The sequence below is a fragment of the Ruegeria sp. G5 genome, from assembly GCF_056533365.1.
This window is the reverse complement of record NZ_JBQFOK010000005.1, coordinates 1-57,671: the sequence shown is the minus strand read 5'-3', so window position 1 is coordinate 57,671 and position 57,671 is coordinate 1. Positions and strand designations below refer to the sequence as shown.

Annotated in this window: 49 protein-coding genes, 2 tRNA genes and 2 pseudogenes (1 of these 53 running past the window's edge); 25 read left to right on the top strand and 28 right to left on the bottom strand. The window is 55.5% G+C overall.

Annotated elements, in window-relative coordinates; all coding sequences use genetic code 11:
- Both ACR0BD_RS10480 and ACR0BD_RS10475 read left to right on the top strand, forming a co-directional pair.
- A protein-coding gene (locus ACR0BD_RS10480) for a polysaccharide biosynthesis/export family protein (RefSeq protein WP_480697828.1) crosses the window boundary here: on the top strand, nucleotides 1-503 show its 3' portion. 628 nt of this gene lie to the left of the window's left edge; the window shows 503 of its 1,131 coding nt (coding positions 629-1,131); its start codon lies beyond the left edge, outside the window; it ends in the stop codon at nucleotides 501-503.
- The gene (locus tag ACR0BD_RS10475; protein ID WP_480830272.1) at nucleotides 503-2,503 is read left to right on the top strand and encodes a capsular polysaccharide biosynthesis protein; all 2,001 of its coding nucleotides are present in this window, start codon (nucleotides 503-505) and stop codon (nucleotides 2,501-2,503) included. Before ACR0BD_RS10480 ends, ACR0BD_RS10475 begins: the two co-directional genes overlap by 1 nt.
- On the opposite strand, the gene ribD is transcribed toward ACR0BD_RS10475, so the two are convergent.
- The 6 genes from ribD to ACR0BD_RS10445 all read right to left on the bottom strand — a co-directional run bounded on the left by ribD (nucleotide 2,500) and on the right by ACR0BD_RS10445 (nucleotide 6,185).
- A complete protein-coding gene (gene ribD / locus ACR0BD_RS10470; RefSeq protein ID WP_480830271.1) occupies nucleotides 2,500-3,600 on the bottom strand; it encodes a bifunctional diaminohydroxyphosphoribosylaminopyrimidine deaminase/5-amino-6-(5-phosphoribosylamino)uracil reductase RibD in 1,101 nt (366 codons plus the stop codon). The genes ACR0BD_RS10475 and ribD overlap by 4 nt on opposite strands.
- Entirely contained in the window at nucleotides 3,597-4,067 is a 471-nt protein-coding gene (gene nrdR / locus ACR0BD_RS10465) for a transcriptional regulator NrdR (protein ID WP_037307671.1), read from the bottom strand. The genes ribD and nrdR overlap by 4 nt, the downstream gene beginning before the upstream one ends.
- A gap of 121 nt (nucleotides 4,068-4,188) precedes the next feature.
- Nucleotides 4,189-4,602 carry a secondary thiamine-phosphate synthase enzyme YjbQ gene (locus tag ACR0BD_RS10460; RefSeq protein ID WP_480697833.1) on the bottom strand — a complete coding sequence of 138 codons (414 nt, stop codon included), beginning with the start codon at nucleotides 4,600-4,602 and terminating at the stop codon, nucleotides 4,189-4,191.
- 17 nt (nucleotides 4,603-4,619) lie between these two features.
- Nucleotides 4,620-5,024, bottom strand: a complete 405-nt coding sequence (locus tag ACR0BD_RS10455) for a hypothetical protein (protein ID WP_480697834.1) — start codon at nucleotides 5,022-5,024, stop codon at nucleotides 4,620-4,622.
- A gap of 84 nt (nucleotides 5,025-5,108) precedes the next feature.
- Nucleotides 5,109-5,594: a DUF4166 domain-containing protein gene (locus ACR0BD_RS10450; protein WP_480830270.1), complete on the bottom strand. Its 486-nt coding sequence runs from the start codon at nucleotides 5,592-5,594 to the stop codon at nucleotides 5,109-5,111.
- 57 nt (nucleotides 5,595-5,651) lie between these two features.
- Entirely contained in the window at nucleotides 5,652-6,185 is a 534-nt protein-coding gene (locus ACR0BD_RS10445) for a thiol-disulfide oxidoreductase DCC family protein (protein ID WP_480830269.1), read from the bottom strand.
- Nucleotides 6,186-6,396: 211 nt separating this feature from the next.
- Here ACR0BD_RS10445 and ACR0BD_RS10440 point away from each other — a divergent pair, with 211 nt between their 5' ends.
- A complete protein-coding gene (locus ACR0BD_RS10440; protein ID WP_480830268.1) occupies nucleotides 6,397-7,404 on the top strand; it encodes an AraC family transcriptional regulator in 1,008 nt (335 codons plus the stop codon).
- A 180-nt stretch (nucleotides 7,405-7,584) separates the two neighbouring features.
- Here the strand turns inward: ACR0BD_RS10440 and rpoD are convergent, their stop codons facing one another.
- The 4 genes from rpoD to ACR0BD_RS10420 all read right to left on the bottom strand — a co-directional run bounded on the left by rpoD (nucleotide 7,585) and on the right by ACR0BD_RS10420 (nucleotide 13,606).
- Nucleotides 7,585-9,573: an RNA polymerase sigma factor RpoD gene (rpoD, locus tag ACR0BD_RS10435; protein ID WP_480830267.1), complete on the bottom strand. Its 1,989-nt coding sequence runs from the start codon at nucleotides 9,571-9,573 to the stop codon at nucleotides 7,585-7,587.
- 114 nt (nucleotides 9,574-9,687) lie between these two features.
- Nucleotides 9,688-11,637 (bottom strand): DNA primase, encoded by a 1,950-nt coding sequence (gene dnaG, locus ACR0BD_RS10430; RefSeq protein ID WP_480830266.1) that lies wholly within the window; start codon nucleotides 11,635-11,637, stop codon nucleotides 9,688-9,690.
- A gap of 80 nt (nucleotides 11,638-11,717) precedes the next feature.
- Nucleotides 11,718-12,029: a hypothetical protein gene (locus ACR0BD_RS10425; RefSeq protein ID WP_480830265.1), complete on the bottom strand. Its 312-nt coding sequence runs from the start codon at nucleotides 12,027-12,029 to the stop codon at nucleotides 11,718-11,720.
- A 146-nt stretch (nucleotides 12,030-12,175) separates the two neighbouring features.
- Complete coding sequence (locus tag ACR0BD_RS10420) at nucleotides 12,176-13,606, bottom strand: Glu/Leu/Phe/Val family dehydrogenase (RefSeq protein WP_480830264.1); 1,431 nt, start codon at nucleotides 13,604-13,606, stop codon at nucleotides 12,176-12,178.
- Between the two features lie 327 nt (nucleotides 13,607-13,933).
- On the opposite strand from ACR0BD_RS10420, the gene ACR0BD_RS10415 reads away from it, so the two are divergent.
- From ACR0BD_RS10415 to ACR0BD_RS10405, 3 genes are read left to right on the top strand one after another with little or no spacing between them, the layout of a single operon-like run.
- A complete protein-coding gene (locus ACR0BD_RS10415; RefSeq protein ID WP_480830263.1) occupies nucleotides 13,934-15,628 on the top strand; it encodes a pilus assembly protein TadG-related protein in 1,695 nt (564 codons plus the stop codon).
- Entirely contained in the window at nucleotides 15,625-16,158 is a 534-nt protein-coding gene (locus ACR0BD_RS10410) for a TadE/TadG family type IV pilus assembly protein (protein WP_480830262.1), read from the top strand. Before ACR0BD_RS10415 ends, ACR0BD_RS10410 begins: the two co-directional genes overlap by 4 nt.
- Before the next feature lie 4 nt (nucleotides 16,159-16,162).
- Nucleotides 16,163-16,756, top strand: coding sequence for a TadE/TadG family type IV pilus assembly protein (locus tag ACR0BD_RS10405; protein WP_480830261.1), 594 nt, complete (start codon nucleotides 16,163-16,165; stop codon nucleotides 16,754-16,756).
- Here the strand turns inward: ACR0BD_RS10405 and ACR0BD_RS10400 are convergent.
- The gene (locus ACR0BD_RS10400) at nucleotides 16,716-17,213 is read right to left on the bottom strand and encodes a hypothetical protein (protein ID WP_480830260.1); all 498 of its coding nucleotides are present in this window, start codon (nucleotides 17,211-17,213) and stop codon (nucleotides 16,716-16,718) included. The genes ACR0BD_RS10405 and ACR0BD_RS10400 overlap by 41 nt on opposite strands.
- A 158-nt stretch (nucleotides 17,214-17,371) precedes the next feature.
- Between ACR0BD_RS10400 and ACR0BD_RS10395 the strand changes: the two genes are divergently transcribed.
- A complete protein-coding gene (locus ACR0BD_RS10395; protein ID WP_480830259.1) occupies nucleotides 17,372-18,283 on the top strand; it encodes a pirin family protein in 912 nt (303 codons plus the stop codon).
- On the opposite strand, the gene ACR0BD_RS10390 is transcribed toward ACR0BD_RS10395, so the two are convergent.
- The gene (locus ACR0BD_RS10390; protein WP_480830258.1) at nucleotides 18,284-18,871 is read right to left on the bottom strand and encodes a TetR/AcrR family transcriptional regulator; all 588 of its coding nucleotides are present in this window, start codon (nucleotides 18,869-18,871) and stop codon (nucleotides 18,284-18,286) included. It lies immediately after the preceding gene.
- Nucleotides 18,872-18,970: 99 nt separating this feature from the next.
- On the opposite strand from ACR0BD_RS10390, the gene ACR0BD_RS10385 reads away from it, so the two are divergent.
- From ACR0BD_RS10385 to ACR0BD_RS10320, 14 genes are all read left to right on the top strand, one after another.
- Nucleotides 18,971-19,219, top strand: coding sequence for a hypothetical protein (locus ACR0BD_RS10385; RefSeq protein WP_480830257.1), 249 nt, complete (start codon nucleotides 18,971-18,973; stop codon nucleotides 19,217-19,219).
- Between the two features lie 124 nt (nucleotides 19,220-19,343).
- Nucleotides 19,344-20,630 carry a homoserine dehydrogenase gene (locus ACR0BD_RS10380; RefSeq protein ID WP_480830256.1) on the top strand — a complete coding sequence of 429 codons (1,287 nt, stop codon included), beginning with the start codon at nucleotides 19,344-19,346 and terminating at the stop codon, nucleotides 20,628-20,630.
- Between the two features lie 70 nt (nucleotides 20,631-20,700).
- Entirely contained in the window at nucleotides 20,701-21,684 is a 984-nt protein-coding gene (gene glpX, locus ACR0BD_RS10375) for a class II fructose-bisphosphatase (protein WP_480830255.1), read from the top strand.
- 91 nt (nucleotides 21,685-21,775) lie between these two features.
- Nucleotides 21,776-23,518, top strand: a complete 1,743-nt coding sequence (gene recJ, locus ACR0BD_RS10370) for a single-stranded-DNA-specific exonuclease RecJ (protein WP_480830254.1) — start codon at nucleotides 21,776-21,778, stop codon at nucleotides 23,516-23,518.
- Nucleotides 23,519-23,617: 99 nt separating this feature from the next.
- A tRNA-Glu gene (locus tag ACR0BD_RS10365) sits at nucleotides 23,618-23,692 on the top strand.
- Nucleotides 23,693-23,714: 22 nt separating this feature from the next.
- Nucleotides 23,715-23,789 (top strand) — tRNA-Glu (locus ACR0BD_RS10360).
- 365 nt (nucleotides 23,790-24,154) lie between these two features.
- Entirely contained in the window at nucleotides 24,155-25,894 is a 1,740-nt protein-coding gene (locus ACR0BD_RS10355; protein ID WP_480697864.1) for an ABC transporter substrate-binding protein, read from the top strand.
- Between the two features lie 81 nt (nucleotides 25,895-25,975).
- On the top strand, nucleotides 25,976-27,025 hold the full coding sequence (locus ACR0BD_RS10350) for an ABC transporter ATP-binding protein (RefSeq protein ID WP_480830253.1): 1,050 nt from the start codon (nucleotides 25,976-25,978) through the stop codon (nucleotides 27,023-27,025).
- A 1-nt stretch (nucleotide 27,026) separates the two neighbouring features.
- Nucleotides 27,027-28,100, top strand: a complete 1,074-nt coding sequence (locus ACR0BD_RS10345; RefSeq protein WP_480830252.1) for an ABC transporter ATP-binding protein — start codon at nucleotides 27,027-27,029, stop codon at nucleotides 28,098-28,100.
- A complete protein-coding gene (locus tag ACR0BD_RS10340) occupies nucleotides 28,100-28,963 on the top strand; it encodes a carbohydrate ABC transporter permease (protein ID WP_480830251.1) in 864 nt (287 codons plus the stop codon). Before ACR0BD_RS10345 ends, ACR0BD_RS10340 begins: the two co-directional genes overlap by 1 nt.
- Nucleotides 28,960-29,757 carry a carbohydrate ABC transporter permease gene (locus ACR0BD_RS10335; protein WP_058280831.1) on the top strand — a complete coding sequence of 266 codons (798 nt, stop codon included), beginning with the start codon at nucleotides 28,960-28,962 and terminating at the stop codon, nucleotides 29,755-29,757. The genes ACR0BD_RS10340 and ACR0BD_RS10335 overlap by 4 nt, the downstream gene beginning before the upstream one ends.
- A gap of 8 nt (nucleotides 29,758-29,765) precedes the next feature.
- The gene (locus ACR0BD_RS10330) at nucleotides 29,766-30,167 is read left to right on the top strand and encodes a DUF2160 domain-containing protein (RefSeq protein ID WP_480830250.1); all 402 of its coding nucleotides are present in this window, start codon (nucleotides 29,766-29,768) and stop codon (nucleotides 30,165-30,167) included.
- Between the two features lie 67 nt (nucleotides 30,168-30,234).
- Complete coding sequence (locus ACR0BD_RS10325) at nucleotides 30,235-30,630, top strand: BlaI/MecI/CopY family transcriptional regulator (RefSeq protein WP_480697871.1); 396 nt, start codon at nucleotides 30,235-30,237, stop codon at nucleotides 30,628-30,630.
- Nucleotides 30,617-31,714 carry a M56 family metallopeptidase gene (locus ACR0BD_RS10320; protein WP_480830249.1) on the top strand — a complete coding sequence of 366 codons (1,098 nt, stop codon included), beginning with the start codon at nucleotides 30,617-30,619 and terminating at the stop codon, nucleotides 31,712-31,714. The genes ACR0BD_RS10325 and ACR0BD_RS10320 overlap by 14 nt, the downstream gene beginning before the upstream one ends.
- Nucleotides 31,715-31,723: 9 nt before the next feature.
- On the opposite strand, the gene ACR0BD_RS10315 is transcribed toward ACR0BD_RS10320, so the two are convergent.
- The 9 genes from ACR0BD_RS10315 to ACR0BD_RS10275 form a co-directional block, all read right to left on the bottom strand.
- Complete coding sequence (locus ACR0BD_RS10315) at nucleotides 31,724-33,127, bottom strand: MATE family efflux transporter (RefSeq protein WP_480830248.1); 1,404 nt, start codon at nucleotides 33,125-33,127, stop codon at nucleotides 31,724-31,726.
- A 74-nt stretch (nucleotides 33,128-33,201) separates the two neighbouring features.
- A complete protein-coding gene (locus tag ACR0BD_RS10310; protein ID WP_480830247.1) occupies nucleotides 33,202-34,134 on the bottom strand; it encodes a 3-hydroxyacyl-CoA dehydrogenase NAD-binding domain-containing protein in 933 nt (310 codons plus the stop codon).
- A complete protein-coding gene (locus tag ACR0BD_RS10305) occupies nucleotides 34,134-34,874 on the bottom strand; it encodes an SDR family NAD(P)-dependent oxidoreductase (RefSeq protein ID WP_480830246.1) in 741 nt (246 codons plus the stop codon). Before ACR0BD_RS10305 ends, ACR0BD_RS10310 begins: the two co-directional genes overlap by 1 nt.
- Nucleotides 34,874-35,665, bottom strand: a complete 792-nt coding sequence (locus ACR0BD_RS10300; RefSeq protein ID WP_480830245.1) for an SDR family NAD(P)-dependent oxidoreductase — start codon at nucleotides 35,663-35,665, stop codon at nucleotides 34,874-34,876. Before ACR0BD_RS10300 ends, ACR0BD_RS10305 begins: the two co-directional genes overlap by 1 nt.
- Nucleotides 35,666-35,833: 168 nt before the next feature.
- Entirely contained in the window at nucleotides 35,834-36,973 is a 1,140-nt protein-coding gene (locus tag ACR0BD_RS10295) for an aromatic ring-hydroxylating oxygenase subunit alpha (protein WP_480830244.1), read from the bottom strand.
- A gap of 125 nt (nucleotides 36,974-37,098) precedes the next feature.
- Nucleotides 37,099-38,127: a GlxA family transcriptional regulator gene (locus ACR0BD_RS10290; RefSeq protein ID WP_480830243.1), complete on the bottom strand. Its 1,029-nt coding sequence runs from the start codon at nucleotides 38,125-38,127 to the stop codon at nucleotides 37,099-37,101.
- A 211-nt stretch (nucleotides 38,128-38,338) separates the two neighbouring features.
- The gene (locus ACR0BD_RS10285) at nucleotides 38,339-39,667 is read right to left on the bottom strand and encodes an HlyD family type I secretion periplasmic adaptor subunit (RefSeq protein WP_480830242.1); all 1,329 of its coding nucleotides are present in this window, start codon (nucleotides 39,665-39,667) and stop codon (nucleotides 38,339-38,341) included.
- Complete coding sequence (locus tag ACR0BD_RS10280; RefSeq protein ID WP_480830241.1) at nucleotides 39,664-41,334, bottom strand: ABC transporter transmembrane domain-containing protein; 1,671 nt, start codon at nucleotides 41,332-41,334, stop codon at nucleotides 39,664-39,666. Before ACR0BD_RS10280 ends, ACR0BD_RS10285 begins: the two co-directional genes overlap by 4 nt.
- 422 nt (nucleotides 41,335-41,756) lie before the next feature.
- Nucleotides 41,757-43,463, bottom strand: a complete 1,707-nt coding sequence (locus ACR0BD_RS10275) for an ABC transporter transmembrane domain-containing protein (protein WP_480830240.1) — start codon at nucleotides 43,461-43,463, stop codon at nucleotides 41,757-41,759.
- Between the two features lie 181 nt (nucleotides 43,464-43,644).
- On the opposite strand from ACR0BD_RS10275, the gene ACR0BD_RS10270 reads away from it, so the two are divergent.
- Complete coding sequence (locus ACR0BD_RS10270; RefSeq protein WP_480830239.1) at nucleotides 43,645-47,478, top strand: PA14 domain-containing protein; 3,834 nt, start codon at nucleotides 43,645-43,647, stop codon at nucleotides 47,476-47,478.
- 160 nt (nucleotides 47,479-47,638) lie between these two features.
- On the opposite strand, the gene ACR0BD_RS10265 is transcribed toward ACR0BD_RS10270, so the two are convergent.
- From ACR0BD_RS10265 to ACR0BD_RS10250, 4 genes are all read right to left on the bottom strand, one after another.
- A complete protein-coding gene (locus ACR0BD_RS10265) occupies nucleotides 47,639-49,033 on the bottom strand; it encodes an FAD/NAD(P)-dependent oxidoreductase (protein WP_480830238.1) in 1,395 nt (464 codons plus the stop codon).
- The gene (locus tag ACR0BD_RS10260) at nucleotides 49,020-49,322 is read right to left on the bottom strand and encodes a (2Fe-2S)-binding protein (RefSeq protein WP_480830237.1); all 303 of its coding nucleotides are present in this window, start codon (nucleotides 49,320-49,322) and stop codon (nucleotides 49,020-49,022) included. Before ACR0BD_RS10260 ends, ACR0BD_RS10265 begins: the two co-directional genes overlap by 14 nt.
- Nucleotides 49,303-50,397, bottom strand: coding sequence for an NAD(P)/FAD-dependent oxidoreductase (locus ACR0BD_RS10255; protein WP_480830236.1), 1,095 nt, complete (start codon nucleotides 50,395-50,397; stop codon nucleotides 49,303-49,305). Before ACR0BD_RS10255 ends, ACR0BD_RS10260 begins: the two co-directional genes overlap by 20 nt.
- Before the next feature lie 168 nt (nucleotides 50,398-50,565).
- Nucleotides 50,566-52,071, bottom strand: a complete 1,506-nt coding sequence (locus ACR0BD_RS10250; RefSeq protein ID WP_480830235.1) for a sensor histidine kinase — start codon at nucleotides 52,069-52,071, stop codon at nucleotides 50,566-50,568.
- A gap of 216 nt (nucleotides 52,072-52,287) precedes the next feature.
- Here ACR0BD_RS10250 and ACR0BD_RS10245 point away from each other — a divergent pair, with 216 nt between their 5' ends.
- Nucleotides 52,288-53,622 carry a cytochrome P450 gene (locus ACR0BD_RS10245; protein WP_480830234.1) on the top strand — a complete coding sequence of 445 codons (1,335 nt, stop codon included), beginning with the start codon at nucleotides 52,288-52,290 and terminating at the stop codon, nucleotides 53,620-53,622.
- A gap of 27 nt (nucleotides 53,623-53,649) precedes the next feature.
- On the opposite strand, the gene ACR0BD_RS10240 is transcribed toward ACR0BD_RS10245, so the two are convergent.
- Together ACR0BD_RS10240 and ACR0BD_RS10235 are read right to left on the bottom strand one after the other, a co-directional pair.
- Nucleotides 53,650-54,771, bottom strand: coding sequence for a response regulator (locus ACR0BD_RS10240; protein WP_480830233.1), 1,122 nt, complete (start codon nucleotides 54,769-54,771; stop codon nucleotides 53,650-53,652).
- A 301-nt stretch (nucleotides 54,772-55,072) separates the two neighbouring features.
- Entirely contained in the window at nucleotides 55,073-55,645 is a 573-nt protein-coding gene (locus tag ACR0BD_RS10235) for an acyl-homoserine-lactone synthase (protein WP_480697889.1), read from the bottom strand.
- A gap of 738 nt (nucleotides 55,646-56,383) precedes the next feature.
- On the opposite strand from ACR0BD_RS10235, the gene ACR0BD_RS10230 reads away from it, so the two are divergent.
- Nucleotides 56,384-57,325, top strand: coding sequence for a response regulator (locus ACR0BD_RS10230; protein ID WP_480697890.1), 942 nt, complete (start codon nucleotides 56,384-56,386; stop codon nucleotides 57,323-57,325).
- Between the two features lie 118 nt (nucleotides 57,326-57,443).
- Nucleotides 57,444-57,536, top strand: a pseudogene (locus tag ACR0BD_RS10225) (hypothetical protein); the annotation flags it as partial.
- Nucleotides 57,537-57,594: 58 nt separating this feature from the next.
- On the opposite strand, the pseudogene ACR0BD_RS10220 reads toward ACR0BD_RS10225, so the two are convergent.
- Nucleotides 57,595-57,671, bottom strand: a pseudogene (locus ACR0BD_RS10220) (IS6 family transposase); the annotation flags it as partial.

Here is a 57,671-nt window from a genome sequence, read left to right as displayed (position 1 = left end):
TAACGGTGCTGCGTGGAAACCAAAGGGGCACGGTCTGGTATGACGACCTCTTCAGCAACCCGGAACTGGATATCGCCTTGCGCGCCGGTGACCGCATTCTGGTCGAAGCCGATAGCCGTTCATATGTAGCACTTGGTGCGACGGGACAATCACGCGTCGCCTTTGACAGTCAGGATCTCTCGGCCTTGGAAGCTTTGGCTCAGGTCGGCGGCTTGCAATCCTTGTCCTCGGATCCAACAGGCATTTTTGTCCTTAGGAAAGAGCGACAGGACATTGCCAGAACCGTAATGGGACGGGCTGACCTGCAAGGCGATCAACGCGTGATTTACCTGCTGAACCTGACCGCCCCGAATGGCCTGTTCATTGCGCGTGACTTTGTCATTCGAGACGACGACACGATTTACGTGACCGAAGCCCCATATGCTCAGTGGAGCAAGTCGATCTCATTGATCGCGGGCGGCCTCACCCCTCTTGCCAATGTCACCACGTTAACGGGCGGGTGATGTCATCCGACATACCGGCAAACGATGAACGCACACAGTTGTTTGTCTACAACGGTGGTTTTCTGACAGACCGTCGGGTTCGGCGTATCCTTTCGCTGGCCGGGTACGACATAAAGCTGGGCAAACCCAAGGAAGCTGACAGTGTTGTTGGCGTCTGGGGCAATAGCCCCACCGCCCATCGCGGTCTGGGCGTCGCCGAGAGACATAGCGCGCCCGTCCTGCGCGTCGAAGACGCGTTTTTGCGATCGCTCCATCCGGGTCGCAGCGGCGAGCCGCCTCTGGGGTTGCTTCTGGATCGCTCTGGGGTCCATTTTGATCCAGCCCAGTCATCGGATGTCGAGACGTTGTTGGCGACCCACCCGCTGGACGACACGGCCCTATTGAACCGAGCACGTGGCGCGATTGCGCGGATAAAGGAATTACATCTTAGCAAGTACTCGGCTTTCGATCCGACGCGCCCTCCGCCGGACCCGGGATACGTTCTCGTTGTCGATCAGGCACGCGATGATGCATCTGTCACCGCCAGCGCAGGCGACACAGCGCGCTTTCGTGAAATGCTGGTAATGGCGCAAGAGGAACACCCCGGTGCCCGTGTCCTGATCAAGACCCACCCCGAGACGATCGCCGGGCACCGCAGCGGGTACTACTCGGAACAGGATCTGACGGACCGCGTGTCAGAATTTAGTGACCCGATTAGCCCCTGGTCGCTGCTAGAGGGCGCGGTCGGGGTATACACGCTGTCCTCTCAGTTCGGGTTCGAAGCGATCCTGGCGGGGCATAAGCCACGCGTATTCGGCCAACCTTTTTACGCCGGTTGGGGCCTGACCAAGGACGAAGCATATTTTACGCGCCGCCAACGCACACTAACGGCTGCTCAGCTATTCGCAGTTGCAATGATCCTGTACCCCACCTGGTATGATCCTTACCGGGATGAGCTGTGCCAGTTGGAAACTGTGCTGGACATTTTAGAAGCGCGTACCCGCGCGTGGCGACAGGATCATGCCGGTTGGACAGCTTCGGGCATGCGGCTATGGAAGCGTAAACACCTGCAAGATGTCTTTGGAAGCGTCCATAAGGTCGAATTTACCAAAGGCCCGCCCCCGTCTTCCGCCAAACCTCACATGATTTGGGCCCGCCACGCCGATGGCCTTGAAAATGTCATCCGTGTCGAAGATGGACTATTGCGATCCAAAGGATTGGGTGCGCATTTAGTACCGCCCCTGTCGCTGGTGACTGACGATCAGGGAATATACTACGATCCGACACGCCCCAGCAAACTGGAAGAGCTCGTCTCACGTCGGGAAAAACTGCGGCCGGATCAAGAGTTGCGCGCTGAAAAACTGGTATCGCGTATTAATTCCGGGCAGATCAGCAAGTATAATGTCGGCGGCTCCCCTCCTGCCCTGCCTGATGGACACCGGATACTGGTGCCCGGTCAGGTTGAGGACGATGCATCTGTTTTGTTGGGCGCTGGCAGTGTTCGTACCAATGCCGACCTGCTGCGCGTTGCACGCCAAGAAAACCCCAATGCGATCGTGATCTACAAACCACATCCGGATGTCGAAGCGGGGCTGCGCGATGGGGCAATAGATGCAAACGACCTCGCAGACATCGTCGCGCCGCAAACAAACCCAGCATTGCTTCTGTCGCAAGTCGACGAGGTCTGGACAATGACGTCCCTGCTGGGCTTTGAGGCGCTGCTGCGAGGGATAAGCGTCACGACACTGGGGGCGCCGTTTTATGCAGGCTGGGGGCTGACCAACGACCTTGGGAACGTACCTGCGCGACGTGGCGCGCGCCCTTCTCTTATGGGCTTGGTTCACGCTGCACTGATTGACTACCCGCGTTATTTTGATCCTGTCACAGGTCAACCCTGCCCAGTGGAAGTCGCATTGGCGCGGCTAGAGGATGGTGACTGGACTAACCGAGGACCTGCGTTGCGCCTGCTGTCAAAGCTGCAAGGTGCTCTGGCCACTTACGCGCACCTCTGGCGACGTTAGCGCAGGGATCGCCTCCAACGATGCAGAACGTCCGGACCAACGGCCCGCGCTTCAGCAAGTTCGAACCGAGGTGCAGTTTCAAGCGTTTCAAGGCCGAGGGTGCCGATGGCAGGCAAACCTTCTGCACCAATGGTTAAGCCAGCGCTAAAGCCCACCAGCTCGTCCACCAAATCACGTTCAAGCAGCGACGCCGCCAGGGCGGAGCCCCCCTCGCAGAAGACACGAGTCAGGCCCGCGTGTCCGAGTTGTTGCAACAAATCCAACGCGTCAATGTGGTGGTCTTTCAAGGCACAGGGGATCAGACGCGCGCCCAGATTTTTCCATGCTTGCGCCCGTTCTGCATCGGGCGACGGCCCGTGGCACAACCAAACCGGCACTTGCGCCGCAGTGCGGGCCAGATGACCCATCAGAGGCAGGTCAAGATGCCGCGAGACAACGACACGAACAGGTTGCGCCTCAACCCCGAGGTCACGAACCGTGAGCGAAGGATCATCTGCCCGAGCCGTACCCGCACCGACCATAACAGCGTCATGTACGGCGCGCATTGCGTGGACCTCGCGCCTTGCCTGTGGCCCGGTGATCCACTTGCTGTGACCGCTGGCCGTTGCGATCCGTCCGTCAAAACTGCTGGCCAGTTTAAGGGTAACGAACGGTCGCCCTTGTTCAATCTTGAGGAAAAAGCCCGCGTGGTCCCGCTCGGCCAACTCCGACAGTACGCCGGTCGTGACTTCGACCCCTGCTTCTCGCAACCTTGCAAAACCACGCCCTGCAACGCGCGGATCGCTATCCTCGATCGGAGAAACAACGCGTTTCACACCAGCATCAATCAGCGCCTCAGTACAGGGTGGCGTCTTGCCGTGGTGGGCGCAGGGTTCAAGCGACACATAAGCTGTGGCACCTTTTGCCGCCGCCCCCGCCTGCGACAATGCCTCGGTTTCGGCATGTGGACGTCCGCCATGTTGCGTCCATCCGCGACCAACGATCCGGTCATCTCGGACAATCACACAACCCACCGACGGGTTGGGCCAACACGTCCCCCAGCCGCGCCGACCCAAAGACAAGGCCAACGCCATATATCGCTTATCTGTTTCGCTCACTCGTCAGTCGAAGGCTGCGGCGGGCGCAGTTCGTGGACAAATTCCTCGAAATCATCGGCCGCCTGGAAATTCTTGTATACGCTCGCAAAGCGAACATAGGCGACGGTGTCAATACGCGCCAGAGCTTCCATGACAATCTCACCGATCTTGCTGGACGGGATGTCAGTCTCGCCCATGCTTTCCAAACGGCGCACGATGCCCGAGATCATCTGGTCGATACGCTCTGGATCAATGGGGCGTTTCTGCATGGAGATTCGGATCGAGCGTTCCAGCTTGTCCCGGTCAAAGTCTTCGCGTTTGCCGTTGGTTTTGATCACCACGAGATCGCGCAGCTGAACGCGCTCATACGTCGTGAAGCGTCCACCGCAAGCCGGGCAGAAACGGCGTCGACGGATTGCGACGTGGTCCTCTGCAGGTCGTGAATCTTTCACCTGAGTGTCGATATTTCCGCAAAACGGGCAGCGCATCCGCCGTCTCCTCGTCCCTAATTCCGCCTCTTTTTGTAAGCACTTTGGCTTACTTATCCACAACTATAGGGCAGCCGCTAGAGTTTGGGTAGTCGGAATTTTTCACCGCAAGATAAAGGGGTCACGCGAAATGCGCGGCAACCTTGCGGTTATGCGACATGGAGCGATGCTCGAACAGGTAAATCCCCTGCCATGTTCCCAGCACGGGTTGACCCGCCACCACCGGGATACTGAGCGACACTGGCAACAGCGCCGCCTTTATATGCGCGGGCATATCATCTGGGCCTTCATAGGTATGCTTCAGATAGGACATCGAAGGATGATCCGAAGCCGGCACAAGGCGCTCGAAGAAAGCGCCCAGATCGGTTTGCACCTCAGGATCCGCGTTTTCCTGTATCACGAGGGAACACGACGTGTGGCGCACAAACAGAGTCAGCAGCCCGTCCTGATCGACCGAGTTAAGCCAGTTGCGCACATTCCGGGTGAACTCATACAACCCAGGTCCATGCGTCGAAATTAAAAACTCGGTCTGCAAGACGTGGCTACGCCCCTTTAGTCATCATCAATTTGCGTCCGGAAGCACAGTCCGTTTGCGCTTTGCACCGATCTGCTTTGGCCGGGTACAAAACCAATGGATACGGTCTTGGTGTCAAGACTAACACCTGCCGGTGGCGTGGTCGAGAACTGCACGGCTGTCTTGCGTCCAGTTGCCTCGCTTGGTCCATACCCGCGTGCCACGTAAATCGGTTGTTGCCAACCCAAACCCAACGTTCTGCGGGCATAGTCAGCCGCCGCGCACCAATAGCCTTCGACAGCGGTGCGGCCTCTTGGGATTACTTCGAACACGCTGTTACTGACCGGTACGGTTTGATAGTTGAACCGAGCAAAGCCACCCGCCGTGACCGGTGTGCTCAGTACGACCGCAGCTAGTGCGGCGTAAGTGATAACCTGTTTCATAATCATACTCTTTCCTGTTACGAGGTACGATTGAAAATAGTATAGCCGAATGACCAGCAAAGGCGGTTCACGATCAATTCAGCCCTAAAACGGGTTGGCGTGATCGGGTGTTAGCCACCCGTGATATCGGATCAAACGCCCCAAAAACGGCATATCTGCAGAGACATCAAAGCGAAATTTTCCCTGCTCATCCTGCCACTCGACCGTCGATGATCTGGGCAGCAATACCTTTGGACATGGCAGTCCTAAAACCGCCAGATGTACAATTTCAATCGAGAGGCGCCCCTCTGAAAACACCGGCTTCATCCATAAGCGCAGCCACCCCATACGCTCGTGCACGCAGTGGGATTTGCTGTCGTAGGAAATGCGTGAGCGTGTGACATGATCAGCAAAATGCCTGATCCAGATACGGTCGTGCCCAGCCTGCGAAACAATTAACTCCACGCGCACCCGCTGCCCATTGAGTGGAAAGCGCCCAAGCCACAAAGCCAGCTCCTTCAACCACCCTTTACCGCGCTTCACATCACACTGCCCGACATACCACCCGACATCGCCGTGCAGACGTGCCAATGCAGGAGGCAGTTGCGCATCTTTGGGCAAGCACTCGCAAAACGCATCCGGTATCATCTAAAACCCACCGGGCATGAATCGGTCGACAATCTTCTGATCGGGGATCAGACAAGCTTCGCTCCGGCCAAAAACGTTGTATCTGTTTCGCGCGATTGCTCGGTACAAAAAGCCTTTGAGAAACGCGGGCAGGAATCTGCAAAGCGATAATACCGGCCAAGGTCCCGGCAATGCCCGCATCGCGGCAGCGAAAGCATCCAGCTCCCGATAAACCCTGCCCCGGACAACAACTAAGTTAGTCTCATAGTCGTCGGTCGGCAGACCCAGTTCAGTGTAGAGTTCTTGCCCAAGAGGGGACTGCGCGGTTGCGAATTTGAACCTTTGCGCTGTGTCGTGATTGATCATGAACTGAAAAAAGCGGCTGCACAGAACGCACTCACCGTCAAAAACGATAAAGTCCTGATCATTTGCCAACTTACTAAACGCCACGTCCGGCATTCCCTGCACTTTGATTCCAGCCAATGTCGCAATACAACCGTTTCCCGGCAATGCGACATGGGCACCAGAGTTGGGAATAGCGTGTCGGGGAGCCACAGCAGACCTGCTCGACTTATGGGCTGGGCTCTGACCTCATCCCCGAAAGGTTCGACCCGACAACGCCGTACAGATAGATTTCCGAACTGACTTATTCTTGTGACTTTCCGCCAAGCCCATTCGAAATCTTGACAATTCTGAAATTCAGATATCAATTTCCGACTACGCAAGCCGGGTGCAAAAACGAAATCAACGCAGTATGATTACCGACATGGAAGTCGATATTGCACGCCTTCAGGTTCTCACACGAACGCTCGACAACAGGGCGCAGGATACGTCTGTCACGGATCGCGTACTGGAAAAATGTGGTCTGACGCGTGACGACGTCCAAACGCCCGCGGCCCTGTATAGCGCTCAGAAAGAGGCTCTGTTTGTTCGCTATGCTTGTGACGCTTTGGGCGACGCGACCTTTGCCGCAGAGGCCGGGCTGGACTTCAAATCGTCTTCAAGCCTGACGGCCTACATCAGCAAATACTCTCGGGATCTCAAACAAGTTCTCGAGAATACATCGCGGTTTCACGGCATCATTGACCCTGCCCTGATGTTCAGCCTGCGCGTTGCCGGAAATTTTGCCGCGATCGAAGCCGAATGGAAAGACGCAAGCTATGCCCGGTATCATCGACGTACTGAGTTCCTGATGTTTGCTGGCCTAGCACGTATGCGTGACCTTACACAGATCGACTTTTTCCCGATTGAAATACGCTTTCAACACGAAGTTGGCGAAAATCGAAAACACTATCAAAAGGTTGCAGGCTTTCCCGTCACTTTTGGCGCCGAGCGACAAGAAATCGTTTTAGCGTTGTCCTCACTTGATTTGCCGGTCCCCACCTACGACCCAAAGCTTCGCCAACACCTGCTGGAATACGGCGATCGTGTTCTGGCCGAACGACGGCAGCCCGTGCAAAAGCTACGGGCCCAAGTCGAAGGCTTGATCACCCGCTCATTGCCCGGGGCAATCATTCACGCCGATGATGCCGCCGCCAATTTAGGCCTGAGCACGCGCACGTTTGCGCGCCGCTTGAAAGATGAAGGTACGAGCTATCGCGAGATTGTAGACGACTTGCGATGCGATCTCGCGCAGACATTCATAACAAATGGCATGCCGCTAGCCGAAATTGCGTTTTCCTTGGGTTACGCGGATCAACCGGCGTTTTCGACCGCATTCAAACGGTGGACCGGGCAAGCCCCCAGCGCCTTTCGCAGCCGGTTGGATTTCTGAAACGGGCCTGAGACCGGGGGTCATCAGCCAATGCGACCTCGCCCCGGCCCGTCCCATGAGTGGACACCGCGGATATAGGCCACGACGGAACACGCCTCTTGTGAGTTTTTGCCAATTTGAGTGTCAAACATGACATCAGACACGCAAGAAAAAAGGCGCCTCGGTCGAGGCGCCTTTCCCTTACTGATCCAAGAACGACCGCAACTTGCGCGACCGGCTGGGATGTTTCAGTTTTCGTAGCGCTTTCGCTTCGATCTGACGGATCCGTTCGCGGGTCACGCTAAACTGCTGGCCAACCTCTTCCAGAGTGTGGTCGGTGTTCATGCCGATGCCAAAACGCATCCGCAGAACCCGCTCTTCACGTGGGGTGAGCGAGGCCAGAACGCGGGTGGTGGTTTCTTTAAGGTTTTCCTGAATGGCGCTGTCCAAAGGCAGCACGGCATTCTTGTCCTCGATGAAATCGCCCAGTTGGCTGTCTTCCTCGTCGCCGATTGGCGTTTCCAGTGAGATCGGCTCTTTGGCGATTTTCATCACCTTGCGGACCTTCTCAAGCGGCATTTGCAGCTTTTCGGCCAATTCCTCTGGCGTCGGCTCGCGACCGATCTCGTGCAGCATCTGACGGCCGGTCCGAACCAGCTTGTTGATCGTTTCGATCATATGCACCGGAATACGGATCGTCCGCGCCTGATCCGCGATTGATCGCGTGATCGCCTGGCGGATCCACCATGTCGCATAGGTCGAGAACTTGTAACCGCGACGGTATTCGAACTTGTCCACCGCCTTCATCAGGCCGATGTTACCTTCCTGAATAAGATCAAGGAATTGCAAGCCGCGGTTCGTGTATTTTTTGGCGATCGAGATCACCAGACGCAGGTTCGCCTCGACCATTTCTTTCTTGGCCTGCCGCGCCTCTTTCTCACCCTTTTGAACCTGCTGCACGATGCGGCGGAATTCAGGGATGTCCAGACCGACATATTGCCCGACCTGAGCCATATCGTTGCGCAGTTCTTCGACCTTGGCGGTCGAGCGTTCGATGAACATCTGCCAGCCCCGGCCCGGCTTTTCCGCCATATCGGCCAGCCAGTTCGGGTCAAGTTCGCGGCCACGATAGGCATCAATGAACTCACGACGATTGATCCGCGCCTGATCCGCCAGCTTCACCATCGAACTGTCCAAGGACATGACCCGGCGGTTAATGCCATAAAGCTGGTCGATCAGAGCCTCGATCCGGTTGTTGTGAAGGTGAAGACCGTTCACCAGTTCAACAATCTCGGCGCGCAGTTTCTGATAGGTCTCTTCGTCTTGCGCGCTAAATGTCCCGTCTTCGTTCAGGGTCGCCGAAATCCGGCTGTCTTGCATTTCGCTCAGTTGCGCGAAGTCCGTCGAGATACGCTCCAGCGTCGTCAGAACCTGATCTTTCAGCGCCGCTTCCATCGCGGCCAATGACATGTTGGCTTGATCGTCATCATCGTCGTCATCGTCATTGTTCAGCGGATTGCCGTCAGCATCCAACTCAGGACCTTCGTCCTTGGCTGGTTTGGCCGCCTGCACATTCGACGTATCCACGACCGGTTCGTCCACATCGCCGTCTTCGTCCATCTGATTGCCAAAAGTGGCCTCCAGATCGATTACGTCGCGCAACAGGATGTCTTCAGACAGAAGTTCGTCATGCCAGATCGTGATCGCCTGAAACGTCAGCGGGCTTTCGCACAGACCGGCAATCATCGTGTTTCGACCGGCCTCGATCCGCTTGGCGATGGCAATCTCGCCTTCCCGGCTCAGCAGTTCGACGCTGCCCATCTCGCGCAGATACATGCGGACAGGGTCATCGGTGCGATCCAGTTTTTCGGTCGCGGCACCTGCCAGCGCAACCTCACGGTTGCTTTCGGTCGACACAAGCTCGGTCGAGCCTTTGTTTTCTTCTTCTTCGGCCTCTTCATCTTCGATGATGTTGATGCCCATTTCGGACAGCATCGACATCACATCTTCGATCTGTTCGGAACTGACCTGATCAGGTGGCAGAACCTGATTCAACTGGTCATATGTGATGTAACCTTTCTCGCGGGCCTCGGCGATCATCTTCTTGACCTGGGCCTGGCTCATGTCCAGCGAGATTTCCTGCTCCTGCTCGTCGGATTTGCGGTCTTCGTTGGTATCCTTGGCGGCCATTCAATGCTCCTGCAGGGATGGGTGATTCGATTGAACCGAATCATTAGCGCGTAGAAGTGATTCGGCCACCCGTTTACCCGTTTTTCTTTTCCAGTGCCTTACGAAAACACCACTTTACCGGCGTTTTCGCTCGAAATTGATCCCGGACATGATTGCCTCAAACGCGTCCTTCTCGTCACGGTTGATTCGCGCACCATTGTCGGCAACGTCGAATACAGCCCTGTCTTCGTTCTGGCTACGGCTTGTGCGGTTGCGCTCTTCGGCGGCCTGAGCCAACCGATATGTAAGCGCCTCATCTGCCAGATCAGACAGCTCCTCTGCGGCTTCGGCAATCTCTGCGTCCAACCCCCTGAGAGCTTTGATCTTTGCGAGTTCCTCGGCCAGCGTCATCTCGGCCTTTTCGACATCGCCCGGTTTATGCACACAAGGGATCACTGCGACATGGCGAAGGGCCAGCAGGTTTTCAAGGGGTTCAGGTCCCAAAGTTTGTATGATGTGGTCTCGCAGGTTGTCCGGGTCATCAATGGCATGGCGCAGGATCGCATGTCGCAGCGCCGCGTGATCCGGATCGTGGCAGTCCATCTCTTCCAGCTGATGTTCGAATTGTACGACGACCTTGGGATTGAGAATGGCGATCGCCAGAATTGCAGCCTCGCGCAATTGAATGTCCGCATTCTCGGACGAAGCCAGAAAGGACGATCTTGCCCCCGGTGTTGCCGCCGGTTTAGGCGGTTGCCACTTACCCCGAGGCTGCCACTGACGACCCTGAGGCTGCCGTTGCGGACGGAAGAGTTGCCAGCGAAGGTCCTTGATCTCTTGCCCGTAATGCGACCGGATCGACGGGTCGCGGATCAGCTTGATCTTTTCTCGCAACGACTTGTCCAGCGCAGCTTTTCGTTCCGGACTGTCGAAAACCTTGCCTTCGGTTTCGCGCTGCCACAGCAGCTTGACCATCGGGATCGCGCCTTCAAGTACGGCTTGAACGGCCCCCGGCCCTTCGGCGCGCAGCAGATCATCGGGATCTTTCCCTTCGGGCATCAGCGCAAAGCGCAGGGACTTCCCTGCCTCTAACAGCGGCAACGCAAGATCAACCGCGCGCATAGCCGCACGCAGACCTGCCGTATCGCCATCCAACGCGATGATCGGCTCATCGGAAATCCGCCACAGAAGCTGCAACTGATGCTCGGTGATCGCGGTGCCCAACGGTGCAACCGAGGCACCAAACCCAGCCTCGGCCAGCGCGATCACGTCCATATACCCTTCGGCCACGATGAGCGGCTGCCCCTTCCCCGCCGCCTGCCGCGCAGGGCCGTGGTTATAAAGGCTGCGGCCCTTGTCGAACAACTCGGTCTCGGGCGAGTTCAGGTATTTGGCGTTGTCATTGGGGTCCATCGCCCGACCGCCAAAGGCAATACAGCGTCCGCGCGGATCGCGGATTGGGTATATGATACGATTGCGGAACGTGTCGTAAGGCTTCTTACCCTTGTTCGACGGTTTAGCCAGTCCTGCCCCAAGAATCAGGTCCTCAGCCACGTTCTTGCCGGTCAAGTGATCCCAAAGGGCCTGCCAACCGTCCGGGGCAAATCCGATCTCCCACCGATCCAGCGCCTGCGCGTCCAATCCCCGGCGGGTCAGGTAATCGCGTGCAGCACCCCCTGCCCCGGTTTTCAGCTGAAGCCGGAAGAACTGAACAGCCTGCTCCATTACTTCGGCCAGTTGCGCCCGGCGGTCCTGCTTTTCCTGCGCCTTCGGGTCGCGTTGCGGCATAGGCATTCCAGCCTCACGCGCCAGAATTTCTACCGCTTCGATGAACGAGACGTTCTCAGTCTCTTTCACAAAGCTGATGGCATCCCCTTTGGCGTGACACCCAAAACAGTAGTAAAACCCTTTCTGGTCATCCACGTGGAACGACGCGGTCTTCTCGTGGTGGAACGGGCACGGCGCCCACATGTCACCCTTGCCCTGATTGGATTTGCGTGCATCCCACATCACTTTGCGGCCAACAACCTGTGACAGGCTTAACCGGGTGCGCAGCTCATCAAGAAAACCGGGAGGCAAAGACATTCGTCAAACCTGCCAGAAATGCAAACGCTCGCCAAGAGACTGGCAAGCGTTTGTCCACAACGAAATCACCTGTCTGGGGATTATTGCTGCAAGCACAGCTCAAGCCACGCGGCTCCGAGGTCTTGCTTGCGCACGTCGCGCATCTTTTGTTCATAGACCCACGGCGTGATCAGGGGGATCGCGGCATTGTAGTTTTCTGGCCAGGTTGGCCCCGATTCCGCGACAGCCTGTGCCACATCACGCTCTTTCACCCGATCAAGGCGCGCTTGTTGAATGGCAGCGACCACATCGGCCTGGAACTTGCAGCTTTGTTCTTTGGTTTCCTGAGCAGTGGTTTCCTGAGCGGCCAGAGGCGTGGACAGGACGATGGCCGCAATTGCGATGCGCAGCATGGGGGTCTCCCGGAATCGTTTGTTTCGCGACAGCTTACCCGCGCGCAACCGCCCCCGCCATCGCCGTTTTACGCCTCGCGGCTTCGTGTTGCGAATTAGCGCAAGCAGTTCGGGCGACCAGATACGTCCAGTCGCCCGATATAAGCTTACAGCCCTTTGGCCCGATAGCTTTTCGAGACCCGGTCGATGGCCACGATATAAGCCGCCGTCCGCAGGTCTTCGACATCGTCGCGGCCATGCCAGACCTCACGCATCGACTGGTAGGCGATCCTCATCGTGTCATCCAGGCCCGAGCGCACCAGTTCAAGCTCATCCGCGCCCTTAAGATACTTGGCTTTGAAGTCCGGAGACATCGACCACGCATCGCCCAGATACCGATCCAGACGCTCCAGCTCGCTTACGATCAGCTCATGCCGCGCCTCTTCCTGGCGGCGTTGCATCCGACCGAACCGAATATGGCTGAGGTTTTTGACCCACTCGAAATACGAGACCGTCACACCGCCGGCATTCGCGTACATGTCCGGAATGATCACGGTTCCCCGCTTGCGCAGGATTTCATCAGCACCAGCCGTCACCGGGCCATTCGCCGCTTCGATGATCAACGGAGCTTTGATCCGGTCCGCATTCGAAAGGTTAATCACGCCTTCCAAAGCAGCCGGGATCAGGATGTCGCAATCAGCCTCCAGAACGTCTGCACCCTCGGCGGAGTGGGTTGCATCGGGATAGTTGCTGACACCGCCGTGCTTGACGATCCATTGGCGCACCGATTCAACATCAATTCCTTCCGGATTATACAGCGCACCGTCCCATTCGATGATGCCCACGATACGGCTGCCGTCTTCCTCGCTCAGGAATTTTGCCGCGTGGTAGCCCACGTTGCCCAAACCCTGCACGACAACGCGTTTGCCATCCAGCTTGCCGGACAAACCTGCCTTGGCGATATCTTCAGGGTGCCGGAAGAACTCCCGCAAGGCATACTGAATACCGCGGCCGGTTGCTTCGACCCGACCGGCAATCCCGCCCGCATTCAACGGCTTGCCGGTCACGCAGGCCCGCGCGTTGATGTCGGTCGTGTTCATCCGCGCGTACTGGTCAGCCATCCAGGCCATCTCACGCTCACCCGTTCCCATGTCGGGGGCCGGTACGTTTTGAGAAGGGTTAATCAGGTCCCTTTTAGCCAACTCATACGCGAACCGGCGGGTGATCTGCTCAAGCTCATGTTCTTCGTATTTCCTGGGATCGATGCACAAACCACCCTTGGATCCGCCGAAAGGTGTCTCAACCAACGCGCATTTATACGTCATCAGCGCGGCGAGCGCTTCGACCTCATCCTGATTCACCGCCAAGGCGTAGCGAATACCGCCTTTCACGGGCTCCATATGCTCAGAGTGAACTGAGCGATATCCGGTGAACGTATGGATTTCCCCGCGCAAGCGAACGCCAAAGCGCACGGTATAGGTCGCGTTGCAGACCCGTATCTTCTGTTCAAGCCCCGGAGGTAAATCCATCAGGGCTGCCGCCCTGTTAAACATTAAATCAACACTCTCGCGAAAACTGGGTTCATTTTTGGTCGTCATTATTAACCTCCGTGCGAACGTAAAATTAGCGTTCAGACGCTTTGTCGCACCCCTTTTGTAAACGATCAATAATTAAGCAGAAATAAAAGTTCAAAATCTAGTTGAGCCTGTCCCCGTTTGGGTGAGTCGGCCCATTTGTTCACAGACCCGTGCATTGTCGACGTCCTGAAAACAGAAACTGACCGAGGTCTAGATTATCTGCCAATTTACAGCAAATGAGCCTGATACGCGGCTTTTTCGCCCAATTACCGCCACGTTTCGCCGGTAATTTTCCAGCGTTAACTTTTCCTTAGCAGTAGTGGATGACTGTTCAGCGAGGTCGGCAAGATGATTAACCGCGTATTAAACGGCGGCACCAAAAAATGTGACGACAAGGGCTCTTTGGGGCAACTCTTCGCACGTAACGAAGACGGTTCGTTCACCATATTTGTACTATTGGGTTTCCTGGCAATTCTCGCCACGACCGGCCTCGGCGTTGATGTAATGAACTTCGAGCGAGACCGCGCCAACCTTCAATCTACGCTGGATCGCGCGGTTTTGGCCGCTGCAGATTTGGACCAAACCCTGCCCCCGAAAGAAGTTGTCGAGACCTATCTGGTCAAGGCTGGGCTGGCTGGAAAGCTGAAATCTGTAAATGTCCAAGAGGGTTTCGGGTCGCGCACGGTGTCTGCGACGGCCGAGGCCGAAGTTCGTGCACATTTCATGCGGATTGCGGGAACACATTTCCTCACTGCCAGAGCCGCAAGTACTGCAGAAGAGTCTATTGGCGCGGTCGAAATCTCGCTGGTTCTGGACATGTCGGGTTCGATGAACAACCCGTCTGCAGAAGCAGGTAAAACAAAAATCGAAGTCCTAAGAGAGGCCGCTAAGGAATTCGTCACCCTAATGCTCGACAAACCCGGCGAAAACCAGATTTCGATGTCTATTGTCCCCTACGCGACACAAGTCAGCGCCGGTGAAGACATCCTGGACCAGTTTGCCAACGTTTCGTCAGAGCACAGCTTTTCGCACTGTCTGAACTTCACTTCTTCGCAATTCAGTCAGGTACAGTTGGACCCTGCGATAGCCTACGATCGCACCGCTCCGTTTGATCCGTTCAGATATACCAATGGTGCGGAACAGTTCCCACGCTTTCCTGTTTGCCCTGTTCGCGCAGGCAGTGAGATCACTGCCGTTACGGACAATATCGGAATACTGCACGACCGTATCGACGCGTTGACAGCTAACGGCAACACATCGATTGACGTCGGCATGAAGTGGGGTGTCGGTATGCTGGACCCCAAGTTTCAGCCGGTAATTGGAGAACTGGCCAAAGCCAATATCGTTCCTGACAAGTTCCGGGAACGCCCTGAGGCGTACGACTCTGATGTGCTGAAAGTTGCAATCGTGATGACAGACGGACAAAACACAACTCAGTACATGCTGAAGGATGCATATCGTTCTGGCCAAACCGAAATCTGGTTTAACCCTGAATACAAGCGCGCCGACGGCACGACTGGCGAGTACAGCGTACGTTTTGCCCGCAACCCGGATCGCTTCGCCTGGATGCAGCAAAGCATTGAAAATGGGGCACAGAGCGGCGGTGGTTTTGTCGTAGCCAACCACCCGTTTGGTAACCCTCCGAACGAAGACGCTACGAACGAAGAGGTTGGAACATCCGTTCGCCTGACATTCCCGGAACTATTCAACCAAGCTTCGCTGTATTGGAACGCCACTAACAACTACTTTTGGCAGAATGACAATGTGTTTAACTGGTACCAAAACCCACGCATAAACATTGGCTCTTCTACCAAAAACACCCGTACAACAAGCATCTGTGGCGCCGCCAAGACAGAGGGCGTGATTATCTACGGCATTGCATTCGAAGCTCCTGATGCAGGCCTAACGACGATCAAGAACTGCGCAAGTTCGGATAGCCACGTCTACGAAGTTGACGAGTTCGATGATCCGGAAGGTATCTCTTTGGAAGAGGCATTCGCCTCCATCGCATCCTCGATCAAAAAGCTGAGGCTGACTCAATGATCAAACTACTCCGTACATTTTGCCGTAAGCTGAGACGCTCTGAAAGTGGAAGCGTCACAGTAGAATTTGTTCTTATTTTCCCCGCTTTCATGTTCTTTATCCTCAGTGCGGTAGAATACGCGGTGGTGACACTACAGCAGTCCATGCTTGAGCGAGCCGTGGACATTACAGTTCGTGAGATTCGGCTGGGTACTGGCACGAACCCCAGCCATGACACGATTAAAGATACGATTTGTGCCCAGACAGCAGTCGTTCGCGATTGTGCAAACAACCTGCGGCTCGAGATGATCCAGCAAAGTGCATTTACCGGCATTAACTTGCCTGATGTACCGGACTGCACAGACAATTCGGAAGAAGTGAACCCTGTTCGAACCTTCCAAAACGGCCGTTCCAACGAATTGATGATCCTACGTGCTTGCGCCCGTGTTGATCCGATTTTCCCGACGTCAGCGATGGGACGCGCCCTGGTCGACGAAACAGGGCAGATTGCCCTGACGGCTACAACCGCATTTGTTCAGGAGCCATCGTAAAACTATGTCTCTTTTAAAAAAGATCCGAGAGTATGCGGCCACCAAGAAGCGTGACGAAAGCGGGCTTCTTACCGTCGAAGCCGTGCTGATTTTTCCGATGCTCGTGTGGACTGTAACGGCAGCTTTCGCTTTCTTCGACGGTTTCCGTCAAAGCGCAGCGAACCTGAAAGCCGCCTACACAGTCGGTGATTTGGTTTCGCGCGAAACAAGCACTGTAACAAACACTTACGTAGATTCTCTGCACGAACTGTTGGATGCGATGGTCAACAATCGCGCGGACATCGACTTTCGTATGTCTTTGATCGTGTTCGACGCCGATGATGATCGTCACTATGTCAGATGGTCGGCAGTCCGTGGTGGCTATGAGACACGGTGGACCAACTGTAACATCGACAAGATGCGCGACAGCCTTCCGCCAATGCCTGATCAGGACACGCTGATCATTGTTGAGACATCTACCGAATATACGCCGGTTTTCGGATCAAATTGGGTGGTTGGCACTTGGGTCTCTGACGACCATAGGTTCAGAAACTTCGTGTTCACGCGCCCTCGCTTTACTAATGAGATTTCTCACGACCTTGGTCCTCAGACCTGTTAGCGAGAAGAACAGAAATCATCTCAGACATAAATTTGGTTTCGGCGGCTGCAGTCATGCCGCCAATACCCACCCGATGGCCTAGCCGCCACCAAAGGCCTGGGGCCCAAACATTTGCTTGTTTGTTTCGCGTGCGCACAAGAAACCCGTTTGAGGGTTTGAAGGCAAAGACACCGCGATCCACAATTTCGATGTCCTGAACCTCGGCGATTAAGCGGCCTTGGCCGGTTCTCAGTTCGGTTTTTGTCAATTCGATACTGTCATTGGTTGCGTGCCACATGCGATGCGCAAGCCAAAAGGACGCGACCCCTACTACCAGCAGAAACACCTGCCAGACTGGCTCTGGCGGTGCGGCCAGGACGACATACAGAACCATTGCGCCAACGACACCTAGCATTCCGACCCCAAGCCATCGCCTTGGCGTTGATGCCTTTACAGTCGCCAGCACTTCTTCCTGCATGTTCATACCCTCATTTCTTTCATGTGGGTGTAACGGCTTTGAACCGTGAAAGACAGAGGGGTCGGACCTGCAATTTTGCGCACACCTGCCGTGCCTGTCCGCAAATTGACGCACAGCGCCCCAGCGTTACATGATCTGCGTGAAAACAGGAGGCCAGCATGTCCTTAAGACCCACGTTGGAAACACGAAAATCCGTCCCCACCCTTGAAGGTGCCGGGGTCAAATTGCATCGCGCATTCGGGTTTCAAGATCCGTCCGAGCTGGACCCGTTCCTTTTGTTCGACGACTTTCGGAATGAACGCCCGCAGGATTACCAAGCGGGCTTTCCCTGGCACCCACACCGTGGGATTGAAACCATTACCTACGTATTGTCCGGCACGGTTGAGCATTCCGACTCGCTGGGCAACACTGGGACACTGGGTGCCGGTGACGTGCAATGGATGACAGCAGGTTCGGGCATCTTGCACCAAGAAATGCCCAAGGGAAATGCAGTTGGCCAGATGCACGGCTTCCAACTTTGGGGAAATCTTCCATCGGATCAGAAAATGACCTCGCCGCGTTACCAGGACGTGCAGAGCAGGGACATCCCCGAAGTAACCGATGATGACGGAACAACTGTGCGCGTTATCGTCGGGGAATTCTGGGGGAAGACAGGTCCGGTCGACGGCATCGCGGCTGATCCTCAATACCTGGACATCTCAGTCCCCGCCGGCGTAAAAAAGACCTTCCGAATAGATACATACAGGCGCGCTTTTGCGTATGTGTTTCAGGGGCAAGCTGCGTTTGCGGACGCGTCCCAGCCAACTGGCGTTCTTTTGGAGAAAGAGGTTGCCGGGCAAGAGGTCAACATACGCGACATGTCAGGCGACAGAACCCTTGTGCGTTTCGGTACAGGTGATGAAATCACGGTTCAAGCCGGTCCGGAGGGCGTCCGGTTCCTGCTGATTTCAGGGGCACCGATAGAAGAGCCCGTCGCCTGGCACGGCCCCATCGTCATGAATACGCGCGCCGAGCTGGAACAAGCCTTCCGCGAACTGCAGAACGGCACTTTCATAAGGCCCGCTCATTGATCAGGATGTAACCGCGCGCCGGACCATATCCCAGTAGACCTGTTCCACCTCATCGAGTGACAGGCGTCCGCCCGCGCGGTACCACGTCATAACACCGTTCAGCATCGCGATTACGGCCAGCGTGGCGATCTTGGTATCGGAAATATCGAATACCCCTGCCCGCTCACCTGCTTGCAGGATTGCTTCCAGAGAGTCCTCATAATCACGGCGGAGTGCTTCAATCTCAGAGAAATTCTCGGGTGTAAGATTGCGCAGTTCCATATAGGCAATGAACACCTCATCCGGGCGTTCAAGGTGGAACCGGATGTGGAACCCCACAAACTGGCGCAGGGCTTCAACAGGGCTTTTGGGTTTTTCTCGCCCTGCGTATGTGGCAAGCAAGTCCTTCATGTGATCATGCATTAGCCGGTAGAGCAGGCTTTGTTTGTCGGGCGTGTAGTTATAGAGCGCCCCGGCCTGCACCCCTACCTCGCTTGCGATTTGGCGCATGGAAACAGCGGCATAGCCGTGACGTGCGAAAAGAGCCAGCGCGGCTTTGCGGATACGCGGGCCAGTGATGTCTGAATGAGAGCCTTGTGTGCGTGCCATTCTGCAACCGTATCTGAACGTTCGTTCAGATAGAACCCCGCTTGAATGAACGATTGAAAAGATGCAACACAGTTACACGTGTTATCGAAAGGGCTGCGAATGAAACCCCTGCCATTCCTGATCGCGATGCTTGCCCTTGCAGGGTGCGTCGACTTCCCAGAACTGGAGGGCAGCGAACCGACAAGCCTGAAATCCGCGCGATATCCCAAGCTGATCCCCCTGCAGGAAAACCTTGGCCCTCCGGTTGATCCGGTGAACGAAGCAGCAGAGGTCGAGGAAGACCTGATCGCACGACGCGAAGCGCTGCAGAAAAAGGCGGATCAGCTGCAACAAGAACAAATCAACTGACGTCCTGCGTTTCTCGAACCGAACCGGTTCGCGACGCATTGCACCCTTGCGCCGAACCCGCTAAGGCAGCGGAGAACGGGCCGAGCCCGTAAACAAGGAATTCGAGCGGAAAGGAACCCACGGAATGACACAGGCGCTGCGGCTTGGAATTGCGGGCTTGGGAACGGTTGGCGTGGGTGTCGTCAAAATCGTACGTCGCCATGCTGATCTGTTGCAGGCGCGTACTGGACGGCCCGTGGAAATTACCGCTGTCTCAGCGCGCGACGCGAGCAAAGACCGTGGTGTGAGCCTGTCCGATTACGCGTGGGAAACGGATCCTGTCGCGCTTGCAAAACGCGACGATGTCGATGTTTTTGTCGAGCTGATGGGCGGCGAAAACGGCCCTGCCAAAGCCTCGGTCGAGGCGGCGTTGGCCAGTGGCAAGGATGTTGTCACCGCAAACAAGGCGCTGCTTGCGATCCACGGGCAGGAACTGGCCGAAAAGGCAGAAGCCGCGGGTCGCGTGATCCGGTTCGAAGCCGCCGTAGCTGGCGGCATCCCGGTGATCAAGTCCCTGACCGAAGGTCTTGCAGGCAACGAAATCACCCGCGTCATGGGCGTGATGAACGGTACGTGCAATTATATCCTGACCCGGATGCAATCGCAGGAATTGGGCTACAACGCCTTGTTTGAGGAATGCGCCCAGCTTGGATATCTGGAAGCAGACCCCAATCTGGATGTCGGAGGCATCGACGCGGCGCACAAGCTTGCGCTGTTGTCTTCGATCGCGTTTGGAACCAAGCCTAACTTTGACGGGATCGAGATTGAAGGCATTCAGCAAATCAGTCTGGATGACATCCATCAGGCCGACGACATGGGCTATCGTATCAAGTTGCTGGGCGTGGCACAGCGTACGGCGCGCGGGCTGGAACAGCGGATGCAGCCGTGTCTGGTTCCCAGCGGATCGCCCTTGGGCCAACTCGAAGGCGGAACAAACATGGTCGTGATCGAGGGCGACGCGGTTGAACAAGTTGTCCTCCGCGGCCCAGGCGCAGGCGAAGGTCCAACGGCCAGCGCTGTTATGGGGGATGTGTGTGATCTGGCGCGCGGGCTGCAAATCCCGACCTTTGGGCGCCCAGCAACCACTCTGCAAGAGTCGACCCCCGCAATAACCGGCCTGCCCGCCCCGTACTACTTGCGACTGGCACTGTATGACAAACCCGGCGCGCTAGCCAAAGTCGCGGCAATCCTGGGCGATGCGGGCGTGTCCATTGACCGGATGCGCCAGTACGGGCACTCCGACAGCACAGCGCCTGTATTGATCGTCACACACAAAACCACACGGGCCACTTTGGACATAGCGTTGTCGGGTTTCCGGGATACGGATGTGGTTGCAGGCGAACCCGTTGCCTTGCGCATCGAAGAGGTTTGACCCTTGCGGCCTGACCAATACGCAGGTTATGCCGAAGAAAACGCCTATACTGACCTAAGGATAGTGAAAAATGAGTGCTGCCAAGATTGATTTCAACGACCGCCTGCTGTCGCTGGGCCTTGCGCGGGTCGCAGAACAGGCCGCGCTGGCCTCTGCCTCGCTGGTTGGGCGCGGTGACGAAAAAGCAGCGGATCAGGCGGCTGTCAACGCGATGCGCGAACAGTTGAACCTTCTGGACATTGCGGGTGTCGTTGTCATCGGCGAAGGCGAGCGTGACGAAGCGCCGATGCTGTATATCGGCGAAGAGGTTGGCACCGGCAACGGCCCCGGCGTGGATATCGCGCTGGACCCGCTGGAAGGTACGACTCTGACGGCCAAGGACATGCCCAACGCTCTGACCGTGATCGCAATGGGACCACGCGGTTCGATGCTGCATGCACCTGACGTTTACATGGATAAACTGGCCGTTGGCCCCGGGTTCCCCGAGGGTGTCGTTAGCCTGGACATGAGCCCAAGCGAACGGGTTGAGGCGCTGGCCAAGGCCAAGGGCTGCGAAGCTGCAGACATCACTGTGTGCATCCTTGAACGACCAAGGCACGAGGCCATGATCGCCGAAGTACGCGAGACCGGCGCGTCGATCCGCCTGATCACCGACGGTGACGTCGCCGGAGTTATGCACTGCGCCGAAAGCGAAGTGACCGGTATCGACATGTATATGGGTCAAGGCGGCGCGCCCGAAGGCGTGCTGGCTGCGGCTGCGCTAAAGTGCATGGGTGGCCAGATTTTTGGTCGTCTGTTGTTCCGCAATGATGACGAACGAGGCCGCGCCGCAAAGGCTGGTATTAAGGACCTCGACCGCGTCTATGCGCGGGACGAGATGGTGACTGCGGACGTGATCTTTGCCGCAACCGGTGTAACAGGCGGATCGCTGCTGCCGCGTATCAAGCGCGAACCGGGCTGGGTCGAAACCACGACCCTGCTGATGCGTTCGAAAACTGGCTCGGTCCGGCGCATGTCCTACCGCACACCGATGTGGTCGCACGACACACCATAACCGCTTGCGCGCCCGATGACCTCGGGAGTATCCATACAGACAAAGAGGCCGGGTCCGCGAGGGTCCGGCCTTGGCATATCAGGGGCAAGTCATGAGCTTTTTAGGGGTTGAACAGTCTTTGTCCGGGCGGCGCTGGGTCGGCCCGACGGCAGATGTGGAACGCGCAACCGAGATGCTTGTGCAACAGGCCGGCCTGCCACGCGCGGTCTGCCAGGTCTTGGCACGGCGCGGAGTTCCGGCGATGGAAGCCTCTGGCTTTCTGGACCCCAAGCTAAAGGAATTGTTGCCCGACCCCCGCGCGATGAAGGACATGGAGATTGCTGCGAGCCGGTTTTTGACAGCCGTTCGCGAAAAGCAACGAATTGCGGTCTTTGCGGACTATGACGTAGACGGCGGAAGCTCGGCCGCGCTGCTGATCGTCTGGCTGCGTCAGATGGGCCTTCAGGCGACGCTGTATGTGCCTGACCGCATTGATGAGGGATATGGCCCCAACGTGCCTGCAATGCAGTCGCTTGCTGCGAAACATGACCTGATCATCTGTGTCGATTGCGGAACGCTCAGTCATGACCCGATTGCTGCAGCGAACGGTGCGGATGTCATCGTGCTGGACCACCACCTTGGCGGCGAAACACTGCCCGACTGCGTGGCCGTGGTGAACCCGAACCGGCAGGATGAAAGCGGCGATCTGGGGTACCTGTGCGCAGCAGGTGTTGTGTTTCTTATGCTTGTTGAGGCCGGACGCCAATTGCGGGGCGCAGGTCTGAAAGGGCCGGACTTGATCTCGCTGCTGGACCTTGTGGCGCTGGCCACAGTCGCAGATGTCGCGCCGTTGATAGAGGCCAACCGCGCCTTGGTACGGCAGGGACTCAAAGTCATGGCCCAACGGCAGCGACCGGGCCTTGTGGCGTTGTCGGATGTTGCGCGGATGGATGCCGCGCCCAACAGCTATCACCTCGGCTTTCTTCTTGGGCCGCGCGTCAATGCCGGTGGGCGGATTGGACAGGCCGATTTGGGCGCGCGATTGCTCAGCACTGATTCAATTCATGAGGCCGAAGCCTTGTCACAGCGGCTGGACGAACTGAACACCGAGCGTCGCGATATCGAAAACGCCGTGCGCGCCGCTGCTATGGAACAAGCCGAGGAACGGGGGCTGGACGCACCTTTGGTTTGGGCCGCTGCCGACGGCTGGCACCCCGGTGTCGTGGGTATCGTGGCCTCGCGCCTGAAAGAGGCAGCGAACCGCCCGGCCATTGTCATTGGCTTTGACGGAGAGGAAGGAAAAGGTTCGGGGCGCTCGGTCACGGGTGTAGATCTTGGCGCATCGATCCAGCGTTTGGCATCCGAGGGTTTGTTGGTCAAAGGTGGAGGGCACAAGATGGCGGCAGGTCTGACCGTCATGCGCGATCAGCTTGAACCCGCTATGGCACGCCTGAGTGAGTTACTGGCCAAACAAGGTGCCGGCGATGCAGGGCCAGCTGACCTTAAACTGGAGGGCACCCTTATGCCCGGTGCCGCGACTGTAGAATTGATTGAGCAGATTGAAAAAGCGGGGCCATTCGGGGCCGGTGCCCCTGCCCCGCGCTATGCTTTGCCAGATCTACAAGTCCGTTTTGCCAAGCGCGCGGGCGAGTCCCACTTGAAGCTATTGCTGTCAGACGGCGTCGGGGCCGGCATAGACGCAATCGCGTTCGGTGCGTTCGACGGGCCGATGGGTGAAAAACTCTCAAATCACGGTGGTGCACGCTTCCATTTCGCGGGTCGGCTAGAGGTGAACACGTGGGGCGGCCGTCAAACTGTGCAACTTCGGCTGGAAGATGCCGCCGAGGCGCACTGAAAGCGTTTTCGATCGGCGCCAAAAAACTTTCACATCCTTGCACTTTTCGGCTTGCGGGGGTCTGAGTGAAACCGTAAAAGGCCCTCCACAAGCCAGCGTGGCCCGTTCGTCTATCGGTTAGGACGCCAGGTTTTCAACCTGGAAAGAGGGGTTCGATTCCCCTACGGGCTACCACTTGTGCTTGTTTGGTCTAAATGGCCCGTTCGTCTATCGGTTAGGACGCCAGGTTTTCAACCTGGAAAGAGGGGTTCGATTCCCCTACGGGCTACCATTTTCTTCAGTTCTGATTGCCTACTAGATGTTACCACCGGCGTTGGCATCGGCGGGTCAGACAATTCTTGTCACCGACACTTTTCGAACATGGGTTTGGCCCCCATCTGATCATTTGATTCATATTCGATTGTGAAGGAATCAACAGTCAAATTGCTGCAACTGCACCAAGGGCAATCGATAAAGTTTGTATTGAGATACATCTTTAACTTCTCCACAGTTAGGCAATAATATTTAAATAAATCAGTATTTTAACCTCCATCCAACTCATTTACTAAAAAATTAGTTTGACAGCTGCGCAGAAAATCGCTGATGCTGATCGTCATCCGGTCCGCGCCGGATCACATAATCTTTGGGAGGAGACAGATGCGGAGACATCTACTTTCCGCAGTGGCGGCGGCTGCCGTCATTGCGGGGCACGGTCCTGCTTGGGCCGACGAAGCCGCAGCACAACGTTGGATTGACGACGAATTCCAGCCATCGACTTTGTCGAAAGACGAACAGATGGGCGAAATGAAGTGGTTCATCGAAGCTGCACAACCTTACGCCGGCATGGAAATTAACGTCCTGTCGGAAGGTATCCCAACCCACTCGTATGAATCCGAGGTTCTGACCAAGGCTTTCGAGGAAATCACTGGCATCAAAGTCAATCACCAGATCCTTGGTGAGGGCGAAGTGGTTCAGGCTGTACAGACCCAGATGCAGACCGGTAGGAACCTGTATGACGGCTACGTCAATGACAGCGACCTGATCGGCACGCACTCGCGCCTGCAGCTGGCTTATAACCTGACCGAACAGATGGGTGGTGACTGGGCGGCGACCACGTCGCCGACGCTGGATCTGGACGACTTTATGGGCATTCAGTTTACCACTGGCCCGGATGGCAACCTGTATCAGTTGCCCGACCAGCAGTTCGCGAACCTCTACTGGTTCCGCAAAGACTGGTTCGACGATGAGGCGAACAAAGCCGCTTTTAAAGAAAAGTACGGCTATGAACTGGGCGTTCCTGTCAACTGGTCAGCCTATGAGGACATCGCCGAGTTCTTCACCAATGACGTGAAGGAAATCGACGGTGTCGCGATCTATGGCCACATGGACTATGGCAAGCGCGCGCCTGACCTTGGCTGGCGTATGACCGACGCGTGGCTGTCGATGGCCGGCGCCGGTGACGTGGGTGAGCCGAACGGCGTTCCCGTCGACGAATGGGGCATCCGCATGGAAGCGGGTACCTGTAACCCTGTCGGTGCATCCGTGTCGCGCGGTGGTGCTGCAAACGGTCCAGCTGCGGTCTATGCGATCCGCAAGTGGGATGAGTGGCTGCGGAACTACGCCCCTCCGGGTTCGGCGTCTTATGACTTCTACCAGTCGCTGCCGGCACTTAGCCAAGGCAACGTGGCCCAGCAGATCTTCTGGTACACCGCCTTTACCGCCGACATGGTGAAGCCGAAGTCCGAAGGCAACAACACCGTGGATGACGAAGGCACGCCGCTGTGGCGGATGGCGCCCAGCCCGCATGGCCCCTATTGGGAAGAAGGGCAAAAGGTCGGCTATCAGGACGTGGGCTCCTGGACGTTCCTTAAATCGACCCCATCGGATCGTGCTCAGGCGGCTTGGCTGTATGCTCAGTTCGTGACGTCCAAGACTGTTGATGTGAAGAAATCCCATGTGGGTCTGACCTTCATCCGCGACAGCTCGGTCAACCACGAGTCGTTCACCGAACGCGCACCCAAGCTGGGTGGTCTGGTCGAGTTCTACCGCTCGCCTGATCGTGTGGCATGGTCGCCGACCGGCATCAACGTTCCGGATTATCCGAAGCTGGCCCAGATCTGGTGGCAGCAGATCGGTGACGTGAACTCGGGCGCGTTTACTCCGCAAGAGGCGATGGACCGTCTGGCCGAGGAAATGGACATCACCATGGCCCGTATGCAGGCCGCTGATGAAAGCGCCGGTGTCTATGGTGGCTGTGGTCCGCGTCTGAATGAGCCGCAGGATCCTGCCTTCTGGCTGGAAAAAGCGGGCTCGCCCAAGGCCAAGCTGGAAAACGAAAAGCCGCAGGGTCAGACCGTCAACTATGACGAACTGGTTGCCCGCTGGCAGGCCAACTAAGCCAATGCAACCGGGGATGCCGTGCGCGGCATCCCCACTCTACGACCAGTGCGCGGCACTGAACGACCGGAACCCACGGACATGATCGAACTTCAAAATGCCACCAAACGGGTTGGCAACGTTATTCATATCAAGCCCACCAACCTGACGCTGCAGACCGGCCATTTCAATGTGCTGCTGGGCGCGACGGGATCAGGCAAGACCTCGCTGATCAAGATGATGGCCGGGCTGGACCCGATCGCTTCAGGCAAGGTTCTGATGGACGGGCAGGACGTCACGCGGCTGAACACGCAAAAGCGTCAGATCAGCCTCGTACACCAGTTCTTCGTGAACTACCCGCATATGACCGTATTCGACAACATCGCCTCGCCCCTGCGCGTCGCGGGCATGGCGCAATCCGAGATCGAAGGCCGTGTGGAAGAGGCCGCTGACCTGCTGCAACTGCGCCCGATGTTGCACCGCCGACCACATGAGCTGTCGGGCGGACAGCAACAGCGCACTGCGCTGGCCCGGGCGATTGCCAAGGAAAGCCGCGCTGTGTTTCTGGACGAGCCCCTGGCCAACCTCGACTACAAACTGCGCGAGGAATTGCGCGAGCAACTGCCTGACCTGTTCGCAGGGCGCGGGGCCGTCGTGGTCTATGCCACGTCCGAGCCCGAAGAGGCGCTGCTGCTGGGCGGCTACACCGCCCTAATGGAAGATGGTCGCGTCACTCAATTCGGCCCCACCGCCGACATCTACCGCAACCCCGAAAACATCGCCGCGGCGCGCGTGTTTTCAGACCCGCCGATCAACGTGGCCCGGATCACCGTATCAGGCGCGCAGGCGCAACTGGCAGGTGGCGGAGGCTGGGCTGTCCCGAACATGGCCGACGGAGACTACATGGTCGCCGTGCGCCCGCACCGGGTTACACCGTTCCGCACCTCGGACGCCGATGTCGAACTGACGGGCCGGGTGATCGTGACCGAATTGTCGGGATCAGACTCCAGTGCGCATTTCCGGCATGGCTCGGATGACTGGGTTTCACTGGCGGCTGGCGTACATCCCTATCAGGTCGGCGAAGATCACAGTTTCTACATGAACCCGGCCCATTGCCGGTATTTCGGCCAAGACGGCCAAAGGGTGGCCTGACATGGCACAGATCAAACTTTCGAACCTGCGACACAGCTATATGCCTGACCCGCAAGGTCCGCAGGACTATGCGCTCAAGGAAATCGACGTCACTTGGCGCGATGGCGGGGCCTATGCGCTGCTGGGGCCTTCGGGCTGCGGCAAGTCCACCTTGCTGAACATCATCTCGGGCTTGCTGACCCCGTCCGAAGGGCAAATCCTGTTCGATGATCGGGACGTCACCACCCTGCCCCCCGATCAGCGCAACATCGCGCAGGTGTTCCAGTTCCCGGTGATCTACGACACGATGACCGTGGGCGAAAACCTGGCCTTTCCGCTGAAAAATCGGGGCGTTGACCCGGCAACGATCAAGCGCCGCGTCGATGAGATCGCCGAGATGTTGGACGTCACCGATATGCTGAACACCCGCGCCAGCGGCCTGAGCCCGGACAACAAGCAGAAAATCTCGATGGGGCGCGGTCTAGTCCGCGACGACGTGAACGCAGTGATGTTCGACGAACCACTGACCGTGATCGACCCGCATCTGAAATGGAAACTGCGGTCCAAGCTGAAAGAGCTACACCAGCGGGTCAAAGCCACGATGATCTACGTGACCCATGACCAGACCGAGGCGCTGACCTTCGCGGACGAAGTGGTCGTAATGCAAGAAGGCGAAGTGGTGCAGATCGGCACGCCGGTCGAACTGTTCGAACGCCCTCAACATACGTTTGTGGGTCACTTCATCGGCTCACCCGGCATGAATGTCCTGCCCTGCGAGGCCAAAGGCGACCGCGCCGTGTTCGAAGGCCATGAGGTCATGCTCGAAGGCCCCACACATGGCGACGGTGGCCGCACTGATCTGGGTATCCGCCCGGAATATGTGGGCTTTGGCGACACCGGTATTCCGGCGCATGTGACCAAGGTTTCGGACATTGGCCGCCACTATGTGGTTAGCGCCATGGTCGGCAATACGGCCCTGAAAGCCGTGACCGAACACAGTGTGCCCGAGCCCGGCTCGGAAGTCTTCCTGCAATTCAAACCTGAACAATCCCGCGTTTATCGCGACGGCTGGATCGCAACCGAGGAGCGCGGCTGATGAGAACGGAAAACCAAAAAGCATGGTTCTTTGTCCTGCCAGTACTGGCGCTGGTCGCGTTCAACGCGCTGGTGCCGATGATGACGGTGGTCAACTACTCGGTGCAGGAAACCTTTGGCAACAACCAGTTCTTCTGGGAAGGCCTTGGCTGGTTCGAGCAAATCCTGCGCTCGGACCGTTTTCAGGCTGCTTTGGGACGGCAATTCCTGTTCACCTTCCTGATCCTGCTGATCGAGGTGCCATTGGGCATCATCGTCGCCCTGTCCATGCCGCGCAAAGGCTTCTGGGTGCCGGTCTGTCTTGTGCTGATGGCCCTGCCGATGCTGATCCCGTGGAACGTGGTCGGGTCAATGTGGAATATCTTCACCCTGCCGAAAATCGGCCTGTTTGGCTACTTTCTGAATGACGTTCTGGGCATCAACTATGACATGACGCAACAGCCTCTGTCGGCTTGGATCACGGTCGTCGTCATGGATGTTTGGCACTGGACGTCGCTGGTTGTGCTGCTGTGCTACGCGGGCCTCGTATCGATCCCGGATGCCTATTACCAGGCGGCCAAAATCGACGGTGCCAGCCCATGGTCGGTGTTCCGCTATATACAGCTACCCAAGATGAAAACCGTCCTGACCATCGCCGTTCTGCTGCGCTTTATGGACAGTTTCAACATCTATACCGAGCCTTTCGTTCTGACCGGCGGTGGCCCCGGCAACTCCACCACCTTGCTGTCGATCGACCTTGTGAAGATCGCGCTGGGACAGTTCGACCTTGGCCCTGCAGCCGCGATGAGCCTGATCTATTTCGCCATCACGCTGCTTGTGTCGTGGGTCTTCTACACTCTGATGACAAAGGATGACGCACAATGAAGAAGCGGTCTCTTATCCCGATCCTCTATATCGCGTTCCTGATGCTGCCGATCTATTGGCTGGTGGCGATGTCCTTCAAGACCACGAACGAGATCCTGTCGGGCTTTTCCCTGTTCCCCCAGACCTTCACGCTGGAGAACTACATCACCATCTTCACCGACCCGACATGGTACTGGGGCTACATCAACTCGATCATCTACGTGACGATCAACACAGTGCTGTCAGTCTGTGTGGCCTTGCCTGCGGCCTATGCGTTCTCGCGCTATCGGTTTCTGGGCGATAAGCAGCTGTTCTTCTGGCTGCTGACCAACCGGATGGCTCCGGCGGCGGTGTTCGCTCTGCCGTTCTTCCAGCTCTATTCGTCAATACACCTGTTCGACACCTATCTGGCCGTGGCTCTGGCGCACACGCTGTTCAACGTGCCACTGGCGGTATGGATTTTGGAAGGCTTCATGCGCGGCATCCCCAAGGAACTGGACGAAACCGCCTATGTCGACGGTTACTCCTTCCCGCGCTTCTTCGTGACGATCTTCTTGCCCAACATCAAAGCCGGTGTGGGCGTCGCGGCCTTCTTCTGCTTCATGTTCTCGTGGGTCGAAATGCTGCTGGCCAAAACGCTCACTGCGGTCGAGGCGAAACCCATCGCCGCCGTGATGACCCGCACCGCCTCCAGCGCGGGGTATGAGCTTGGCCTGCTGGCAGCCGCCGGGACGCTCACCATCATCCCCGGTGCCATCGTCATCTGGTTTGTCCGCAACTACATCGCGCGTGGGTTCGCGATGGGCCGTGTGTGAGGTTCGATATGCGTAAACTTCTTCTCACCCTCCCCTTTCTGCCGACCATGGCAGCAGCCCAACAGGCTGGATGGGGCAATGTCGGCCAGCAAGAAGAAAAGGGGTTTTCCTGGACTGACCCGTTATGGCCCGATTTCTGGATGGCATGGACCCCAGCAACGCTGGCTCTGTTCGTCGGTATCTTTTCGGCCATTGCCCTGATTGGCGTTCTGGAAGGGTTCAAGTTCCGCGACGGGATCGAACGGCGCGGCGTTCTGGGCCTGACGACTACGCTTGGGGATCGTTTGTTCATCACCTTGCTGGGATCGGCCTATATCTTCCTCGCCTGGCTTGGGATCGTCGGGCAACCCGTCTGGACCCCGTTATTCCTATCCATTGGCTGGGGTATTTTCGTCTTCTGGAAAGTTTGAGCTTTGCGAAACAGCGAAAGGATGCTTGTCTGTCAGGCATAATAAAAAAATGCGACACGAAAGACCGATGCGAAAGAAAAAGACAACAAACCTTCTGACCGAGGTTGAACTTGAGTTCATGAATGAACTCTGGGCGCTGGGTCAGGGCTCGGTCCGTGACGTGCTTGATCGCCTGCCACCAGAACGCAATCTGGCTTATACATCCGGTGCGACCATCCTGCGGATTCTTGACGACAAAGGCTTCGTCGAAAGCCGCAAGGACGGAAAGACCCTGATCTATTCGCCGCTGCTGGAGAAAGACAGGTATCAGGCGCGGTCGTTGCAAAACCTCTCGCGCACATTGTTCGATGACACGCCTGCCTCATTGGTGGCGCGTCTGGTCGACGATGCGGGCCTGAGTGAAGCCGATCTGGAGGAAATTCGGGCACTGGTAGAGAGGAGACTGCAAAATGACGGCGGTTAAACCGGTTCTCGATGCGTATCTCGAATTAAGCTTCGTCCTTGTGCTGGCAGCGATCATATGGCTAGCCGTAAGAGGCGTATTGGCAAAAACCCCAATGCAATATGGGTTTGTCGCGCAGCTTCGCGCGCTCAAGACACTGTGCCTGTGTATTCTGGTCAGCCCGCTTCTGGCGTGGGGGATCTTTGCGCTGGCGGCTCAGACATCGACCACCGGCAAGGTTGCGATTGGCGATATCGCCGTTGCTGCGTATTTGCGCGGTGAGATTTCGATGCCGGCGACCCAGTTCGAAGCATTGCTGAACACGCGCGAACGCTGGGTGGAATATCTGCTGCATGGCGACCACCCTGTCCTACTGGCAGGCTTCGCTATGTTGGCGATTGCTGCAACCGTATATGCTGTGCGTTTGGTGCGTGATGGATTGGCGATCAGAACTACGGTGCAAAACAGTTTCCTATGGCGCCGCTCGGCCAAGGTAGACATCAGGCTGTCAGATCGAATTGCCGTGCCGTTTGCCGTACGAGGTTTGCGCAGGCGGCATGTTGTCTTGCCCAGTCATCTGCTGGATACGCCAAGCGAATTGCGCTTTGCCTTGGCGCATGAACTTCAGCATGTGCGTGCTGGCGATGTTGAATGGGAGCTTGGGTTCGAACTGCTTCGCCCCCTGCTGTTCTGGAACCCCGGGTATCTGATTTTGAAATATCAGTTTGACCGCTTGCGTGAACTTGCATGCGATCAATCCGTCGTTTCGCGCAAAGGCATCAACGCAAGCGATTACACCAATTGTTTGCTGGACTATTGCGCAAGAACCGTCAGCAGAGGCAGCCCCAAAGTTCTAAACGTGGCGTTGGTGACCGGCGGCAAAGCCAAACGGGTCCTGCGGCAACGGGTGATTGCGCTTGCGGATGCGCCATCAGTGCAGTCCGGGGCACCCGCGCTATTTGTTTGCCTGACCCTGGTGTTCGCAACAGTCCTTGGTCTGGGTGCGGCGTCCGTTCAGCAAACTAACGACTGGAGCCACGATCGTCTGATGCTGTCGACGGTCGTCAACCTTGAACGGCTTGAGGCGCGCAACGCAGGCAACTGACCCGGCGGCTTACCATCCTCTGCGCCCGAACAGAGAATGCAGCCTTTTTTGCCCGGCAAAGGGATCAACGGTTTGCGGGGTCTTCAGCCCGGAAACAACCCGGCGTACGAGGAACCAACAGACAAGCGCAAAAATCACGCCACCAAAAGCCTGCCCCAGCAAGACGCCTGGCGCGCCGGCAATATAGGCACCAGCTACCGCGAATGGCCACGTGCCCAGCGTATGCCGGCCCCAGTTCACCCACGTCGAATAGATGGGGTGCCCCAGATTGTTAAAGCTGGCATTGGCCACAAAAATCACGCCGTTGAAGAACGAAGCCAGCGCCAAAGGTCCGCAAAACAGGTAGATCAGCGCACGCGTTTCTCCTTGCGCCTGAAAGAGGTCAGCAATCGGGCCGCGCAGGACAAAGAGGACGGTAGCCATCAACAGCACATAAACACCGGTAAACTTGACCCCCGCAAGAAACGTGGCTTTCACGCGGTCATATTGCCCGGCCCCGTAGTTCTGACCAACGATAGGACCGATTGAACCCGAAAGCGCAAAAACGACCGAAAATGCGACGGGCATCAAACGCGCAATGACCGCCATTCCTGCCACCGCATCTGTTCCAAATTGCGCAACCTCTCGAATGACAATCGCGTTGCCCACGGGCGTTGCGATATTGGTCAGAACGGCAGGAATGGCTATGCCACGAACTGGTTGGAAATCTGACACAACCTGCCCTACAGACGGCCGCGCAAAAGCCTTGTGTACTCGGATAGCGGGGCCGACCGCGAACAGCAGCATGCAAATTCGCGCGATAACCGATGCGATCGCCGCGCCGTCCAAGCCAAGGCCAACCGCAAAGATCAGGATCGGGTCCAACACAGCGTTGGTCACGCCGCCGTAAATTGTCGCCAGCATCGATCGTCGCGCGTCCCCATGCGCCCGCAACACTGCCATCCCCGCCATTGCCATCGCCATGACCCACATCGTAGGCAAAATGATCGAGACATAGCGCGCAGCCAGACGCAGGACTTCTCCCTCGGCTCCTAAGAGCGATAGCAAAAAGTCGAGGTTCAGCATAACGATGCCGGAAACGATCACTCCGATCAATATTCCGAGTATTGCCACACTGGTGGCGAAATTGCTGGCCTGTTCGTGCCGACCTGCGCCCAATTCGCGGGCCACAAGTGCACCGGCCGCAATGGACAGCCCAACGTTGACCGAGTTGGTGAAGAACAGCAGCGTTCCAGCATAGCCCACCGCAGCAGCCAACGCGTCATTTCCCAACATCGAGATGAAAACCATATCCACGAAGTCTACTGCGAAAATGGCCATCAGGCCGATGCTGGTGGTTAGCGACATACGCGTTACATGGCGCATCAAGCTGCCGGACAGGAAAACAGCCCGACCCGTTGTATCATTTGCCATAAGCCGACCGCCCCCCAATGCCTCATCGCACTCTGACAATGGTCGCGGGCTTTGGGCAACCGGAAAAATGCGTGCTAGTTTTCTCGGATATCAGTGAGAGACTTTTGCAGCGCCAAGATCATGGCATCACGATGCTGCGAAAGCTGCGCGGGTGTCTCATTCTTTGTAGCAGCGGCGATACCTTCGCACATCTGCCGTTTTACATCATCCGTTAGGTAAACCTGTCCGAGGTCGTCCCACCAGCCATTAAATGTTTCAGAGAAATGGTCGCAAAAGGCGTTCAGGCCACCTTCGCCTGCTCCGAGATTGAACAGCATTGTCGGCCCCATCGCAGCCCATCTTAGGCCGGGACCTGCCCAAACCGCCTTGTCCACATCCTCGACTGACGCGACGCCAGATACCACCAGATGAATAGCCTCGCGCCACAATGCCGCCTGCAAACGGTTGGCGACGTGGCCCGGAACTTCTTTGCGGACCTGTATCGTCGTCTTGCCAAGGCTCTCGTAAAATCGTTGCGCGGCTTCGACGACGCCCTCTTGTGTCTTGTCGTTGCCTAACACCTCAACCAGCGGGATAAGATGCGGCGGGTTGAACGGGTGCCCCAAAACGAACCTGACCGGATCTTTCCAGCCATGCTGCATCTTGCTCAGCGTCAAACCAGACGCAGAACTTGCGACAATCGCCTCATCAGACAGAGCAGGTTCGATAGCGGCATAAATGGCGTGTTTGACGTCTAATCGTTCGGGCACGTTTTCCTGCACGAATTGTGCACCTTCGACGGCCTCGCACGCGCTGGTACTAAACGTGATGGCATCGGCTGAGCCCTCTGCTCCCAATCCCAGCGCCACCATCGTTGGCCATGCCGCTTCGATATACGCCCTGACTTTGTGTTCAATCTTCGGGTCCGGGTCATACAGCGCGACTGACCGCCCAGAGGCGAGAAATAGCGCCGCCCAGCTTGCACCGATGACCCCGCCGCCAAGACAGGCTGTGTGTTGAATTTCCATCAGAACAGCCCTGGGTTCAAAGGGGAAGCCGCGGTTAGGCCTCCATCCACAGTAAAAAGCTGACCGGTGGCAAAAGAGGCTTCGTCAGACGCAAGCCAAACGGCCATGCTTGCAATATCTTCTGGCTTTCCAAAACGGCGCACCGCGTGGCGCACCACGGCATCCTTACGCGCGGCATTCGGATCGCTGGCCTGATCGAACCCGGCCTCAAGCATTCCGGTTTCGATCCAACCCGGACAGATTGCGTTGCAGCGGATCTGTGGCCCGTGGTCGACAGCGATCGAACGTGACAGACCATGTACAAAGGCCTTTGATGCATTGTACAAGGCCATCGAGGGGTCCGCCGCGTTGCCCGAGATTGAGCCGATATTGATGATCGCCCCACCTTTGGACATACGCGGAATGAAAGCGCGACACATGTTGAACACGCCCCGACAGTTTGTCCCGATGACGGCATCCCAATCATCATCCGTACTGTCAGCGACCGTTTTCTCGACCTGAACACCCGCGTTGTTCACCAGAATGTCGACCCCATCCAAGGACCGGGCCAAGTCTTCCACGGATGGGCCATCGCTTACATCCAAGCTGTGCCAAATGACGTCATCGCCCATGCCGTCGGGGCGCGCGCTGCGTCCGCAAGTGGCCACTTGGGCCCCTTCGCGCACAAAAGCCTCTACGATCCCGCGGCCAATTCCCTGACGCCCACCTGTTATAAAGGCTCGCTTTCCCGACAACCTCATCAGAGCCTCATTTGCTGAACTTGCGCGCTCAGCCCTCCATCCAGAACCCAAAGCTGACCACTGGCATAGCGCGCCTCGTCAGAGGCCAGCCAATTCACAAGGTTGGCGATATCCTCCGGCGTTCCATAGGTACGCGTGGGGTGAACATCACGAACGGCCTTTTGCAATTGATCAATAGACTTCCCTCCTGCGCCCGAGCCCTCGCCGGTAAAAAAGCTTTGCAGCATGGGCGTATCGACGTAACCGGGGCAAATCGCGTTTACCCGTATACCTTCGGGGCCGTGATCGCAGGCCATCGCACGGGTCAGCGCATGGACTGCACCCTTTGTCGCGCAATACGCAGCAAGTCCCGGGTCGGCGATAAACCCGTCGTAGCTGCCGAAATTAATGATCGAGGCTGATACGTCGGAAGTCGCCGCGCGACGCATCAGTGGCAATGCGTGTTTCGAGGTCAGAAACGTTCCCGTTACATTCACCGCGAATGACAAGTTCCATTCTTCCAGCGTGGTTTCCTCGATCGTCTTTTCGATTTCGATGCCTGCGGCATTGACCAAAACATCCAGTTGCCCGGCTTCATCTTGGACACGTTGCATCGCCGCAATCGCGTCGGCTTCGTTGGTGACATCCAGCCTGACGAAAACGCTACCATCCTCGTTATGCGCCTCCAGCGATCCCTCGGGCGTCAGATCAGCAGCATAGACCCGCGCGCCTTCGCGCAGAAATCGCGCAACGATGGCGCGCCCGATCCCCCCTCGCCCACCGCTAACCAGCGCGGTTTTGCCTTTCAGCATCACTGCTTGCTCTCCCCTTGGAATTCGTTGCTATACCGCGCCACAGAGTATCGATTGTTGCGTCTGCCCAGGCGGGTCACGCATTTCCACGCGTGGTTTAGTTGTTCTGAAATGCCGCTTAGAAAGGGCACCGACCGCCTGCTCTTATTCACGTTCCGCCCGTCCGCTTCATGGCGCAACCTTTGCATAAGCATCCAGCACCAGACCGTGAAAATGATGTACTGCATGTTCAGATTTGCCCGAACCATCGGGGTCATGAACGATCCGGCCCTGCGTGAAGGCAGGCGTATTCATTCCACGCTGGACACTCTCAACAATGTCGATGTCTTCACGTTGCAGGACCTCATCCAGATATCGCATGGCCTCTAGCTCCATCTCATCTGGCTCGGGTGTTTCCAGAAAAAAGTCATAGGTCTCAAGCGTGCGGTCGGGCCCGATCGGAATAACATTCAGCACAATCATCGAAGATCGACCCGGATAGCGCATCAGGCAGGTTGTCGGCCACAACCACCACACCGCATGGGTGCGCACCGTCGCGTTCGAGACGTCATAGGCGGTGTTCGCGCCCTTGCCCGCTTCGGCCATATGGCTAGAGTAAATACCGTAGGTCGTCACCTTATAGGTATCCATGTCCACCAGATCGCAAAAATCCTTATGCGCGGTCGGACAGTGGTAGCACTCCAGAAAATTGTCGACGACGTTTTTCCAGTTGGACTTGATATCGTAGGTCAAGCGACGACCGAATGTCAGTTGTTCAATGTCAGGCGCCCAATGACGAATCTCAGTTTGCAAATCTCCCGAAAGCTTAGCCAGACTGGGTGACTGGGCATCAAGATTTACAAAGACAAAACCCCCAAATTCCTCGACCTGGACCTGATCCAGACAAATGTTTGAGGTATTGAAACCGCTCAGTTTTTCGGTCTCTGGTGCCCGAACAAGTTGCCCGTCCAACTTGTAAACCCAAGCATGATAGGGGCACATGATGCGCGTCGTCTCGCCTTCGCCGGACAGCAGATGATGGGCTCGGTGCTTGCACACATTGTAAAACGCCCGCAGCACTCCGTCACGGTCGCGCACGATGGCAATTGGGTGTCCAGCGATCTCGACGGTGACGTAGGACCCTGGCGCGCGCAGCTTTTCGACATGGCACACCCATCGCCAGGTTTTGGTCAGGATCGCCTCAACATCAGCCCAGAACCAATCGGGGTCGACGTAAGCGTCCGCCCTAAGCGAACTGGTGTCAAAAGGATCAGCGCTATAACCGTGCGATATTCTCTCGAATTGGTCTTTAGAAGGAAGCTGGCGCATCGTGGTCTCCGAATATCCGAGTCACCCTATGACCGGATGTTTGGCTAATTCGAGCACATGATCTTCGGAAAAAATGCCAAAGGCGCAACTTTTTTCGCCACTATTTACATCTTTTTCGCCATTCATCACTCAACAATATTTTGTTTGTTTTGACGATGCATGGGCCAAGCGCGGAACTCGAACGGGACCCGCCCTTCTGTCCGATCCTGACTGGGCGGCAAACCAAACCTGTGTTTGTAGGACCGGCTGAAATGAACCTGACTGGCAAAACCAGAGGCCATGGCGACCTCAGAAATTGGTAAATTGGTCTGCGTCACCAGCCCTCTCGCCCGGTCCAACCGGATGTCGCGGTAATACTGAGCTGGCGTTTTCCCCACGTGAACCGAAAACATCCGGTCCAAGTGACGGTGCGAAATTCCCACCAATTTGCATATCTCGGGCACAGGCTGCGGGTCTTCCAAATTTGCCTCCATCGTCTGGATCGCGAGCCTGAGCTTATCGGGAACAGTCGCCCCCAACGGTTCACTTCCTTCCGGTTGTTGCATGTTGGCAGGGTCGCGAAGCCTTTCATGGAAAACATATCGCGCCGCTGCGTTCGCCAGCGCGCTACCGCGGGTTCCCATAAGGATCTGTAAGCCAAGATCCACTGCCGCGCCACCACCGCAGCACGTGAAGCGGTTGCCATCCAAAACAAAAAGGTTCTCAACGACCTCCACATCCGGAAAAAGCTCTTTGAAAGCATCTACATGCTCGTAATGAACAGTCGCGCGACACCCATTCAAAAGCCCGGCCTGAGCCAAGAGAAACGCCCCCGTGTCCAGCCCCACTAAAATCGCGCCTTTACGTGCCCAATTACGTAACGCGTTTCTAAGGCCGGGGGTCAGGTGCTGTTCCGGCGTCCAACTGGTGGAAACGACAACGAAATCCACCCTGTCAGTTTCAACATCGCACAAAGCGGTTGTCGAAATGTCTGCTCCGTTACTCGACATGCAGGGCCCGCCAGTCGCAGATACAAACGTCCACTTGAAATACGACTGGCCATCCAGATAGTTCGCGGCCCTGAAAGGATCTATGAATCCCATGGTCGCAGAAATATTGAAGCCCGGTGCCACAATCACCACAAGTTGCGTTTTGATTGGTACGGCTTCATTCATTTCAGCCACTCCATTACCTACGGACCCTTAGATCAAGAAAAGAGCTTTTGTGTCAGCAGCGCAAGTCGGTGCAGTATGACGCCTTCGAAGCGTAACTTTGGCCTCCAACAACCTTGCCAGCCGACAGCAAAACCAATCTTGCATAGTGTACCCACCGCTTGCTTTCCAAAACGATGGCGATCGCACGGTCAGTAAGCCCTAAATTGGCAACCTATCTTTCGGTAAAGGCGCGCTCCAGCGTGGCTTGGACGGGTTTTAGAAGGTAGGCAAGCAGGCTTTGTTCTCCGGTCTGCAGCTCGGCGACGACTGTCATTCCCGCGCGCAATGGCCTTTCAAACGCGCCCGTACCAACATGCGCATCGGTCAAATCAAACGACGCCCGAAAATACGTATCGCCCGTAGTCTCATCAGTTAGTGGAAGCGGATAGACGGAACTCAAATGCGCCTTGACCTTGCCGAAACGGCGCACATCGAACGTATCCACGCTAACAGAGACCGGGTCATCGACGTTGACATGCCCCACTTCAGAGTTCGGGATGCGTGCCTCGACCACCAAGGCTTGTCTTGATGGCAATATTTCAAAAATTGTCTCACCGGGTGCGATGACTTCTCCCGGGTTCGGATAAGCGACAGATTGCACCACACCCGACGAAGGCGCGACTATGCGCAAAGCCTGCAGCTTGGCGGTCACATTGGAAAAGGACACCTGCAAGCGATCATGTTCCTGCTCCAACTCAGAGATCCGCGTTACAACTTCGTCCTGCATCGCCAGCGCTTCTTCGTACATGGCTGCGGTCGAATTCATCAGTGCATTCTGGGCTTCGGCCAGACGTGCTTCGGCGGCAGAGGCCGTGGCACGCAGAACATCCACTTCGTCTTCTTCCTCCAGGTAGTCGCTCAGCGATTTTAGGCCCTGCGCATGAAGTTGAGCATACCGCGCGAGGCCTTTTTCTTTTCGCTCAACCCGGCCTTTTGAAAACTCGGAAGCTCGCTTCAAAATCTGCACAGTCTCCGCCTGTTGTTCCAACGAGGATTGCTGAATCTTTTGGCTTTCGAAGAATAGGCGCAATCGCGAAGCGGCAGTTGTCAGGCCACTCTGATCCAGCGCGTCCAGTTCGTCAGAGCTTGGAGGTTGCGGTCTGGTTAACATAGACAAAACAACCTTTCCGCTTTTCAAATCACGCGCGATTGCCGCCAGTTGTTCGGTCAACAACTCTGTCTCTTGCAAGAGGTCCGGATTCGCGAGTTCAACTAACAAATCGCCGGATTTCACCCGTTGACCGTCGTGGACATGCACTGCACGAACGATGCCACCGTGCAATGTGTCGACTTGCTGATAGTCCCCAAAAGGCAGAATTGTACCCGGCGCACGTGTGATCTGCGGAACACTGGTGTACCCCGCCAGGGACAGAATGCAACAGATCATCGCGAAGGACCCTAGCGCCAAAAACGCCGCAAACCGAGGCTGCCTCAATCGCTTTCGCTTGGCCGCATGCGCCATCGGCCCAGCATTGGTATTTCGTTCCATTTTGCTGGTCATGACTGTCCCTCCAGTGTTTTTAAGACGGCTTGCAGCTTTCTGCGTCCGGCCTCTCCGGTCGCGTTGACGACCACACGATCGCCGTTCAAAAAAACGAAGCGATCAGCGATTTGCATGAACGACCTATCTGCAGTCGCTACGACAACTGTTTTTTGGCCGTGTTGCGCCCGGACCCAGTCCTTAAATTGGGCGCGGCGTAAATCGGTTAAGCCGTTGGTCGGTTCCGAAAACAGGTAAAGTGAAGATTCACGCGCCATACTACGCGCCAGTGCCAACGACTTGATTGTTTCATCCGAGAGCCCCGCAAGCAGTCGATCCGTCAGTCGCGTATCCAAACCGTCCTGCAGCAATCCCGGTTCGTTTAGTAGTTTCATAAACGCGAGCTTCGAATAGATCTCTTCATCCGTGAGCGATAAAGACGCCAACCGAAAATTCTGAGCGATCGTTCCGTACAACAGAGAGGGATGGTAAGGCGCATAAGTAGTCGACTTTCGCAGCTCGTCCGTGGCGATTTGGCGGATGTCGATCCCGTAATGCTCGATCGTCCCAGCCAAAGGTGCGTGCAAGCCATCGATCAACTCTAACACGGCAGTGCGACTGGCGACGTCACTGCTCATTATCAAAACGATTTCGCCGGGTTCGAAGTTGAAGCTGGCCTGAGATAAAAGTGCCGCATTCAAAGGATCAGGCCGGTAGGTAACGCCCGAGAATGTCACCCCACCCCTGAGCGTTTTTTCGTGAGAGTGATCTGGCCCCAACTCCAGCTCTTCCTCCAGGCTAAGTACGCGGTCAACCTGCGCTTGGGTCTTTGAGAAGGCCAGCAATTGAGGACAAGCTGAATAAAGCGATTGAAGAGGTGCCAAGACCTTGGACACTAACGCGATGGACGCGATGAGGGCACCGAAACTCAAGGTTCCATTCACTGCGCCAAGGGCACTCATGACGATTGCGCCTACAGTTGTCAGCGCGACCATGGATTGTGCCAAGGATTGCGTAAGCGTTTGAAACTGACGCGCTTGGCGGGACGCATCCTCAGCAGCGTCAACCAATGGTATGCTCGCTTCCATCCAGCGCGCCTGCAGCCCAAGGTTAGAAATGACGTGCTGGTGGCGAACGGCATCCTGCACCTTGGTGCGGAGAACCTCAGCCAATTCCGCTGCATTGCGATCTAAGGACTGCTGGCGTGGTATTGTGATCAGACCTAGAACAACAAAGCCTATGATAATGAACATGCAAAGTAGGCCAACCGTAGGCGCCAAATACAACAGAAGGGCTAAGGAAATAAGGACAAATGGAAGGTCCAGCAAAGTCGTCATGAGTTGTCCGGTGAAAACGTCTCTTACACCTTCGAACTGACGGAACCGGGCCAGTTGCTGATGAACGCCCGATTTCTGCAATTGCGCCAAGGGCAGAGACATCAACTTGCGAAAAAGGGCAACCATAAGCTGTTGTTCACCGCGCCAACCCACATAGGCCAGGGCCTTCGAGCGCGCCAGACGAAAACAAAAATCCGAAACACCCACAACAAAGACACCAAACGCCAATGATATCAGTAAGCTGCCGGAACCGGACGGAATAACTCTGTCATAGATGGCCATGATCAACAGAGGCGTCAGCAGACCCAGCGTGTTGATCAAAAGAGATGCAAACAGGAGCGATGGCATCATTGGGCCGAGGTCCCGAAATGCCGTTTGTACGGAGGTCGAGTGGCCTTCAGCCACTTTGCGACTGACAGGGTCCAGCCGAACCGCTAAGCACTTTCCACCGCCCGGGTGATAAAAGCGCAGGTCTGGGTTTTGACTATCACTTGTTCGTAAATCCGCCCCCAACCTTTCAAGAGCCAGGTAACACCCGCCTCTATTCGGGAATACCAGTGCAGGGCATTCTTGTTGGGTCAGTTCCCGTTCACGGCATCTGACTGTAGAATAGGAAACTTTCAATGTTTCCAATGCATTCAAGACATCATCTTGACTGAGTGACTCGGTGAAATGCGGCAAGGCTTCGGTTACCGTGTCTGCACTCTTCCGGCGCCCTCCAACCTGCAGAAATCGTTGCAAGATCGAGGCAGCGTCAATTGTGCTCAACGTGCTCATGCGGCACCTCTGTTGTGCGATTGCGCTGCGTGTAGCTCAACCGCCGCGTCTTGGTTCCACGCAATGACATCGTCAGTTAAGATGTTGGTAAGTTTTACGCTTTGATCCGCCAATTTTCGCAGCCGCGGATCCGGGCTGGACAAGATTAACGTGGGTCTTGGGGAAACATTCTCAAGGTAATCCGCTAAGGCTTGTCGTTCTGGTGTATCTAAAGCCGCCGTCGGTTCGTTCATCAACAAAACCCGAGGCTGCAACGCCAAAACGCGCGTCAGAGCGATAAGGTGGCGGTTCACCGGTTCCTTTTCAAACCCGGTGTTGGCGTTCAGCACAGTGCTGTACCCGGCGGGAAGACGGTTGATACGTCGCTCCAACCCCAAAGCCGCAGCAGTGTGCTTTGCCCTATCAGCGGTCGCGTCATCCGAGAAGGCAGACAGGTTTTCAAGGATCGTACCGGAGAATATCGCTGGCTCTGTTTCCAAAGCGATCAGAGCCCCCTGCCCTTTCTGCATTACTCTTTGCGACGCGGCCAGCCCGTCAATCATTATGGAACCGCGATTAGGCGAGCGCGTGCCTGCTATGACTTCAAACAATGCGCCAACCATCCAGTTTTCTTCGGCGTCAACCAAAACACACTGGGATCGACCCACCGAGAATGAAATTGGAGAACTTGACCGACCAGCTTCACCAGCCACGCTCAGCGACAAGTTGGAAACCTCAATGTTCCCGGTCATTTTGCCTGCAGATTGCTGAGGTACAGCGATGGGTTTCAACCTTTCCATATCCGCCAAGCGTCCACGCGCCAATGCTGCATCTTCGGACTGCACCCACAGTGCCATGAGCTTAGTCAAAGGTTGAATGATACGTCCGTTCAGCAGCATGCACGCCGCAAGTTCCGCAAGTCCGATTTGATTTTGAATGACCAGATAGGCCCCCGACAGGCCCATCGCAGCGACCATCAATTGCGAGAAGACGGCACCAAAACTCTGTGTAAAACCCGAGAAGAGTATGAGCTTTCTGCTCATGTAAACGGTTCGTTCCTCAAGACGCTCGAACCGGCGTGCCAATTGTGGTTCCATCCGGTTCGCCTTGACGGTCGGCATTTTTGCCAGAACTTCAGACAGAAACGCATAGCGCCGTGTGTCCAACGACTTTCGTTGTTCGAACAGCGATCTTTGCGCGCGCTTCATGATCAAAGCGACCGTGCTAACCACACAAAACGCACCCAGGGGAACAAGAAACAACCACCCTCCGATAAGGGCGATCAAAGCTGCGAACAAAACTGTAAAAGGCAGGTCAATCGAAAGGCTTTGGGTCTGACCAGATTGGAAATCTCTGAGCCGGCCAATGGCCGAAAACCTCTCAAAATATGCATTTTCCGGGCTTTCGGTAAAGGTCTTGGGGTCGGCGTAAAGAAGTTTACTCAAGAACCGATTGTGGTTGTGGACCGCCGTATCTTCGGCCGCAACAGCAAGCAGAATGTTCCGGCACTGACGCAAAACCATCTCAGCCATCGCGCTGACCAGCAGCGCAGTCGACAATACCCACAGTGTTTCTGTCGCCTGAAACGGTATGACCCGATCAAAAATCAACAGAATGGAAATGGGCGTCAAAAGTGCAAGAATATTCAATGAAAAAGACGCGAGCCAAATCGGGATTCTGAACCCCGGGCCTACCAATTTCCCGACCAGTTTAAGCGGTTTCATTCTGCACGCTCACCCGTTTGATTTCCAACAGGATGTGCGCCGCTCGGCTTTAGAAAATGTAAACTCAGGTCGCCTTAATTCTTCTTATTTTCATTAAATTACAAATATTTATGAAACACATCTGCAAGGTTTCGCGTGCTATCTCATACCAGAACACACAGGCTGCATAAGGAAATGGATTATGGGAAAATCAGGTCAAGATATTTCATTTTACGCGCAGTCTCGAAAGTCTGAGCAAGATGAGAAGGCTGAACTTGCATCACAGCTTTCGCGTAGCGGTCCGCATGAAGTCGACGACCCGTCACGAAGTACCTTGCACACAGGTGAAAATCGTTCTGGCTCGATGGAAAACCGCGCTTATTTTGACGGCGCTCCCGTTGGGGCGGACGTCGAAGATGTGACATCGGCGGAAAGCCAGCGAGAAACAGGCATCCAATCCGGCCCAGAGCCCATTGTTCCGATAAACACGTCAGTCGACTTGCAGGCCAGTGTTCGGCAAAAAGATGCACCCAGCACTATCCGAGAACCAAACACAACGTCAGAGATAGGAGAAGCCACTCCTGCTCAGCAGGCATCCGCCCCCTCTCTCACTCACGCTTCCAACGATCAGGTGGATCCCCGCAACCACGAAAGTCCGCAGTATTCGCCTCCGCCTCCAAATTTGGCGAACGCCAACACAGCTCCTGAACAGATTAATCTGGACAATGTGACTGTAGCTGAGAATGCATCAGGCGCCGTTGTCGGTACGCTTTCCGTAATCGATCCAGACCAAGCCGACGACCACCACTATACTGTATCAGACGATCGTTTCGAGGTTGCCAATGGTCAGTTGAAACTGAAGACCGGCCTTGCGTTGGATCACGAGGACGCATCGGTAATCGAAGTTGAAGTAACCGTCACCGATAGCGGTGGGCTTAGCCTGACAGAGACTTTCGCTGTCGAAGTCCAAGACATCAACGAAGCACCCAGCAAAATCGACCTGCAAGCCGCTGGTATCCTAGAGAATACGCCCGGTGCCACTATAGGGGCCCTAAACGTTTCTGACACGGATCAAGGCGATACGCACAACTTTCACGTTTCTGACGACCGGTTCGAAATTGTCGATGGGCAACTACGCCTTAAGCCCGGCGTGGCTTTGGACCACGAAACTGCAGATATGATTGATATTGACGTCACGGTCACAGATACAGGCGGATTAAGCCTGACTGAACGCTTTACGATCAATGTGCTGGACGTCAACGAAGCCCCTGTTGCACTGGACCTCGACAGTCTCTCCGTGGCCGAAAACTCGGTTGGTGGCGTTGTAGGAAATGTCACCACAACGGACCCGGACCGCGGGGACCAGCACAGTTTTCAGGTTTCTGACGACCGCTTCGAAGTTAGCGATGGTCGTTTACGCTTGAAGCCGGGAGTTGAACTGGATCACGAACAAACCGACGAAATTGAGGTTCAGATCACCGCCACAGACTCTGAAGGTCTGAGCGTGACGCAAAATTTTGTGATTTCGGTTGAGGATATAAACGAGGGGCCGACCGACCTTGCCCTAACAACAAATTCACAAAACCTCATTAAAAACGGCAGCTTTGAAGAGTTCGATGTTGCTAAGGGTAGGTGGAAAGGGTTCGACGAGGATCTGACCGATGCCTGGGCAGACGCAAATGGCATCGAAGTCTGGGACCGGCTTGGCGGAACACAGGCCTCGCACGGCGATCAGTTAATCGAACTGGATCACGGCCATGGTCTGGATAGCATTTCACAGACTGTCCAAACCGAAGCTGGGCAGCTTTACAACCTTGGCATGGATCTGCGAGAGCGCCTGACAGGCGGCACAGACACAGTAGAAGTCTATTGGAACGGCGATTTGGTAGCCGCTCTGGACCCTCAATCCTCGGATTGGGAGACGTTTCAATTGCAAGTGGTGGGAACCGGGCAGGACACGCTAGAGTTACGGGAAACAGAAGGTCAGAACGACAGTTATGGCGCCCTGATTGACAACATAACACTGACGGTAGTCGAGCAGACGGTGGCAGAAAACGTCGAAGGGGCAATTGTTGGAAAAATCAGCTTTGCCGACGCCGACCTTGGCGACAACCACAGTTTCGAAGTATCAGACGACAGGTTCGAGATTGCCGACGGTTATCTACGTCTAAAGCCCGGTGTTTCGCTGGATTATGAGCAGGCCTCTACCCTAACTATCGACGTCACGGTCACCGACCAAGGCGGCCTGAGCCAGACCGAAGCTTTCAGTGTCCACGTCGCGGATCGGCAAGAGGCTCTTGTTAACAGTGGTTTCCACGTCAAGTTTTTCGACGTCGATCACAAGCTTGAAAAGCTGGCGGACGTAAACTGGACGGAACCGCCGACACACCAAGAAATACGCCCCGAAATAAACTTCGAAAACGGCAGCGAATCATTCTGGGAAGGCGGCTCTAAGGACACGTTTGGAGTGGAAGTTAGCGGCAATATCAACGTCTCGGAGGGGGGAGTGTTTACATTCTTTCTGGGTGGGGACGATGGCGCGACGTTGACCATAAATGGTGTCCCAGTAGTCGAGGATGACGGGTTGCACGCATACCAAACAGAGACAGGACAGATTGCACTGGAACCCGGAACCCACAGTATAGAAATTCGGTATTTTGAAAACGACGGTAACGCTGGCCTTAACCTCGAATGGGAAGGCCCCGGCATTGACGGTCGTCAGGCTGTGACCGCTCCTGACGCGACCGAAGCTCAAACCGTTGGCGGAATGCCTTTGACTTTCGACATCGACATCGACATCAATCAGCTGGCACTTTCGGATGCTTCAAATTTCGTTATCAATGAGCTGCCGGCGGGAACTCAGGTCGCAACAAAGGCTGGAACGACGATCGCAGGTCCAGACGGCAGCGCAGAACTGAGCGACTGGCAAGGTGACCTCGTGACGATCACCCCTCCTCCTGATTTTGTTGGCTCAGTGCAGGCCGAACTTCAGAGTTCCGCATCGTCCGGCAACGATCTGAATATGAACACAGTACAAGTTTTGAGCTTTGAGGTTAATGAAGCCCATCAGGTGATGCCATCGGCAGAACTTATCGGCGGGTTTCAGGCTCGCTACTTTGACGTGGACCACAACCTAAGGCGTTTAGACGACATCGACTGGGGCGCGGAGCCGACCCATCAGGAATTCGTACAAGAAATCAATTATCAAAACGGCGCTGGCTCTTTCTGGGAAGGCGGTTCCAAAAACACATTTGGTGCAAAAATTGACGGGACAATAACGGTCGAAGAAGGCGGGACGTATTCCTTCTTTGCCGGGGCGGATGACGGTGTTGCTTTGTTCATTGACGGCCAGCAGGTCATCGACAACGACGGCCTGCATGGTTTCAGAACGCGATCTGCCCAAGTTGAACTTTCCCCTGGCGCCCATGACATCGAAGTTCGGTACTTCGAAAACCGTGGTCACGCGGGATTAAAGCTTGAATGGGACGGTCCGGATACTGACGGGCGTGAATTCGTGCAGGCGGATGCAGCGACATCAATCCCAGAAAACGGAACATTTGAGGTGGGTATCGACGTGATTGATTCGGGCCCGCAGGCCTCTGTAACTCTAGAGGGGCTACCATCAGACACTTTGGTCGTCAGTGGGGAAAACACAGCCCTAACGGACGGGAGCGAATTGAACCTGCAAGGTTGGGATATCAGCCTTTTGGAGATCTCTCCTCCGCCCGGGTTCGAGGGGGTGATTAATGGAGAAATCGTTGTATCAGACATCGGCTTCAATGGTGCGCAGCTAACGTCTGAAACTCCATTCGAGCTTACTGTGGGCGATGTCACAGAAGAAACCCAAATTGGACAATCTGATGAGATGGTCGAGGTCGTTTCTGCAACGGCAAATGAGTCCCCCGCCTGGGATTTAGACGACCAAATAGTCGAAGCGGAACAGGACCTAGACGTAATGTCAGAGGTAATTCTGAGCCCAAAAGAACCGGACATATCCAGTATCGACAGCGACGCGTACGAGCGGTTCGATTGGTAGTTTTATTTTCACTCCCTGTCTCAGACTGAACGCAACTATGTAGCCTTGGTCTGGGGCCAATGTTGGCGCAACTGAAGTGTGATACCCGGGTCGAAAGTGGATTTCGCAAACACACCTTAACGCCTAAAGCGAAGCTGAGTCCTCTTCCAGGTGTCCAACATCATTCGGATTGGGGCGGATCAACACTCTGATTGTGTATCCCCGCCAGTTCACCCAATGTGACTGGCTTCAACGGCGGGCGTATTCGAAAATAGCCGGTTTGGTTGGCGGAACTGCCGTTTGCTTTGGCTAAGATATTGGTGACCGAAAGCCCGCAGAAACGACCTTGGCATGGCCCCATACCAGGGCGTCCAAACGCCTTGGCCTGATTGGGGCCAAGGCATCCAAGGCGGGCAAAATGGCGGATTTCACCAGCCGTAACCTCTTCACAGCGGCAGATTATTGTATCGTCACGCGGATTTAGCGCAGGGGCGTAAGGTGGGTAAAGCGCGCCAAGAAATGGACGTATCGCGTTTTCTTTCGCCATTTTAACTTGCAAAGGCCGCGCCTGATGATCCCTTTCGTGTTCAGAAATAAAGCCCGCCAATTCGGCCAAACGGTGCGCGGCCAATCGGCCTGCGATCTCTGATGCCGACGCGCCGATTATGCCGCCGCTATCGCCGGCAACAAATACGCCTTTGACGTCGGTTTCGCCCCAGGCATCCAGAACCGGATGAAAACACGCTTGTTGTGTGCTCCATCTATGCGTGACGTCCAAGGATCTGGCCGCCTGTGTATTGGGCACCACGCCGTGGTGTAGAAAAACCGTTTCACACCGGATGCGATGTGTTTGTCGCCCCTCGGTAAAACTTAGTCCCTCAACAGCGTTCTTTCCAAAGATGGAAACGTTCGTCACGCCTTTGTAGCGAGGCACCCCTGCCCGTCGCAATTCAGCCAAAAGACCCAAGCCCTTTAACAGATAACGCCAGCCTCGAATTGCGCCACCCAAATACCGTGCCGCGGCGCGGTAATCATTATCCGTCTCAACCAACGCGGCAGGTGGCTGCCCCGCACGTACCATTTGAGCCGCGAATAAGTATAAGAGCGGCCCATTGCCAACCAGAACCGCATTCCGCGCGACAACGCCAGATTGCTTAAGCAGGATTTGTCCAGCGCCAGCCGTCATTACCCCCGGCAAGGTCCATCCAGGTACAGGCATGGGCCTTTCAAGCGCACCTGTTGCCAACAACACATATCGGGCGGAAACGGAATGCGCGCGACCAGCACATGTGTAGGACAGATCGAACCCATTTTCGATAGACCAGACAGCTGCACCAGAGATATACGTTATACCCTCATGCGCCAGTTTTGCCGTCAACGCCTTGCCACGTAGGTAGTCTTTACCAAGTATCTTCGATCGCAAGTCAGACACATGGCCAACGGATCGAAAAACCTGCCCCCCTGCCCGAGGCTGCTCGTCCAGCAGAACAACGGTCATCCCCAGCTCGGTCGCCTGAGCTGCAGCGGCCATACCTGCTGGCCCTGCCCCTATAATCGCCAGATCATAGCGGGGCACGACCGGCCTCCGGCTGCTTGGGCCTTGTAATCTTTAGACCTTCGGAAACTTCGATCATGCATGCCTGGCGCGAGATACCTTCGATCTCGACCAGACAGTCAAAACAGGCGCCCATCATGCAAAACGGTGCCCTTGGAGCGCCCGAAACCGGAGTATGACGAAAAACACTGATACCTGCACCCAAAAGCGCGGCCGCCAGATTTGCACCAAGCGGCAGATCGAACCGCTCCCCATCCACAAAGACAGGAACACGCTTATCGTTTTCAAGCTCAATGAAAGCGGTCTTCACCGAACACCTCCAAATCCGGGCTGGCGGTCGTGTTTTCCAACCAGTCCGGCAATTGCATGGCATGAACTGCGGCAAGGGTAATACCGCTGTGGCAGGTCACTAAGAAAGCACCCGGCATCTGTTTGCTTTGCTGGTAGATCGGCAACCCGTCCGGTGTCAGAACCCGCAACGCACCCCAACTGCGCACCAGCCGTGCGCGGGCAAGGATTGGGTATGCAGCAATCGCCTCTGCGGCCAATCCGGCCATACACCGGCTGGTCACCCGGTCATCCCGACCAGCATCTTCGTTCGTGGCACCAATCTGGATTCCACCTTCATCAACCTGCCTTGCAATGATTGACGGACGATAAATGATCTTGGGTAGTTTTTCTGTAATCAAAACCTGCCCTCGTTCCGGTCGCACAGGTGCCTCAAAACCCAGCTGAGGCCCCAATTGCGCCGCGCCAAGGCCAGCGGACAATACGATTTTATCGCCCAGAAATTCTCGTTGGTCAGCCGTAGAAATCCGAAAGCCATCTGCATTGGAAACACGCGTTACGGTTACCCCAGAAATCACCCGTCCCCCCAAACGACGTACATCTGCGGAAAGCGCCTGCAGCAGTTTCAAAGGATTCACATGCCCGTCTTGATGATGCAAAATCGCGCCAGTCACTTTCGGCCCGATGTACGGTTCCTCTTTTCGCAGCGCGTTATGGCCCAGCACTTCGAACGGGTAATCGCCCCCCAGCGCGTCGCGCAGGCCAGAGTAGCTGTGTACGGTGTCTTCGAGAGTTTCATCAGAGAAGTGCAGGTCGAAACCACCGCGCTGTTCGAGGCTTAAGTCTTTACCGGTTGCCTCGCCCAACTCGTCAGAGAATTCCGGCCACAGAGCTGCGGATTGTTGCGACCAACGCGCGTATCGCGGCTGGTTCAACCCCTTGCCCTGAACGCACACCAACCCAAAGTTTCCACGGCTGGCGCGAAAATCCAGATCACCACCATCCAAAACCGTCACGCGTCGCCCACGCCGGAGCAGACCCCAAGCGATTGATAAGCCGACAACTCCGCCGCCGATGACGATATACTCGGATTCCATGCCTTCGCCCTGAGCCCAACCGGTGCTGGGTTTTTACTTCGCAATTCAAGTAAGACGAAAGCCCTTAATGAACCGAAGTGTTCGCAAACGCTAGACGCTGCGTTTCAATCACCTGCCAAGGCGCAGCAAAGGTATACCAAATGGACGAGTTGGCGATGGTGAGCAGCGTCACTCTCCGGCTAGTGCCTTCGGTCCTATCGCGGTCAGGTCAGCGGAAAGGCCTGTTTTCTTGATTTCAACAAGAGGAAGTTCGACAAAAAACTCTGTGCCTTTGCCCAAAGTACTGTTGTAGTCGATGGTTCCGCCAAAGTGCTCGACGATGCCCTTGGAAATATTCATTCCCAGCCCGGTCCCACCTGCATGCCGTTCATCAGACGAGTCGATCTGCGAAAAGCGGTCGAACACTTTGTCATGGCTGCCTTCGGGTATGCCGACACCTTGGTCCTTAACAAAGATCCGCACCCGGTCATCAACAACATTGCACCCAACCGTGACTGTGCCGCCTTCGAAAGAGAATTTGGCCGCGTTCGAAATCATGTTCGTCAGAACCTGTAACAAGCGCGACGGGTCGCCTTTGACGAACATGTCTTGGTGCGCCGACTGATCTTCGACAAGTTCGACATTATGCGCGCTGGCAAATCCCAGATTGCAGGAAATCGCCTCGTCTACCAACGCATTCACATTGACCAAAGACTCGCGAATGACCATCTCGCCTGCTTCCATTTTTTGGATATCCAAAACATCATTGATCAAGGAAGCCAATCGCTCACTGTTTTTGCTGGCAAGCTCGACAAGGTTTTGCATTTTGTCCGGCACCTCGCCCATTGCCCCGGACTTGATCAGGTCAAGCGACCCCTTGATCGAGGTAAGCGGTGTACGCAATTCATGGCTAACCGTCGAAATGAATTGGGTCTTGGCGATATAGGCCGCCTTGGTGCGCTCATGCTCTTCCTTCAGCTTTTCCAGCTGCTCAAGGTTCGTCTGGTAAAGCTTCAGGAACACCAGCGAGCAGTCGATCAGAAAGTACATTACAAAGATGACGGTGAAGAAGTGCAGCCATAGGTCTGACGACAGATCAGGTTGTTCTATCCAAATATCTTTGACCACAATAATCATGAACGAAATGCCGTACATCGCCAGACGTACAATCATTGCCCAGACGAACTGGTGGTTGTTCATGGCCGCGAACAAGGCCGCTGCGAACAGGAAAAAGAGCGGTGTAAAATGTCCGCCGGTCGGCTGCTTCAGCGCAACGGACACCGCGTATAAACAAATCGCCGTCGAGCTGAGGATCGTGTTGAGCAGAATCCAAGCCACCATCATGATGATGGCGCGCCGTTCTTCCGGTTGTAACTTGGCGACGCGCTTGGCGAGATACAAATCCTGAGCTTCGCAGATCAGTATCGTGCCATAAAACAAAAGCGCATTCAGCGGGTCGAAAAAGAATGCAGTCAGGATTGTTGTCGCCAGAAAAATCGCCTGCCGCTGCCACAGCAGCGCAAAGCTCATGGCAGTGTAATCCTTGATGTTCTGTAGCAGCCTGTTGTCGGGGTGTTCAGAGACCCGATCCAGTTGAGGTGCTTCGATGGCGGTCATCGTGAAATCTTTTTGCTCGTCGTTCTTGCCTCTGATTAGCGACACAATGAGGACGTAGTTGGTCGGAAATGGGTTCACAGTTTGGCAATAGTCTGAACCGAACTTCAATATTGTCGCGCGCAGCTTTGCCTGACTTCACTGCTCATTCAGGGAGCATAGCGGGCAAAGCAGCAACGCTTGGCCTTATAAATTTTCGATTTCATTGCGTTTTCAATGAGTTTCCCCCTTAATGCCCATACAGGCTGGCGAGACAATCAAAGGGGTGGTGCTTTGATCGCTGTAGGAAAGATAGAAATGGACCAGCTGGCGGTCACGCCAGTTGCGGCACGGCTGGCAGAAGAACCGGTCTCATTAATACAGTTCGCGCGGTCAGCGGGCCGCAATATGCTTGAGGTCATTCCAGCAAAAACGCTTCGCGAGACATATGTCCGGGGACCGCTCAATATTCACTATATCTGCGACCCGGAAATGATCACCGAATTGTTGGTTGGCCAAGGCCGTGCATTTCCGAAAGCAAAGTTCACCAAGGATATCATCGGGTCTGCCGTTGGCAACGGGTTGATCCTGTCCGAAGGTGAAAAGTGGAAAAAACAAAGACACCGCTACTCACCTCTTTTTGCGGCCAGAAACCTGCCCGTTCTGGCGCGGCACTTTGCGGAAACCGGCATCGAAATCGCGGACTCGCTTGCTGAAAATGAAGGACCGGTCGATATGGCGCAGGTTGCGCCCGCATCGACGCTGACCAATATCTCGCGGGTCATTTTCTCGGGCAATGAGGAAGTGAGCGCCGAACAGATTCGTGTAGGTCTGATCGCATACTTTAATTATATTTCAGACCTTTCTCTGTTTGACTTAATGGGGCTTCCAAAGTGGCTTCCGCGCAAGAAATGGCTCAGCAGCAAAGCACCCGTTACCAAAATGCGCGATCTTGCGCGCCAGGTGATTGAGCTGCGCCGCTCTGAGAACAGGGAAGAACCCGAAGATTTTCTTGATTTGATGATTGAGGCGCTGAAATCCGATTTTGAAGATGCAGAAACAACAGTCGACAATCTGTTGACCTTTGTTGTGGCAGGGCATGAGACCTCGGCCAACGCGTTGGCTTGGGGATACTACCTACTGGCGTTGAACCCCGGCATGCAACACAGGGTACGCCAAGAAATCCTTTCGGTACGGTCCGACGGTCCGATAGAATTTTCCGACCTTGAAAATATGCCTTTGCTGCGCGCGCACATCAAAGAGACACTCCGCCTGTACCCATCGGCTGCGTTCTTTGCGCGTGACGCCGCCGAGGCGCTGGATGTCAATGGCGTGAGGATTGAAGAAGGGGACGCGCTGTTCTTTCCGGTTTATTCCCTGCACCGCAACGAAAAGCTTTGGGATGAACCAGATAAATACCGACCCGAGCGGTTTCTTGGTGGCACGATACCAAGAGGGCAATACATCCCCTTCGGTGCCGGACCCCGGATTTGCATCGGTGCGCAATACGCCGAGACCGAAATCATGGTGCTTATGGCCTCGGTTCTTCGGCGGGTTTCCTTCTCGCTCTCCGACGTACCATTGCCTGAGCCGGTGCTGACATTCACCATGCGCACCAGTGGCCCACTTGTCTTGAATGCAACACGCGTCTGATAGGGATCGCAAGAACGACCGCCTCACCTACCCCCGGTTTAGGTAGGTTCTACTGCCGTACATCTCTTTCAAAACGGTTTCGAACAGCCGACCCTGCGGCTTGTCTTTGTTGCGACGCACAGGTTTTTGCACGGGCTGTTCCACCATGTGCGAAACCTTTTCCCGCACCTCAAGTTTTGCAACGGCCTTGTCGAACGCTGCAAGCGCGCCGGTTTTCGAGATTGCACGCATAGAGATCGGCGCGCTCATGACTGCACGCACATTGCCCGAGATTCCCTGACCACCCAGTACATCGCCAAAGATACTGTTCAAGCTTTCTTCATTGGGCATTTTAGCAGCGCTGTACCTACCATGTGAAACGACTAGGAAAATGCCGCTGCCGCGGTATGAGAAAATCGACTCTGCATCTCGGGTCGCTGTTTGAAGGGTCTGCCCCAACGCGGAAATCGTGCGGCGAAACTCTGCAAACTCGTTCAAATCAAAACGGAATGCCGCGTCTTGCAGTCTGACAGCCGTAACCCACGAGTCAAACAGCCGACTTCTGGCAAGTTGCTCAATATAGTTGTCGAACTCAACATACCGCAAACAGCGCTTTATGCCCGTGATCGACAGTGGATCTTCGAAACTGAACTGTTGATTATAATCAAGCACATCCTGCAGGTTTTTGACTGAGTCCTTGGTCATCCGCGTCCGGATCCGCTCTTGCATCATCAGATGCGCCGCATTCATACGGCTGCGCAATTCGAAGAAGTCGAAAGGCTTTGTGATGTAGTCAAAAGCCCCTTCGGCAAAAGCATCCTCTACGTGTTTTCTGTCGCTCATCGCCGTCAGCATGATCGCCGGAGTTTCCGCATTTCCAGGCGTCGAACGAATTTGCCGCAACAACTCGATCCCGTTCGTTCCGGGCATCTGGATGTCCAACAGAAAGCAATCGAACGGAGTTTCCGACGCCTTGATGATCTGAAGCGCTTCGTCAGCCGAACTTGCCACTGACACCTGGCAGCTTTCAAACTCTGACAGAGCTGTCTGCAAAAGTTCAAGAATTCCCAATTCGTCATCGACAGCCAACACCTTTAAAGATGTCTGCTTCAACGCGCGCTGGTTCAGCTTGCGCTGGAATTGGTCTCTTCCTGGGGTCGAGTGTTTCATGACTGATCAACCGCTTTCCACCTGTTAAACAGGGATAGATTAGAAAACGAGTGGGACGAAACGGCGGCAAAAACTGCAAAAACCTCGAAAGATTTGGGTTTTTTCTTGACCTTATTTTGGCGCAGATTTGGGCTTTTTGATCTGAAAAACTAGTGAGCCCACAAATTATTATTCAACAAATTCAGTAATTTACCGGCGCATTCATCCAATCGCAAGCCGTACTACGGCCCTGCCACAAAGTACCAACGCCGCAATCCAGTCTCAACAAGAAACTAATAGCCCGTGAAGCAAGTAAAGGTTGTCACCTGCGCGGAGCATCAATGTTGAACAAGACCGACTGACTGACTGTTCCATCGATAGAAAATTTTGCACCAACTGGTGCGGCCCCGACCCCAAGACGCCGCGACCAACGCGCCCAAACCGCAGGTACGATACCTAGAATACGCGAAGCTCCATTTTCTGCAGCGGTAGTTGTCATGCGATAAAACAGTTCCTGCTGTACTGCCAATCTACGCGCTGCTGGAACGTGGTCGCTTACGAAAAAGCGCGACGCCTCCCAGATGTTTGGGTTAACTGGGGCTTCGAAGAACAGGATATCCGTGGGCAAGTCATTAAGAATTCCCCTTTGCGCATCCCGCAGCATGTAGCTGTAGACCCCGCACCTTGCATCGGTGGGTAGCAGACGCACACCGCCCATGATCTCACCGAACTCGTGCAACACGACCCATTTACACGCCGGTGTATCGTATTGGTCGAATTCCATCCCGTCGACTTCGCCGACCTGCCAATGAAGACGATCTATGAAAATGGACTTTCTGGTCTCAAGGTACTTGGACAGCAGCGTCCCGTATTCGTGCATATTACGGAAACTCATGGCCGTTGCACGAATGCTTCCCAAATCGCGCGTACGATCAGCCTTCCCCCGTTTAAACGAGAAAAGGTTGCGCCGTGCCGCAGGTTTCGGCACGGGTTGGCCTGTATTTGCTGGCTCCAGGTCGGGAAATACCTTGGACGCTGGATATGCCTGTTCGTACCTGAGTGGTCGGTCCATATTTTGCTCTTATTTTAGACACACTTATGACAAGATATTGATTGCCACGTCCACAACTAAATGATGATTTTTTTTTGAAACGCGATTTTGTGTGGCGAATTCACATCCAACACATAACCTTGAGCAAATTACATAGAATTTGGGCACATATTGCGTACTCATTTCACCAATTTGCACTGATCTTTGCTTTCAAAGAATCCGGACAACTTCTTGATAGATAGAAAATTTCCCAAAAATTCAGATTTTGGCATAGATTTTCATGACCAAAGCCACAGAACTGACTGGAAAACGTCTATGGCAAAGCCCCGCAGTTCCCTCAATTACCCAACTCATGATTGAGAATCGACTGTGGATAACTCTCACCGCACTTCGCTTTTTTCTCTAATCATTTTGCCTTGAAAAAAAGGTATTCGGTCACTTGTGCGCCCATCATGCGTCATCCTTTTGCCGTTTTTCTCCGACAACCTGCTCAAAATTGAGATGTCAACGCCCCAGCTGGCCTTTACCCATGGTCTGCAAAGCCTAAAGGTTCAGTTTGGCGGCAAAATCTGGTGACTGTTTATGCGTATACTTGCCGTAGATGACGACCCGAGCATTCTGGAGCTGCTGACCTGTGTTCTGGGCGCTTTTGGCTATGAAGATGTCGTAACCGCCCGCAGCGGCCAAGAGGCACTTGAGGTCCTGTCCCAAACGACCGAGACGTTTGACTGTCTCTTGCTAGATGTGCAGATGCCCGAGATGAACGGCATTACATTGTGCGAAAAAGCACGTGCCCTGCCCGACTATCAGTTCACTCCGATCATTATGATTACGGCGATGGTGCAAAAACAGTACATCGACGAGGCGTTCGAAGTCGGCGCGACAGATTACGTCACCAAACCTTTCGAGTTTGCTGACCTAAAGCAGAGACTATCTGACGCTTACAGACTTGCCGCAGAACGCCGCGCTGCGATCGAAGTTTTTGAGGCTGATGTCTACGCGGTGAACGATTCCGAGATCAACCCTGACTTCCGCCTCAGTGATCCTTTGTATTTTGGCGATTTGCCAGGTTGCATTGGGTTGGCAGAATTCGAAAACTACGTGGTCCAGTTGTCGACGATGCACTCCAGAGCGTCCAAGATGATGGCCGTCAAAGTCACGGACGTCGAAGAAATTTACCTCGCTTCGACTTCAGTTGAGTTCCGTGAAACCATGGCGGCCGCCGGATCCGCGCTGTTGGCCGCGACACAGGAAGGGCGAAACTTTGCGACCTATTGGGGGAATGGCGTCTTTCTGCTCATCCATGAGAGCAAATCGGGCGTAACCGCCGCTCAGTTGGGCCATCAACTGTCCAAGCGCCTCATGTCAGGTCTGGGTGCAAATGATCCATATGGCGATTTTTCTTATCAGGTAGGTCAGGAAATCGCCCTGCGCGCATCGTCCAAGATGGAAGCGCTGTTCCTAATAGACAAAGCCGTGGAACTGGCGGATATCCCCAACACACCGGTAGCGCGGGTCGGCTGATTTGAATGCTCAAGGCTCTTCAGCCGAGCCGCTACATCTCTGAGCAAGCTCACAAGCCGACAACTAGATTGTGGCGTCTTGGTTTAGTTTATACCTGTGATCGCTTTTACCGCATGGTTTGGGTTTTGCTGGCGCAATTTCTGAAATCAGCCTGTCGTCACAAGATATCTCTGCTGCCCTACTAGCCTTCAAATTGGCTGTTGAAGCCGGACGAATGGTGCTGTCAGACGAATTCGAACCAGTCTCGGTTTGTCACGGAAACTGCGAACCTATCCGGAACAAAGTTGACGCCACTCGGCAAGAGCGGCGGTGCGTGTCAGCTTGAAAGTGTCCCGGCTGGTGAGCG

What these genes read in the sequence shown, in the direction of transcription:
- ACR0BD_RS10475 (WP_480830272.1), top strand. Translation starts at nt 503, where the DNA reads ATGTCATCCGACATACCGGCAAACGATGAACGCACACAGTTGTTTGTC.
- nrdR (WP_037307671.1), bottom strand. Translation starts at nt 4,067, where the DNA reads ATGCGCTGCCCGTTTTGCGGAAATATCGACACTCAGGTGAAAGATTCA.
- ACR0BD_RS10455 (WP_480697834.1), bottom strand. Translation starts at nt 5,024, where the DNA reads ATGAAACAGGTTATCACTTACGCCGCACTAGCTGCGGTCGTACTGAGC.
- ACR0BD_RS10440 (WP_480830268.1), top strand. Translation starts at nt 6,397, where the DNA reads ATGGAAGTCGATATTGCACGCCTTCAGGTTCTCACACGAACGCTCGAC.
- rpoD (WP_480830267.1), bottom strand. Translation starts at nt 9,573, where the DNA reads ATGGCCGCCAAGGATACCAACGAAGACCGCAAATCCGACGAGCAGGAG.
- dnaG (WP_480830266.1), bottom strand. Translation starts at nt 11,637, where the DNA reads ATGTCTTTGCCTCCCGGTTTTCTTGATGAGCTGCGCACCCGGTTAAGC.
- ACR0BD_RS10425 (WP_480830265.1), bottom strand. Translation starts at nt 12,029, where the DNA reads ATGCTGCGCATCGCAATTGCGGCCATCGTCCTGTCCACGCCTCTGGCC.
- ACR0BD_RS10420 (WP_480830264.1), bottom strand. Translation starts at nt 13,606, where the DNA reads ATGACGACCAAAAATGAACCCAGTTTTCGCGAGAGTGTTGATTTAATG.
- ACR0BD_RS10415 (WP_480830263.1), top strand. Translation starts at nt 13,934, where the DNA reads ATGATTAACCGCGTATTAAACGGCGGCACCAAAAAATGTGACGACAAG.
- ACR0BD_RS10410 (WP_480830262.1), top strand. Translation starts at nt 15,625, where the DNA reads ATGATCAAACTACTCCGTACATTTTGCCGTAAGCTGAGACGCTCTGAA.
- ACR0BD_RS10405 (WP_480830261.1), top strand. Translation starts at nt 16,163, where the DNA reads ATGTCTCTTTTAAAAAAGATCCGAGAGTATGCGGCCACCAAGAAGCGT.
- ACR0BD_RS10400 (WP_480830260.1), bottom strand. Translation starts at nt 17,213, where the DNA reads ATGCAGGAAGAAGTGCTGGCGACTGTAAAGGCATCAACGCCAAGGCGA.
- ACR0BD_RS10395 (WP_480830259.1), top strand. Translation starts at nt 17,372, where the DNA reads ATGTCCTTAAGACCCACGTTGGAAACACGAAAATCCGTCCCCACCCTT.
- ACR0BD_RS10390 (WP_480830258.1), bottom strand. Translation starts at nt 18,871, where the DNA reads ATGGCACGCACACAAGGCTCTCATTCAGACATCACTGGCCCGCGTATC.
- ACR0BD_RS10385 (WP_480830257.1), top strand. Translation starts at nt 18,971, where the DNA reads ATGAAACCCCTGCCATTCCTGATCGCGATGCTTGCCCTTGCAGGGTGC.
- ACR0BD_RS10380 (WP_480830256.1), top strand. Translation starts at nt 19,344, where the DNA reads ATGACACAGGCGCTGCGGCTTGGAATTGCGGGCTTGGGAACGGTTGGC.
- glpX (WP_480830255.1), top strand. Translation starts at nt 20,701, where the DNA reads ATGAGTGCTGCCAAGATTGATTTCAACGACCGCCTGCTGTCGCTGGGC.
- recJ (WP_480830254.1), top strand. Translation starts at nt 21,776, where the DNA reads ATGAGCTTTTTAGGGGTTGAACAGTCTTTGTCCGGGCGGCGCTGGGTC.
- ACR0BD_RS10355 (WP_480697864.1), top strand. Translation starts at nt 24,155, where the DNA reads ATGCGGAGACATCTACTTTCCGCAGTGGCGGCGGCTGCCGTCATTGCG.
- ACR0BD_RS10350 (WP_480830253.1), top strand. Translation starts at nt 25,976, where the DNA reads ATGATCGAACTTCAAAATGCCACCAAACGGGTTGGCAACGTTATTCAT.
- ACR0BD_RS10345 (WP_480830252.1), top strand. Translation starts at nt 27,027, where the DNA reads ATGGCACAGATCAAACTTTCGAACCTGCGACACAGCTATATGCCTGAC.
- ACR0BD_RS10340 (WP_480830251.1), top strand. Translation starts at nt 28,100, where the DNA reads ATGAGAACGGAAAACCAAAAAGCATGGTTCTTTGTCCTGCCAGTACTG.
- ACR0BD_RS10335 (WP_058280831.1), top strand. Translation starts at nt 28,960, where the DNA reads ATGAAGAAGCGGTCTCTTATCCCGATCCTCTATATCGCGTTCCTGATG.
- ACR0BD_RS10330 (WP_480830250.1), top strand. Translation starts at nt 29,766, where the DNA reads ATGCGTAAACTTCTTCTCACCCTCCCCTTTCTGCCGACCATGGCAGCA.
- ACR0BD_RS10325 (WP_480697871.1), top strand. Translation starts at nt 30,235, where the DNA reads ATGCGAAAGAAAAAGACAACAAACCTTCTGACCGAGGTTGAACTTGAG.
- ACR0BD_RS10320 (WP_480830249.1), top strand. Translation starts at nt 30,617, where the DNA reads ATGACGGCGGTTAAACCGGTTCTCGATGCGTATCTCGAATTAAGCTTC.
- ACR0BD_RS10315 (WP_480830248.1), bottom strand. Translation starts at nt 33,127, where the DNA reads ATGGCAAATGATACAACGGGTCGGGCTGTTTTCCTGTCCGGCAGCTTG.
- ACR0BD_RS10310 (WP_480830247.1), bottom strand. Translation starts at nt 34,134, where the DNA reads ATGGAAATTCAACACACAGCCTGTCTTGGCGGCGGGGTCATCGGTGCA.
- ACR0BD_RS10305 (WP_480830246.1), bottom strand. Translation starts at nt 34,874, where the DNA reads ATGAGGTTGTCGGGAAAGCGAGCCTTTATAACAGGTGGGCGTCAGGGA.
- ACR0BD_RS10300 (WP_480830245.1), bottom strand. Translation starts at nt 35,665, where the DNA reads ATGCTGAAAGGCAAAACCGCGCTGGTTAGCGGTGGGCGAGGGGGGATC.
- ACR0BD_RS10295 (WP_480830244.1), bottom strand. Translation starts at nt 36,973, where the DNA reads ATGCGCCAGCTTCCTTCTAAAGACCAATTCGAGAGAATATCGCACGGT.
- ACR0BD_RS10290 (WP_480830243.1), bottom strand. Translation starts at nt 38,127, where the DNA reads ATGAATGAAGCCGTACCAATCAAAACGCAACTTGTGGTGATTGTGGCA.
- ACR0BD_RS10285 (WP_480830242.1), bottom strand. Translation starts at nt 39,667, where the DNA reads ATGACCAGCAAAATGGAACGAAATACCAATGCTGGGCCGATGGCGCAT.
- ACR0BD_RS10280 (WP_480830241.1), bottom strand. Translation starts at nt 41,334, where the DNA reads ATGATGCCATCGCTCCTGTTTGCATCTCTTTTGATCAACACGCTGGGT.
- ACR0BD_RS10275 (WP_480830240.1), bottom strand. Translation starts at nt 43,463, where the DNA reads ATGAAACCGCTTAAACTGGTCGGGAAATTGGTAGGCCCGGGGTTCAGA.
- ACR0BD_RS10270 (WP_480830239.1), top strand. Translation starts at nt 43,645, where the DNA reads ATGGGAAAATCAGGTCAAGATATTTCATTTTACGCGCAGTCTCGAAAG.
- ACR0BD_RS10255 (WP_480830236.1), bottom strand. Translation starts at nt 50,397, where the DNA reads ATGGAATCCGAGTATATCGTCATCGGCGGCGGAGTTGTCGGCTTATCA.
- ACR0BD_RS10245 (WP_480830234.1), top strand. Translation starts at nt 52,288, where the DNA reads ATGGACCAGCTGGCGGTCACGCCAGTTGCGGCACGGCTGGCAGAAGAA.
- ACR0BD_RS10240 (WP_480830233.1), bottom strand. Translation starts at nt 54,771, where the DNA reads ATGAAACACTCGACCCCAGGAAGAGACCAATTCCAGCGCAAGCTGAAC.
- ACR0BD_RS10235 (WP_480697889.1), bottom strand. Translation starts at nt 55,645, where the DNA reads ATGAGTTTCCGTAATATGCACGAATACGGGACGCTGCTGTCCAAGTAC.
- ACR0BD_RS10230 (WP_480697890.1), top strand. Translation starts at nt 56,384, where the DNA reads ATGCGTATACTTGCCGTAGATGACGACCCGAGCATTCTGGAGCTGCTG.